This window comes from Streptomyces sp. NPDC050617 (genome assembly GCF_040654795.1).
In the GTDB taxonomy this organism is placed as follows: Bacteria; Actinomycetota; Actinomycetes; order Streptomycetales; family Streptomycetaceae; genus Streptomyces.
In genome coordinates this window covers 57672-115342 of record NZ_JBFAIS010000008.1, presented here as the reverse complement: position 1 = coordinate 115342, position 57671 = coordinate 57672, and the positions used below count along the sequence as shown (strand labels likewise).

The window sequence follows — 57671 nt, the reverse complement described above, 5'->3', positions numbered from 1 at the left end:
CGGTGACGAGCCCGTGACCGTGGTCGGCCAGGGGCTGCTCGGCATCATCACCCGCCGCCTGGCCGCGGCGCGCGGCGCAGCGCGGGTGCGCGCGGTCGCCGCGTCCGCCGCCAAGGCGTGGACCACCCGTACCGAACCCTCCACCGTGTTCGAGGAAGCCGGCCGGCTCGACGGCGGCACCCCGCTCGTCGTGGACGCCACCGACAGCGGCCCCGGGCTGGCCGTCGCCATCGCCGCCGCGGACCGCGGCGGCCGGGTCGTACTCCTCGGGTCACCGCGCACCGACGAAGCCGAAGTCCCCCTGCGACAACTGCACGACCGCCTGCTCGACCTGCGCGGCGCGCACGTCTCCCACCTGACCGCAGCGGACGAGGAGCGGCTCGGCGACCACTTCTTCGCCCTGCTGGAGCATCGCCGATTCACCATCGCGGACGTCCTGTCCCACTACCCCGCGCACAAGGCCCCGGAGGTCTACCGGCGCCTCGCCGGCGAGCGGGCCTTCGTCAGCGCCGCGCTGCACTGGAACACCGCGAGCCCCGCCCCCGGACGGCCCGCACTCACCGCACACCCGATGCGCTTCGGCCTGATCGGCTGCGGAGACATCGGCATCGAGGACGCCAGGGCGCTCGCCGCCGCGGACGAAGCCGCGATGACCGCCTGCCACGACCCCGTCGCGGAGCTCGCCGACGAGACCGCCGCCCGCTTCGGCGGTACGCCGGAAGCGTCCGTCGGGACCCTGCTGGCACGCCCCGACGTCGACGGCGTCATCATCGCCACCCCGCACGACACCCACGAACCGCTGCTCAAGGAGGCGTTGGCCGCAGGCAAGCACGTTCTCCTGGAGAAGCCCGTAGCCCAGGATCTGGCCTCCGCGCAACGCGTCGTCCTCCACGCGCGGGCCGCCCGGCCGCGCACCGGCATCCTCTTCCCGACCCGCACCGACCCGAGGTTCCGCCGCGCCCGCGAGGCCATCGCGGCGGGGGAGATCGGCTCGCCGCTCGGCGTCGTCACCACGTACTTCACGGACAAACCCGCCGCCTATTTCCTCGGCGGCATCAGCGGCCGCGTCTCCACCACCTGGCGCCTGTCGAAGGAACGCGCCGGCGGCGGCTTCCTCATCATGAACCTCATCCACCAGATCGACGCGGTCCGGGCGCTCCTCGGCCGGGAACCCGACCGCGTCTACGCGGAGACCGCGCCCTCGCCGACGGCGGCGGCCCCCGGGATCGAGGACGTGGTCAGCGTCGTCCTCAGGTTCGGCACCGTCGTCGCCACCCTCATCGGCAGCGCCGGAGTGGTGGGAGGCCGCGGCATGCGGACCCGCGTCTGGGGAGAGAAAGGCGAAATCCAGCTCACCCCGGACTACTCCCTCGCCCGTCGCGGAATACCCGCACCCGAGCCCGACTCCACCCCGCGGGCGGCGCCGACCGCGATCGACCTGCGCACCTCGGCGTTCACCCGCTTCGCGCGAGCGGTCCACGACGGGTCGCCCGTGGACGTCAGCCTGGCCGACGGGCTGCTCACCCAAGCCGTCGTCGAAGCCGCGTACGCCTCCGCCCGGCTCGGCCGCGCCGTGTCCCCGTCCGCTCTCCTCGAAGGGGATGCGCCGTGAACAACTGGCAGCACATCAGCCGCACGCCCGACGAACCCCCGCCGGCGGGAGACCTGGTGTGGTTCGCCGACGACCCGGCAGCCGACGAGACCTGGGCGTACGGGTATCCGGCGCCGGACGCCGCCGAACGAGCCGCCCGCGCCTGGGCCGCCACCGCCGACGCGGCGGCGAAAGCCGCCGGCCGGGCCGACGTCAGCGTCGTAGGAGAAGGAACGCTCGCCCGCCTGGTCCGATGCGCGCTGCCGCCATCGGACACCGGCGACGCCCCCGCCCCTCGACCACGCGCGGTCATCGAGACGACCGGCACCACCGCCGGCATCAGACGCGCCCTGGAAACCGTCCGCCCCGCCGGCCTCATCCTCCTGGCCGCCCGCCCCTTGCACACGACAACCCCCTTGCCCACCTACCACGGCATCCACAGACCAGGCACCCGCATCCTGCCCGTCCCATGGACCGACGACGGCGCCGGCGCCCCGCCGCATCTGGTGGCCCGCTTCTTGCGAGGCCGAGTGCGCGTGGACGAGGCGCCGAGGCCCTCGTGACGGCGGGTCGAGGCGTCGGACGCCTCGCTCATCGGCACGAGGGCCCCGTTCGTCACGGGACCGGACCCACCCCCGATCCGTGGCCGGGCCGGAGAACCTCAGTAGTCGATCTGCCCTGTGGCCTTGGCCGTTCCCTTGAACTGCAAGTAGAACTGGGCGCCGTCGTTGACCTTGTAAGCGGCCACCCCCCACTTGCCCTTGGTGAGCGTCCGCCACTTGTTGCAGGGGAGAGTTTTGATGCAGGCCCGTACTTCACGGGTCTTGTCGAGCTTCAGGTTGATGTCGGCGCACCGGGACGTGGCCGTCGCGTAGGTGCCCCTGGCGGGCCAGAACGCCGGGTCCTTGGCGCTGGTCCCCGGTGAACTGGTGAAGTGCGGAGCGTCGGCGGTACAGGCCCGCTGGATGCTCACGTCGGGGGCGTTCGAGGCCGCGGCCGGCCCTGCCGTAGCGGCGGTGAGGCCGCCTCCCAGCAGGAGGACGGCTGTCGCCACCGGTACGAACGTGGACTTCGTCTTCACGATCTGCCTCTTTCTTCCTTCTTCCGGTTTTTCTGTCACGGCCGGCTCCGCCGTCCTGGCGCCAAGGCGAGCCTGCTGGGCCGTGTCGTGGCGTGAGCGCCTTGGTACGGCATCGACTCTTGGGGCCGACGGGTTGTCCCGCACCCGGTTGACGTGTTCCGCAACAATGGCCTGGGTTGTTGTGCGGCCGAGGCTGTGCCCCGCAACAACGGACGCAAAAAGCCCCGTACGGAGCGGGAGTTGACTGGCCGGGGGCGTTCAGCGGCTTGCCGGCCGGGCCGGATCGGGCGGGGCCGTCGGTCTATGGGGGAGGACAGCGATGGGGCGCAAGGAGAAGCCGGTCGATCCGCGAGGGGGCCCGGTCGCGCGGTTCGCGTTCGCGCTGCGCGAACTGCGCCACGAGGCCGGCAGCCCGCCCTACCGCACCATGGCGCACCACGGCGGCTACTCGGTATCCGCGCTGTCCCGGGCCGCCGGGGGCGAGGTGCTGCCCTCCTTGCCCGTGGTGCTGGCGTATGTACGGGCCTGCGGCGGCGATGCCACCGAGTGGGAGCACCGCTGGCGCGAGGCCCAGCGCACGGAAGCCGCCCAGGTACCCGACCTGCAGGAGGAGACGGCCGATGCCCCCTATCGGGGGCTGGCCCGGTTCGAGGTGCGCGACAGCGCTCGGTTCTTCGGCCGCGAGACGCTCACCGAGGACCTCATGGACCTGGTGGCCGCGCACCGGTGCGTCATGGTGTTCGGCCCGTCGGGCAGCGGGAAGTCCTCCCTGCTGCGGGCCGGGCTGATCTCCCGATTACAGGGCGCCGAGGACGCCGTTCCGCGTCCGGCGGCCATCCGGGTCTGCACGCCCGGCCCCCGGCCGGTGCAGGACCACGAGAAGCTGTTCGACCCGGCAGCGGAGCCGGGCGAGACCTGGTTGATCGTGGACCAGTTCGAGGAACTGTTCACCCTGTGCGCCGACCCTCGTCAGCGGGCCCGGTTCTTCGAACTGCTGGCCGCCGCCCAGGAGCCGGACAGCCGGCTGCGTACGGTGCTGGGGGTGCGGGCGGACTTCCTCGCCCGCTGCCTGGCCCACCCGGTCCTGGCCGCGACGGCCCAGAAGGCCGGCCTGCTCATCGGCCCCATGGCGCCGGCCGAACTGCGTGCGGCGATCGTCAAGCCGGCCGCCGCCCAGGGCCTGATCGTGGAGCGGGCGCTGACCACCCGGCTGATCGAGGAGGCGGGACCGGAACCGGGGGGCCTGCCGCTGCTGTCGCACGCCCTGCTGGAAACCTGGCGCCGACGCCGGGGCCGCACCCTGACGCTGGACGGCTACGAGGCGGCGGGCGGCATCCACGGCGCCATCGCCCAGACCGCCGAAGACCTCTACCGCGGCCTCTCCTCCCCGCAGGCCACGCACACCCGCCGCATCCTGCTGCGCCTGATCACTCCGGGCGAGGGCGCCCCGGACACCCGCCGCCCCGTCGACCGCGCGGAACTCGACACCAGCGACCCCGCCGACACCGAGCTGGTCCTCGAACGCCTGGCCCGGGCCCGCCTGATCACCCTCGACGACAACCTGGTGGAACTCGCCCACGAAGCGCTCATCACCTCCTGGCCCCGGCTGCGCGGATGGGTCGAGGAGGACCGCGAACGCCTGGTGGCCCACCGCCGCCTGACCGAGGCCGCCGCCTTGTGGGAGGAACTCGCCCGCGACGAGGGGGCGCTGTACCGGGGGAGCCGGCTGAGCACGGCCGAGGAGCAGTTCGGCCTGCCCCATGGGCGGGACGACTTGACCGCCGCCGAACGGGCCTTCCTGGCGGCCAGCATCGAGGAGCGCGACCGGGAGCGACGCACGCTCGCCCGCCGCAACCGCCACATCCGCTACCTCGCGGCCGGCCTCGCCGTGCTCCTGGCCGTGGTGACCGGCGTCGGCGTGCTCACGATCCGCCAGCGGCAGGAAGCCGACCACGCCCGCCTGCAGGCAACCTCCCGGCAGCTCGCCGCGCAGGCGCTGACCCTGGCCCCGACCCGTCCGACGGTGGCCAAACTGCTCAGCGTGGAGGCGTTTCGCACCGCTGCCACCCCCGAGGCGCGCGGCGCGCTCCTGACCATGTCCACCTACCAGTACCACCAGGCCGAACTCACCGGCCACCGCGACGCCGTCTCCGACATCGCCTTCGGCCCCGACGGCCGGCTCGCCTCCGTCAGCCGCGACCGGAAGATCATGTTGTGGGACCCGCGGCGCCGTACCCGCCTCGCCACCTTGACCGGCCACAACACGTGGCTGCGGGCCGTCGCCCTCAGCCCCGACGGCACGACGATGGCCACCGGAGGTGACGACAAGAAGGTGGCCTTGTGGAACGTGGCCGCCCGCAAGCGCGTCGCGAGCCTCGGCGGCCACACCGGACTGATCAAGAGCCTGGCCTTCAGCCCCGACGGCCGCACCCTGGCCTCGGCCTCCGCGGACCGCACCGTAGAGCTGTGGAACGTGCGCGACCGCACTCGGCGGCGCACCCTGTCCGGGCCCGCGGACACAGTCGGCGCCGTGGCCTTCAGCCCCGACGGCCGGACCCTGGCCACCGCCGCGGGCCGTACGGTCACGCTGTGGGACCCTGCGACCGGCAACCGGCGAACAACCCTGAAAGGCCATACGGACACCGTCGAGGCGGTGGCCTTCAGCCCGGACGGCCGTACCGTCGCCACCGCCGGTGACGACCAGAAGGCCATGCTGTGGGACGCCAGGAGCAAGAGGCGCGTCGCCGTCCTGGCCGGGCACACCGGGCAGGTCCGTGCGGTGGCCTTCAGCCCCGACGGCCGCACCTTGGCCACCGCCGGACTGGACCGTACCGTCATGCTCTGGGACCCGGCCCGTGCCACCCGCACCGCCACCCTGACCGGGCACGGCACCAACGTCTACGGCCTGGCCTTCTCGACCGGGCCGCGGCCGCTGCTCGCCTCGACGGGAGAGGACGGCGCCATCACCCTCTGGGACCCGTCCCGCATCGCGCTGTCCGGCCACCGCGACCGTGTCAACAAGGTGGCCTTCAGTCCCGACGGCACCACCGTGGCCACCGCCGGCGACGACGGAACGGCACTCCTGTGGGACCGGCGGCGCGGCATTCGCAGGGCGACACTCGGTACGGGAAGCGGGCAGGTGAACTCAGTCGCCTTCAGTCCGGACGGGCGCACCATCGCCACCGCCACCGGCTCCGCCGTCCACCCGCCACGCGCCCGCGACTACACCCTCAGCCTCTGGCGCGCGGCCGGCGAAGACCTCACCGGCGACCCGACCGGGGGAACGGCCGGCTCCTCCGCTCAGCCCCTGGCCCGGCTCACCGGCCACACCGACCGCGTCACCGACGTCGCCTTCAGCCCCGACGGCAGCCTCGCGGCCACCGCGGGCGAGGACGGCGCCGTCATCATCTGGGATACCGCCCGAAAGGCCCGCCTGGCCACCCTGCGCCAACCGGCCCGCCCTCATCCGACCACCGCGCCCGCCGCCGGAGCGGCCGCGGGCGTCAACGCGGTGGCCTTCAGTCCCGACGGCCGCACGCTCGCCTCGGCGGGCCACAACGGCACCACCGCCCTGTGGGATGTCGCTACCCGCACCCGTCGGCGCACGCTGTCCGGGCACACCGGGTCCCTGCGCGCGGTGGCCTTCAGCCCCGACGGCCGCACGCTGGCCACTGCCGGACTCGATCGCAGGGTCATCCTCTGGGACGCCGCGCGCGGCGTCCGCAGAGCGGTCCTCACCGGCGACTCCTCCGCCATGGCCGTGGCCTTCAGTCCCGACGGCGCCACCTTGGCCACCGCCGGCGAAGACACCTCCGTCGACCTGTGGCAGGCAGCCACCCGCCGGCACCTGGCCACCCTCACCGGCCACACACGCCAGGTGCGCACCCTGGCCTTCAGCCCCGACGGCGATACTCTGGCCACTGGGGCCGTAGACGGCAGGGCCGTGCTGTGGAACACCGATCCCGAGCGCACCGCGAAGCAGTTGTGCGCCACCGTCGCCCGCAGCCTCACCCGGCAGGAATGGACACGCTTCGCCCCGGAAGCTCCGTATCACCGCACCTGCGGTTGACCGGGGGCCGCCGGTCGGCGCTCGGCGCCGCCGGGTCCCAGAGGCCGAGAACTCAGTCGACGTAGCAGAAAACGGCTTCGCCGGGGAGCTGGGTGCAGATCGCGGCCTGATACGAGGCGATTTTCGTCCACTCCCCGCGGGTAGCGGTGTACCAATGGTCACCGTCGTCCAACGTCACGTAATAGCCCGAGTAGTTGAAGGTGAAGGCGTCGACGTCATCGCCGCTGCCCCACCCGCCCTTCCTCGCGGACGGCTGAAGTGACTCCTGGTCGCACCGCAGGTGACGCCAGTGCCGGTCGCCCCCGCCTTTTCCGTTCCAGACGTCGCAATATCCATCCCCCTGCCCCAGGCCGAGGGTGTAACTCATGACCGCGCCCGTATGGTTGCGCACTTCGCCGCAGATCACCCCTAAGGCGCAGCCGGCGGCGGATGCGGGCCCCGCCGTGGCCAGACCGCCCCCCAGGGCCAGAGCCGTAGCAGCGACGACAACGGTCAACCGACTGCCCCCACGCATCGTTCCTCCACACGCCACGCCGACCTGAACACAGTGCCCAACACCCTAGAGAGCCTCAGATCCCGCGCACACATGCCGATTCGGCCAGTCCTGCGGGACCCGGCCGACGGCCCATGCGGCAGCGCGTCGCGCGCACCCGGATGAGGTCGAACCGAGCGGAGGGGCTTCAGACGCGGAGAGGGCGTCCGGCATCGGCGGTGAAAGCCGAGCCGGGCGCCCTCTTGACCGTGCGGATCAGGTCAGCGCTCGCACATCAGTAGTTCAACTTGCTCTCGGGGCCCTCGGGGAGCCGCCACAGGCCGCCCTGGGTAAGGGCGGTGAAGTCGCCGACCTCGACCAGTAGCGGGGTCTCGTAGACGTCGTCGTTTCCGATGAGCAGGTTCTCGGCCATGTGGGACACCTCCGGATCACACGGATGGACCATCCACCTGCCGGGGATATCCGACATCTGCCGGGCAATTACACCGCGCCACCCCGAACGTCACCCGTATGAGCGATCGCCGCGTGAACGACGTCACGGAGCCGGCAAGACCACCCTCATCCGGGCGCTGGCCACGGTGCTGCGGCCCGCCGGCAGCCTCGACATGCTCGGCGAGTCCGCCGGCGGCAGGGGCGAGCACCGTGCGCTGCGCCGCCGGATCGGCTACCTGCCGCAGGAGTTCGGCTACTACAAGCGGTTCACGGTGCGCGAGTTCGTCGAGTACATGGCCTGGCTCAAGGAGGTGCCCAAGGCGGACGTGCCCGGGGCCGGGCAGCGCGCCGTGGAGCGCGTGGGCCTGGCGGACCGCGCCGAGGAGCGGATGAAGGCCCTGTCGGGCGGCATGGTGCGGCGCGTCGGCATCGCCCAGGCCATCGTCAACGACCCGGCGATCCTGCTGCTGGACGAGCCGACGGTCGGCCTGGACCCGGCGCAGCGGCTGCGCTTCCGCGAACTGCTCCAGGAACTGGGCCAGGACACCTGCGTGGTCGTCTCCACCCATCTGGTGGAGGACGTCGCAGCGGCCTGCACCGACGTCGTGCTCTTCGCCGAGGGACGGCTGGTCTTCCAGGGCTCCCCGGACGAACCGGCGGCGGCGGGCGGCCCCGAGCACGTGGGCGACAGCCCGCTGGAGCGCGGCTACTCGGCGCTCCTCGCCGGCTCCGGCAAGGAGAGGGGCAGCTGGTGAACAGCCGTGTCCTGCGCACCGAGCTGAGGCGTTCCGTCGCCCCGTGGGCCGGGGCAGCGGTCCTCGTGCTCACACTCGCGCTCCTCTACCTGATCCCCGGCCAGTGGACGTTGGACAACGTGGGCTGGACGGAGCAGTAGACGTCCCTGGCCATGTGGACCCGCTCCCTGCTGGCGTTCCTGTGGCCGCTGGTCCTGGGGCTCGGCGCCCTCCAAGGGCTGCGCGACCACCGCTCGAAGACGGCCGAACTGCTGACGAGCACGCCGCGGCCGCCCTGGCACCGCGCGGTGGCGCTGCTGGGCACGACGGCGCTCACTCTGGTCACGGGCTTCGCCCTGCTCATCGTGGCGGGCGGGGTCCAGGTGCTCGCGGGCGGCGCGTACCAGCACCTCGGCTGGGTGCCGATCTCGCTGGTGGCGACCCTCTCCCTGGTCGCGGCGGCCGCGCTGGGCATGGGCCTGGGGCGTACGCTGCCGTCCGCGTTCACCCCGTCCGCGCTCACCCCGCCCGCGCTCACCCCGCCCGCGCTGACCGTGGCCGCTTTCGTGTTCGTCAGCCTGCTGCGGACGGCGGAGGGCCCGGCGGTCCCCACGCCCGCCGTGCCCAACCGGCTCGCGCTGCTGTCCCCGGTGGTCGCCCAGGTGCGCGAGGTGCGGCTCACCCTCTCCGCCTCCGTGCACCTCGGGCAGACGCTCGGGCTGCTGGGCGTGGCCGCGACGGGCTTCGCCCTGCTGGCCGCCGTCACCACGCGCGGCCGGCTGCTCGCCCTCGCGCCTGTCCTGGCCGGTGCGGTGCTCGCCCTGCTCGTCCTGCCCTCCGACCCGCGCCGCACCTACGTCGTCGACCGGGCCGCCGCCGCCATGGTCTGCGAGGACCGGTCCGCGTGACGAAACTGCGCGAGGCACGACTCGACGACCTCGCGGACCCCGGCAAGAAGGCGCTGCGCCTGCTGCACGACGCCCTGGGCGACCGGGCGCCGGTGGAGATCCGGGAGAGCACCGCCCTGCGGGGACTCCTCGACACCCCCGAACGGTCCCGTACGGCCGTACTCGTCGACTTCGGCGACGGGGCGATCGGCCGGACGAAGGGCGCGGACCTGACCCGGGCCCTGATCGGCCAGGGCATCGCGCCGTCCTGCGCGCCCCGCAGCGAGCGCGAGGGCGGCACGGCGGCGGACATCGCCGCGCAGGACATCGTGGCGGGCTGGGTTCTCGGCGACCTCCGGCCGATCCGCGGCACGCAACAGTCCCCCGCCCGGCAGACCGCGCCCGCCGGCCCCCTCTGGAAGAAGCTCCGGGCCCTGCCGCCGGCCGAGCAGCGCGCGCGGATCGGCGCCATGCGCAAGGCCGCGCTCTCCTGCGGCGACAGCGGCGCGCTCGACCAGTTGCCCGGGGGTGCGTCCCGGTGAGATGGCTGACGCTGTACGCGCGCTCCCGGCAGGCGCCCGCGTCGCTCGCCGCGACGCTGGTCGCCGCGGTGGTGGTGCGGGCGCTCGGACGGGGCGGGGGCGCGGGCGACCCCCAGTTCGCCGCGCTCGCCCTCACCGCGGGGGTGACGGCGGCCTCGGTCGGCCTCGGCGGCCAGGACCTCGCGCTGGACCGTACGGCCGCGATCCGTTGGGCGCCCCGCAGGGCCGCGCATGTGCTGCTCGCTGGCGCGGCCGTGGCGGCGGTGGTGCTGGCGGTGCAGACCCTGGGCGACGACCTGGCCGGCACCGCGTTCCTTGTCCGGGACGGCGTGGGACTGATGGGCCTCGCCGCGATCGGGGCGGCGGTGTGCGGGGGGCAGTACGCCTGGACGCCGCCGGTCACGTGGGTCGCCGTCGCCCTCCTGGCCCCCGCGGGGTCGGCGAGCGCGCCGATGCGGGTGACGACGTGGATACTTCAGCCGCCCGGCACGGCGGCGGCCATGTGGACGTCCCTGGTGCTGGCGGTGGGGGGAGCTGTGGTCTACGCCTTCGCGGGGCCGCGGCGGTAGCCCGGGGCGCCGGCCGTCTCGCCGTCTCCCGTCTCGCACTCGGGTCGGGGCCGCGGGCAGATCGTCGGGAGCGCGGGCGCGGGCGCGGTCGGCGGGTTGGGGCGTGTGACAGCCGCTGGTCGGGTTACCCCTTAGGGGTACACGATTCGGGCGGCGCGGATGGTTCGCCCGGGGCAGGAGGACGCTCATGCAGGCCATCTGGCACGCCCTGTCGATCACCGGTTCCATGGCGTGGGAGATCGCCTGGGCCCTGATCCTGGGCTTCACCCTCTCCGCCGTGGTCCAGGCCGTGGTCCGCAAGTCCACCGTCGTCTCCCTGCTGGGCGACGACCGCCCCCGCACCCTGGCCACCGCGACTGGCCTGGGCATCGCCTCCTCGTCCTGTTCGTACGCGGCGGTGGCGCTGGCCCGGTCCCTGTTCCGCAAGGGCGCGGACTTCACCGCGGCGATGGCCTTCGAGATCGCCTCCACCAACCTCGTGGTCGAACTCGGGGTGATCCTGGCCCTGCTCATGGGCTGGCAGTTCACCGCCGCCGAGTTCGCCGGCGGCGCGCTGATGATCGTCGCTCTCGCCGTGCTCTTCCGCACGCTCCTGCCCGCCACGCTGCTGCGCGGGGCCCGCGAGCAGGCGGAGCGCGGCGTGTCCGGCTCCATGGAGGGCCACGCCGCGATGGACATGTCCGTCCGGCGCGAGGGCTCCTTCGCCCGCCGGCTGGGCTCCCGCGAAGGCTTCACCTCGGTCTCCCACGTCTTCGTCATGGAATGGGCGGCGATCCTGCGCGACCTCGTCGTCGGCCTGCTGATCGCCGGCGCGATCGCCGCCTGGGTCCCGGACTCCTTCTGGCGCACCTTCTTCTTCGACGGCCACCCGCTGGCGTCCAAGCTGTGGGGGCCGCTGATCGGGCCCCTGGTGGCGATCGCCTCGTTCGTGTGCTCGGTGGGCAACGTGCCGCTCGCCGTCGTGCTGTGGAAAGGCGGCATCAGCTTCGGCGGAGTCGTGGCATTCCTCTTCGCCGACCTGCTGATCCTGCCGATCCTGAACATCTACCGGAAGTACTACGGCGCCCGCATGGCCCTCTTCCTGCTCGGCACCTTCTATGCGTCCATGGTGCTGGCCGGATACGTCGTCGAGTTCGTCTTCGGCTTTTCCGGTCTCATCCCCGACCGGTCCCACGCCGCCGTTCCGGACAACGGCGTGAGCTGGAACTACACCACCTGGCTCAACATCGCCTTCCTTCTGCTGGCCGCCGCCCTGGTCATCCGCTTCCTGCGTACGGGCGGCAGGGCCATGCTGGGCATGATGGGCGGCGCGCCCGAATCGGGCCAAAACGATTCCGCGCACCAAGGCCGAGACCGATAGCAGCGAATTCACGAAAGCAGGAAAGTCCGACGCCGCCGTCCGGACCCTGTGCCTGAGCATGTTCACGGATGGTGCTCGCGTGCCCAGGGCTTGTGCCCGCCGCGCGACCTGGACGTACCGGAGGGCGGCGACGAGGGCCGTGTTCGGGCCGCCCAGGGTTCCTACCGCCGGGCCGGGGCCGGTGGCGCGCTCATCGCCGCCGTCAGAAAGGTGATCGCCCAGCGCCGGGCCTCCTCGCCTGCCGTCGCCGTCGCCGTCGCCGTCGCCGTCGCCGTCGCGGAGGCGGGGGAGGGGCGGTTGTAGATCTCGACGCGGTCCATGGCCGTCACGGCGAGGATTCCCCGCATCCGGAACCCCAGCTCCTGCGGGGCGAGGCCGGGCAGCGCGTGCGCGAAGGCCGCCAGGTAGCGCTCGCCGACCGTGTCCACGTCCGGGCCGGTCCAACTGCGCGCCTCCTCGGCCGGGTCGCTGAGGATCGTCACGATCAGCCGGGACGTCCGGGCTCCGCCCTCATGGCCGGCGGGCATCGCGTCGAAGAGCGGCCCCGCGAACGCTTCCACCAGGTCGGCGACCGGCGGGTCCGGGGTCCGGGCGAGCAGTTCGTCGAGCCCGGCGCGCTGGGCGGCGGTGATGGGCTCGATCACGCGGCGGGCGACCGTGGCCAGGAGCTCCGCCTTCGAGCCGAAGTGATAACCGACGGCGGCCACGTTCGCTCCGGCGAGGTCGGTGATCGCGCGGACCGAGGTCCCGCGGTAGCCGTGCTCGGCGAAGAGGTGTTCGGCCGCGTCGAGGATCTTGGTCCGGGTATCGGGTAGCGCCATGTCCCGTACTATACAAACGTTCGATTGAAACGAACGTTTGAATCATGCGAGAGAGGTCGTCATGAAACTGCTCGTCTACGGTGCCGGGGTCTGCGGCAGCCTGTTCTCCGCCCGCTTGCACGAGGCCGGGCTCGACGTCTCGCTCCTCGCCCGGGGCGAACGCCTGGCCTCCCTGCGCCGGCACGGCGTGCGGCTCGCCGAGGAGGACAGCCCCGCCGTCAGGCGGATACCCGTGCCGGTGGTCGAGCACCCGGCCGGCGAATACGACCTGACCTGCGTACTCGTCCGCGCCCATCAGGTCGACGCGGTGCTGGAGTCGCTCTCCGGCCTCAAAGGCGACGTGCTGTTCCTGCACAACTGGGCGGCCGGCGCGGAGCCGCTGGGCGCGGCGATCGGCCACGAGCGGGTCCTCCTCGGCTTCCCCCCGGCACTGGCCGGCGGCACGATGGACGGCGACGTGGTCCGCTACCGCGCGGCCGGCTTCATGACCAGCCGGGTCCCGATGCCGATCGGCGAGCCCGGCGGCCGCACCACCCGGCGACTGGAACGGATCGTCCGGGAGTTCCGCGCCGCCGGGATCAACACCAAGGCCGAGCCGCGGATGGACGCCTGGCTCACGACGCACGCCGCGTTCGAGGTGCCGCTCGGACAGGCGGCGTACGTGGCGGGCGGCCCGGCAGCGCTGGCCGACGATCCCGACGCGGTCCGCGGCATGCTCCACCTCATGCGGCAGAACCTGGCCGCCCTGCCGACGTCGCCGGTCCCCCGCGCGTTCGCCGCTCTGCGCGGCCTGCCGGAAGGTCTGCTCGCGGCCCTGCTGCGGCGCTTCCTGCGCAGCCCGACGGCCGTACGCAGCGGGCTCAGCGACACCTCTCCCGCGGCGGCGGCCGAACTCGGCTTCCTGGCCGGACAGTTGCGTGCCCATACGAAGGCCGGGTGACCCATCGGCGGCTGCGGCCCCCCGGCCGCGACGCAATTCAGTGCGCGGTCGGTGAACGGCGGCGCGGCCGAAGCGATACGCGACCGGAAACGGAGCGGCGACCATCGCGTTACCGGGCTCGGGCTCCGGCCGGGTCGGGGTGCCGTGGGCGCGCGGTGTTTCCGAACCGGACTGACTCCGCCGGGCGGAACGGTATCCGGGGCGAAGGGGGGAGACGCCGATTCTCGCGGATGAAACGGTGCGATGCCGTCCCCTCCCTCAGAGTTCTCGCCTAGGGTGACTGTTCCAGCAGGGAAGGCGTGGACTGGAGGAAGCGTGGCGCTCACCGATCTGCCCGACGCGGAAGTTCTGAAAATCCCTCAGGATTTTCCTCCTGGGAAACTCTTCACTATTCCGCCGGTCCTGGCCGAATTAAGGGATCACCGCCCGCTGTGCCCCGTGCAGATGCCCAGCGGCAACCGGCTATGGCTGGTCACCCGTTACGCGGACGTACGTTTCGTGATGCACGATTCCCGGTTCTCCAGGGACCTGGTCTTCCCCGGCGCTCCCCGGATGGCGGGTGACGACCTCACCTCGGTCAAGGGCTCGCTGTTCAACATGGAGGGGCCCGACCACACCCGCCTCCGCACCGTGCTCGCCTCCGCTTTCACCCGCCGCGCCGCCGACGAGTGGCGCGCCATCACACGGACCCACGCACACGACCTGATCGACCGCATAGAACGCTCAGGCCCGGAAGCGGACCTCGTCGCCGATTTCAGCGTGCCGCTCGTGGCGCGGATCGCCGGCGGTCTGATGGGGATCACCCCGCAGGAGCACGAATGGACGCAGGACCGCATCCGGCGCCAGCTGGATCTGCTCGGCAGCCGGGAGCAGATCGTCGGGGCCACCGCCGATCTCGCGGAACTGGCCGGCCGCCTGGTGGACCGGAACGGACGGCCGGACTCCGAGGCGACCGGGCTGGTGGCGACGCTGGCCCGCGCCGCGTGCGAGGAGTCGATCACCCGTCAGGAGGCGGTGAGCACCACGGCCCTGCTGCTGATGAACGTGACCGACCCGCTCGTACCGCCGCTCACCGTGGGCATCATGACGCTCCTCCTCCACGGCGACCAGCTGGAGCGGTGCAAGCGGGATCCGCAGCTCTGGCCGGAAGCGGTGAGGGAGGTGCTGCGCTACCACAACAACGGCATCACCAACTTCCCGCGCGTGGCGTTGGAGGACATCGAGTGGCACGGCGGCCGTATCGCCGCGGGCGAGGGCGTCATCACCTCCGCCCTCGCGGCGGCCCACGACCCGCGCGCGTTCACCGACCCCGGTGTCTTCGACATCGGCCGGAGCGAGAAGGGATCCGTCTTCTTCGGCGCGGGACCGCACTTCTGCCTCGGATCGGCGCTCGCCCTGTCCGTCCTGGCGACGGCGTACGCGGTGCTCTTCGAACGCCTCGGCGGGCTGCGCCTCTCGGTCGAACCCCACGAGGTGACACGGGCGGACGACGGCTTCTTCGCCTGCCCCGAGAACCTTCCGGTCACCTGGTGAAGGAGTTCCGCGCCGCCGCGCCCCGGCCCGAGCCCCGCGTCCGGAGCCGCGTATGACCTCTGCCGCGCGAGACGCGCGCCGGGACGCCGGCGGCCTCATCACCCGCCCCGCTCTGCTGCTGATGGCCACCGCCACCGGGCTGTCGGTGGCCGGGAACTACTTCGCGCAGCCCCTCCTCGACGTCATCGCCGAGCGGTTCACGATGAGCTCCGCCACCGCCGCGCTCGTCGTCACCACGAGCCAGATCGGTTACGTCTGCGGGCTGCTGCTGCTCGTACCCCTGGGCGACCTGCTGGAGCGCCGGCGGCTGACGGTGCTGCTGTGCGCCGCCACCGCCGTCGGCCTGGCCTGCGTCGCCGTCGCGCCGAACACCGCGGTGCTCTTCACCGGGCTCGCCGTGACCGGCCTGTGCTCCGTCGGCGCGCAGGTCATGGTGCCCTTCGCCGCGACCATGGCGGCCCCCGAGGAGCGCGGACGGGCGGTGGGCACCGTCATGGCCGGGCTGCTGCTGGGCATCCTGCTCGCCAGGACCGCCGCGGGCGGCCTGGCGGAGCTGGGCGGCTGGCGCACCGTCTACTGGGTCAACGCCACCCTCATGATCACGATGGCGCTGGTGCTGCGGCGCGTCCTGCCGCGCTTCCCCGCCGCCGGGAGCACCCGCTACCTCGCCGTGTTCCGATCGATGGGCCGCTTGTGGCACCAGTATCCGGTGCTGCGCTGGCGGACCTTGACGGGTGCTTCGAGCTTCGGCGCGTTCACGGTGCTGTGGATCTCCCTGACGTTCCTCCTGTCCGGTCCGCCCTACGGCTGGTCGGCCCAGGCCATCGGACTGCTGGGCCTGGCCGGAGCGGCGGGCGCGGCGGCGGCGTCAGTCGCGGGACGGCTGGCCGACCGCGGACTGGTCCACACCGTCACCCTCGCCGGCGCGGTCCTGCTGCTCGCCTCCTGGGCGCTCCTGGCGCCCGCGGCCCACGGACTCCTCTGGCTGATCGCCGGAATCCTGCTGCTGGACCTGGCCGTCCAGGCGGTGCACATCAGCAACCAGAACGTGGTCTACGCGCTGGAACCGGAGGCCCGCAGCCGCCTGAACTCCCTCTACATGACCAGCTACTTCCTCGGCGGCGTCGCCGGCTCCGCGCTCACCTCCGTGGTCTGGGCCCACGCGGGCTGGGCCTGGGCCTGCGCACTGGGCGCCGCCTTCAGCACCGTCACCCTCCTGTCCGCCCTGGCGGAACGCCTACTGCACCGCCGGCCCTGACCGCCCCGGCTTCCCCGATGACCGAGAACGGCCGGGTGAGTTCAAGCGTCGGGTGAGTTGAAGCGTCGGGGAAGAGCTCTAGGCGTCCGGGATCCAGCTGCCGTGGAAGCCCAGCGGAACCCGGCCGGGCAGATGTATCCGGGCCAGCGGACGGCTGCCGAAGTCCTGGGCCGAGAGGATCACCAGGTCGGTCGCGCCGCGGTCGGGGTCGTTCACATACGACAGAACGTAACCGTCGTCCTCGTCCCGCGCCCCGCGCCGCGGGACGAACACCGGCTCGCTGACCGCCGCGGCCTCGGGGAAGCGGATCAGCTGCCTGCTGCCGCGCAGCATGTCGTGCTTGATCAGATGGTTGGTGAACTTCTCGTCCGGCGGCACACCGTCGGCGGTCTCGTACGCGCGCCACATCTCGGCCGCGCTCGCGGTGTAGGCGTAGCGGTGCCGGCGCGAGACGAGGGATTCGTTGACGCGGGGGAATTCCTGCGGAAGGTCGTCCACCCGGCTGCTGCGCACCCGGTCCGCGCGCAGATCGATCGTCCACCGGTCCAGCGTCGGGGACCCAGTGGCACAGGGCCCGCCCATGCCGCGGCCGGCGGCGTAGAACGGCGCGGGAAACCCGATGTACTCCATCACCACCGTGTCGCCCTGGTCGTAGGCGTTGAGCGTGTGCGAGTAGTACACCGGGTCGATCTCGAACCAGCGCGTGTCGCCGCCGGTGCGCGGCAACAGCCCGATGCGCATGGGGTGTTTCTCGTTCCATATGTACGGTACGAGCGCGCCCGCCTCGGCGGCGCCGGCGTCGAAGGTGATCGGTACGTCCACGATCACCACGTACTTCTCGGTGAGTGCGAAGTCGTGCATCATCGGCGCGTCCGCGACGGGAACCCGCGTGGTCCGCGCCACCCGGCCGGTCCGGTCGATCATGATGTGCCGCACATGGTCCCAGGTGGGGTAGTACACGATGGCGTGCAGCTCGTCGGCCGCCGCGTCGTACTTGGTGTGCGCGGTGAACGCGCCCTCAAGGGTGGAGCGGAAGTCGTACGGGCGCACGGTGCCCAGCTCGCCGTCCAGCTCGTACGGCAGCGGCCCGCCCTCCTGCAGCGCCAGGACACGGCCCTTGTACGGGATCACGTGCGTGTTGCACGCGAAGTCGTCCGGCGGTATCCGGCCCGGGTAGGTCTCTCCCAGCTTCGCCGTCACCTGCGAGGACCGCACCCAGCGGTTGCGGTACCACTCCGCGCGACCGCCGCGCAGCCGGACCCCGTGCACCATCCCGTCGCCGAGCATCCAGTGGTGGGCGCGGACATCCTCCAGGCCCAGAGCGTTCGGGCCGTTGCGCAGGTAGCGGCCGTCCAGATCGCGCGGAATGCGGCCGGTCACCTTGAGGTCGAAGGCGGTCAACTCCTCGGTGGCCGGCGCGAAGGCCCCCTCCAGAAACGGCCTCCCGCCGCTCTCCCCGGCCACGCCGCCCGGCTGCGCCGCGGCCGTGAAGACGCCGGGCCCGAGGCCGCTCCCCACCGCACTGCCCGCTGCCGCGACCGCGGCGCCCTTGAGCAGTCTCCGCCGTGTGTGACTGGCCATCGTGTCTCCCCGTTCCGTTGCCGGTGCCGACTCCATCAGCCGCATGTGCGGCTGATGGGGCAACCTTCCTCCGCGGTCGCCCGTGAAGCAGTCGGCCCAGGCCCCGAATCAGGGGTGGTGCTGACAACACCCCTGAGCCGCAACCCGTTTCGGGGAACCCCTGCTGCCGGCGTTACGGTCCGCCGGCGAGCGAGCCGGGCAAGACACTCGCCCGGCGGTGTGGCGAGGACGAATCCGCGCGTGCTTGTGTGGAACCGCGCGACTCAATCCGTACGCGACGATGGGATGAACGCGATGCCGCTTGAGGGCGAGTACGGGCCGCATCCGGTGCAGTGGGTGCGGGAACAGGTCGAGTTGTACGAGAGTTCGGGCGGCACGCGGGGGACGACGCTCTGGGACACGGGCCTGCCCGTCGTCATCGTCACGATGCGCGGCGCCAGGAGCGGCAAGATCCGCAAGATCCCGCTGATGCGGGTGGAGCACAAGGGGAGGTACGCGGCCGTGGCCTCGAACGCCGGCTTCCCGCGTCATCCGCTCTGGTACTTCAACGTCAAGTCCGACCCGCACGTGGAGCTCCAGGACGGGGCCGTACGCCGGGACATGACCGCCCGCGAGATCACAGGGGACGAGAAGGCCGAGTGGTGGGAGCGCGCGGTCGCCGTGTATCCGCCGTACGTCGAATACCAGGAGAAGACCGACCGCGTGATCCCCGTCTTCGTGCTGGAGCCCGCGTACACGACGGGGCCGGCGGACGCCCCGCCGTCGTAGGCGAGAACCTGATCCGCGCGGCCCGCGACGTGCTGCCCGACAGGGAACGGCCATGAGCTGACGGGCCCTCAGGCAAGGTCGGGGCCAGGGTCCCTCTCTCGGACGACCGCCTTGGCTTCCCGCGGCACCGCGTCCCTGAAGCCTGCCGCAGAACCCGTCCGACCTGCGGGTTCGGATGGGGCGTCAGCCGTGCTGGGCGGCTGGTCAGACGGCCTGACGGTTGGCTCGCTGAGGGCGCCGGGCGGCCGAAGCAGGGCTGCGCCGGCCGCGGGACGTCGTGCTGCGCTTACGGCGCTCAGGCGCCGGCGCGGTGATCGTCACGGGAATGCCGGAGGGGGCTTGGGCGCCGGTGATCCGGCTGAGGGCCTCCTCGCCGGGACGGACCGGGGTGGTCCGGGGGACGATGCCGGCGGCCGACATGAGGCGGATCATGTCGCGGCGCTGCCCGGGGGTGACCAGGGTGACGACGCTGCCGGACTCGCCCGCCCGCGCGGTGCGGCCACCGCGGTGGAGGTAGTCCTTGTGGTCGGCCGGCGGATCGACGTTGACGACGAGGTCGAGGTTGTCGACATGGATGCCGCGGGCCGCGACGTTCGTGGCGACGAGCACGGTCACGTGCCCGGTCTTGAACTGGGTCAGGGTCCGGGTGCGCTGCGGCTGCGACTTCCCGCCGTGCAGGGCGGCGGCCCGCACCCCGCTGTCGAGCAGGTCCCGCGTCAGCCGGTCGACGGCGTGCTTGGTGTCCAGGAACATGATCACCCGGCCCTCGCGCGCCGCGATCTGGGTCGTCGTGCGGTGCTTGTCGGCGGCGTGGACGTGCAGGAGGTGGTGTTCCATCGTGGTGACCGCGCCCGCGGAGGGGTCGACGGAGTGGACGACCGGGTCGGTGAGGTAGCGGCGGACCAGGAGGTCGACGTTGCGGTCGAGGGTGGCGGAGAACAGCATCCGCTGGCCCTCGGGGCGGACCTGGTCCAGGAGCGCGGTGACCTGGGGCATGAAGCCCATGTCGGCCATCTGGTCGGCTTCGTCCAGGACGGTGATCGCGACCTGGTTCAGCCGGCAGTCGCCCCGGTCGATGAGGTCCTTGAGGCGCCCCGGCGTCGCGACGACGACCTCGGCGCCACCGCGCAGTGCGCTGACCTGCCTGCCGATCGGCATTCCGCCGACGACCGTGGCCAGGCGCAGTTCCACCGACCGGGCGTAGGGGGCGAGGGCATCGGTCACCTGCTGCGCCAGCTCACGCGTCGGCACGAGGACCAGGGCCAGCGGCTGGCGGGGCTCGGCGCGCCGGCCGGCGGTGCGGGCCAGCAGGGCCAGCCCGAAGGCCAGGGTCTTGCCCGAGCCGGTGCGCCCTCGGCCGAGGACGTCGCGGCCCGCGAGGGTGTTGGGCAGGGTCGCCCCCTGGATCGGGAACGGGACCCGCATGCCCTGCGCGGTGAGTGCCGCGAGCAGCCGCTCGGGCATGTCGAGGTCGGCGAACGACTCCACGGCGGGCAGCGCGGGAGTGGTCATCTTCGGCAGGGCGAACTCACCCGAGGCCGCCGCGGGCCGCCGGCCCTGGCCGCCCTGACGGTTCGGGCCTCCTGAACGGCGCGGGGCGGGCGAACCGACGCGATTTCCTTGGCGCGAGCCGGCACCGGAGCCGTTGGCGGGACCGCCCGTCCGGCTGCGGGAGGAGCGGTTTTTCGTGCGTGCGGGATTCATTCGGAACCTTCCTTGATACGGCACGCACCAAGGAATTCTCGCAGCGGAAGAACAGCGCGGGGAATCACAAGAACGGGCCGAACAGAATATGGAAACAGATATTGCCTGTGGCGCTCCGGCGCGGATGCCGGAGATGACGGAGCAGCGTTATGCGGACAGGAAGTCCAGGATGCCTGCGGGTACTGCCCTGAAGCGGGCGTCTTCTTGACGAGAGTCCATGGACGGCGTTGTCCCATAGGTGAAATCTCGGGTAATGACCGCAGCTGGGGCCCGCGCCCCGAGGGACGCGGGCCCCAGCTGCGGAGTGCGTCGGTGCTCAGAGGGGGACGATGTTCTCGGCCGTCGGGCCCTTCTGGCTCGGAGCTATGACGAAGGTGACCCTCTGGCCTTCGGTCAGCTCACGGAGCTCCTGGGCGGCGATGCCGGAGAAGTGGGCGAACACGTCGGCGCCGCCCTCATCCGGCTCGATGAAGCCGAACCCCTTGGCCGGGTTGAACCATTTCACTGTGCCGGACGCCATGTCATATCTCCTTCGAGGCGGTACGTCGGCCCCGCAATTCACGGACGCCGGGTCGCCGCGATGATGTCCCGCCCGGAGAATGACCGGTAACGCAAAACGCCCCCCGCGGCTGAAGAGCCGGCGAAGCGTCGAAGTTTTGGGTACCACGACTGCAACTGAGCTCGACAGTAGCACGCGGCAGCGGACTGCGTGCGGCCGATAATTCCGCTCTGTTCGCTACGGTGGAAACACTCTCCGCGCGGCGCCTTAAACCCTCACTTAGCGGCCACAGATATTAATCCACCCGGAGTGCAATGTTTCAGAAGAGCGGTCGCTGTGCCCGGCCCGGAGAGCGCGACGAGCACAGCGGCCCCGTCCGACCCGGCGAGGGCGCCACGGCCCGGATGCCGGCCCCGACACAGGTCAGGGCCGCGCAGCACTGCTGCGCGGCCCTGCTCACGTGCGCCCCGAACCCCGCCTCCGTGCGAAGGCCGATGCCTGCTGTTCGGATGAACCGGCCGGGGGAGCGGGTCTGTCCTGAGTCCCCCCAACGCCCCGACCGCGGACGAGAAGATCGGACGGAGCCGAGGCTCTCGGTCCCGAGCTCGGTCCGGAGCTCAGTCCGCGTCCGCCGGTTTCGCCGATTCGGCGGCGCGGCGGTATTCGGCGTTGATGCGCTGGGCTTCCTCGAGCTGGTCTTCGAGGATCACGATGCGGCAGGCGGCCTCGATGGCGGTGCCCTGGTCGACGAGTTCCCGGGCGCGGGCGGCGATGCGCAGCTGGTAGCGGGAGTAGCGGCGGTGGCCGCCCTCGGAGCGCAGCGGGGTGATCAGGCGGGCCTCGCCGATGGCGCGCAGGAAGCCCTGGGTGGTGCCGAGCATCTCGGCGGCCCGGCCCATGGTGTAGGCGGGGTAGTCGTCGTCATCGAGACGGTCGAACGAGTCGTCTGCTGTCACTTGCACCTCTCTGTAAAACGCGCTTGAGGGGCCCTGGTGCCATACGGCACCAGGGCCCCGAAGAAACTGCTACACCATCCGCCGGCCCTGATACTGCGCCGGCCTTCTGTTTCCGCCGACCCGACCTAGCGATGCCGGGACTGCGGGGATCGCGGTTGCTTGACCGGAGACCACCTCACTATCGATGTCCTGCGGTACCCGGGCTCAATGCTCCGCCCGGGCGATCCTGATGGTGCCCGCTCCTCCGTTCTTCCCTCTGGGATCTCACTTACCTAGCGGGTACTGCTGGTACTGCTCTTCTGTGTACTGCTGGTGATGCGAACTGCCGGTGATGCGTACTGCTCGGTGACCTGTGACAGCGTCACCCTCCGGCAGCCAGCCCCGTCGCCCGTCCTGCGTCTGCTCTGGCTTGGAACCCCACTGCCGAACTTCCCGGTGCGCGCGCCCGCAGCCGACGCCTTCACCGAGGTACTGCTCACTCACTTCACTCACTGCTGGGTACTGCGAACCGCAACTTACTGAACTGCTACTGCGTGAACTGCGGTACTGCTCCGGCGGCCCCTGATCACTGCGGGCCACCCGGTCCGGCAGTCAGCCCCGTCGCCGTCCTGCAACCGCTCTGGCTTCGAAACTCCACCGCCGCACCGTCCTGCAACTGCTTACCGCTGACCGGCAGTTCATCTCTGCCAGGTCTTGCTCGATCTCGGCTACAAGAGAAACCATAGCCACACCGCCGCCTAATGTCTACTGCGCTCGCCATAGATTTTCTTGTGTTCGAAAGCGAGGCAATCACCCTCGAACGGTGACAGCGGCCCTGTCCCCCTGCGCCCACCCGGTCAGGATCACCCGGTCGGCGGTCCTGTTCGACCGCGCGCCGCCTCTCACGACGAGGCACGCCCGCGGGCCCGTGCCGCCGACTGGGGTGGGATCGCCCCGCGTCACGGCGCGATGATCACCTCGTACCACTCCATCTCGATGATGCGGTCCGCGAGGACGGCCCGGCCGAGTTCACCGCCCGCGCCCGTGTTCTCGGGCTTGGGGGCGCCGCCCGGTTTCCGGTGGGTGCGACGGTCGCCGGTGAGGCGCCCAGGGCGAGCAGGGCCGCGGTGACGGCGAGAGTGCGGCTACGGCCGCGAGCAGACGTCTGAGACGTTTCAAGGGCGGTTCTCCTCAGTCGGTGGTGTACGGGTCTACCTGGGATCGAACCGGCCCGAAGTCTGTGCACACGGGGGCGGAATGAGCCCCTCTACTATCATTTTTGGCCAGTTCGGGGCTCACGCCACCACCCTCGCCGGCCGCTACATTCACCCCCTGTCAGACCAGCGACCATCAGGGGGAAGGGCAACAATGCGCGCCAGAAGACCAGTCGGCCGTATCGGCAGAATGCTCATGGCCGCCACCGCCTCGGCGGCCTGCGTGCTCACCGCGGCGGGCCTCACGGCCTCGCCGGCCGCCGCCGCACCTGCCGCTACGGCCGCCGCGGGGGCCGGGCCCGAGGCCGGTCAGTCCTGTACCGCGGCCGACCTCGGCACACGCCACCCGTACATCAAGACCTCCGAGGTGTCCCCGACGATCACCCACTTCAAGGGCTGGTACGTCACCGAGGGCACCACCGGCACGCATACGGTCAACACCAGCACCCAGACCACCATCTCGGTCTCCGTCGGCCTCAACGGCAACGTCGAAGGCAGCTTCGCCGTCGAGACCCTCGGCAAAGTCGGCGCGAGCCTGGGCCTGAACGTGCAGGTCAACTACACCTCAACCAGCAGCGTTTCGGACTCCATCACCTGGAGCTTCCGCCAGCCCGGCTACTACGGTCTCTACAAGGGCACCAAGAAAGTCACCGGCACCTACGGCAGCATCAACTGCAACCGCGTCAAGCAGGACGACGGCTCCTGGGCCCTGAAGTGGATCAAGGGCGTCGACTCCGGCAGCTACACCACCTACACCACTCTTGAGGAAGGCGCGGTGCGCTGCGAGGACAAGGTCCCCGCGAACAGCATCATGGCCAGGGCGCAAGCCCTCCTCGACTGCGGTTCCGCGACCGCGACCGCGACCGCCGGGCACGAGGCCGGTGCGGTCCCCTCGGCGAAGGCCGACGCCGTCAAGGCCGCCCAGGAAGCCGCCACCACCGACGCGCACGGCCGGCCGGCCGCCAAGAAGACCACCGGGAGCCCGGCCCCCAGCACGCGGCCCGCCCTGAACTGCCAATCCGACGTCTACAAGATCGCCGTCCCCGGCAAGCCGCTGAACTGGAGCGCACCGCTCCTGGCCAACGACGGCATCCGCCTGCGCGAATCGACGATCTTCAGCGCCCACCTGGACAACTGGCGCCTGTGCAACGTCACCGAGAACGACGGAGTCCTCGAAGCGACCCTGTGGAACTGGGGCAACGGCGGATGCGCGACCATCTCCGGGCAGAACGCGTCCACCGAACGGGCGGCCCTGACGACAGCCACCTGCGCGGAGGACAACCTCCAGCGGTTCTCCATCTACCGCGACGTCCCCGGCTCAGGGAAGATCGGCATTCAGAACAAGTACACCGGCTCCATGGTCGGCTATGACCGCTACGCCGACGGCGAGTTCCTGCGCCAGTACTCCAGCGGCAGGCAGGACGGATCCGGCACATTCGACCTCCTGAAGGTCTGACCGACAGCAACCCCGGGCGGTCCCGCGCGCCGGCCACAAGTGCCCGATGGCTTCCGGGCGGCAGCCCGGCCATCCCGGAGCCGATACGAGGAAAAGCGCACATGAACGGCTGTACTTTCAGCGGCCTGCTGACCATCGTCGGCAGCCCGACCCTGCGGCTGCGGGCCGCGCCGGCCGACCCCTCGGCCCCGGTCACCGAGGTGCTGCTGCACGACCCGCACGCTCCGCTGCCGCATGCGCCCGGGGCCCTGCTGCTCGCGGTCGGCGTGCGGGCGGCGGCGGCCGGGCCGCTGGTGCGGGCCGCCGCGCGGGCGGGGATGACCGGAGTCGTGGTGCGAGGCGCGGACGGGCCGGTCGGCGAGGCCGAGGCGCACGGTGTGGCGCTGCTGGCGGTCGATGAGGAGACGGCCTGGCACCATGTGCACCTGCTGCTCGCCTCGGCGATCGGCACACGGTCCACGCACGGCGGTGGGCTGGGGGATCTGTTCGCGCTGGCCGACGCGATCGCGGCAGCGGCCGGCGGCGCGGTGTCCGTGGAGGACCCGCGTCAGCGGGTCCTGGCCTACTCGACCGTGCCCGGCCAGCCGGTCGATGAGGAGCGCCGCCAGGGCATCCTCGGACTTCAGGTCCCGGACGACGTGGAGAACTCGGAGCAGGTCCGGCTGGTGTTCGCCTCGGACGGACCGGTGCGGCTGCCGCCGCTCACACCGCACGGGCTGCCGCGGCTCGCCGTCGCGGTGCGGGCCGGCGGCGAGCCCCTCGGCTCGGTCTGGGCGGTCGACGGCGGCACGCTCGCCGGGGACGCCGAGGAGACCCTGGCCCAGGGCGCGTCGACGGCGGCGCTTCTCCTGCTGCGGGCCCGCGCCGCCCAGGAACTCGCCCGCCATCAGAACACCGACCTGGTACGCCGATTGCTGGACGGTACGGCGGACGCCCGGACGGCGGCACACCGCCTGGGGTGGGACGCGGTCCGCGTGGCCGCGTTCGCCATCGACTCCGCGGCGAGCGTGCCGGACGCCGAGCGGACCTCGCTCAGGCTGCTGGACGTCGTGCGCCTGCAGTGCGAGGCACGCTACGGGCGACAGGCGTGCGTACTCCTGGACGGGGTGGTGTACGGGCTGCTGCCCGCGCCCGGCGAGCACGGCGGAGGCCGCGCGCCGCAGGAGCGGAGCGCGGTCGACCGGCGGCACCGGCAGCTGGCGGAGGACATCGTGCGCCGGGCCGACCGGTCGCTGCGGGCGCCCGTGCGAGCGGCGCTCGGAGAGGTGGTGTCCCACCTCGGCGAAGTGGCCGACTCGCGGGCGGACGCGGATCTGGTCCTGCGGCTGCTGCACGACGCCCTGCCGGTGGCCGTGATCGACGAGGTGCGTCCCCAGGCGACGCTCCTGCTGCTCTCCGAAGTGATGGGGGAGCAGCGGGTGCTGAGGGCGGGCGCCTGGCGGCGAGTGCTGGCGGCGGACCTCGATCACGGCTCCGACTACGCCCGTACTCTCGTGGCCTGGTTCGACGCGGGCTGTGACGTGGCGAGGGCGGCCGAAGAGCTCTCCGTCCACCCCAACACCTGCCGCTACCGTCTGAGGCAGGCCGGCCGGCAGCTCGGGATCAATCTCGACGACCCCGACGAACGGCTGGTCCTCTGGCTGCAGTTGAGGACCCTCGCGGGACTCGGCGGCGCCGCCGGAACCGGCGGCGCCGCCGTTCCTCCTCCACGGTGAGCGGCGGCCCCGGCGGTTTCCGGTCTCCTGTCAGCGGAGGGTGCGGATGAGGTCGTCGATGACGGCGTCCACCTTCGCCGAGTCGAACTGGTCCGAGCCGATCAGCAGGGTGACGGCGCGTTGTCCGTCGTCGGTGACGGCGTTCCGGAAATTGTGGCTGGTCTCCATGGAGCCGCTGTGTCCCCAGGTGACGAAGCCCGGCGTGTGCTCGTAGCGCTCGACGCCCAGGCCGTAGCGGCCGCCCTCCTCTTCGGGAACGGTGTGCTTCATCTCGGCCAGCTGGGCGGGGGCCAGCAGCTTCCCGGTCCACAGGGCGGTCCAGAAGGCTGTCGCGTCGGCGCCGGTGGTGACCAGCGCCCCCGACGCGTCGGCCGCGGAGACGTTCCATTCGGTCTTGTCCACCGGCTTCCCGTCCTCCTGCGCGTAGCCACGCAGGTCGGGCTCGGGGAGTGTGGTCCGGTCGCCGGGCCAGTAGGTGTCGCGCAGCCCGAGGGGCTTGATGATCCGCTGTTCGATCTCGGCGCCGATGCCGTGGCCCGTGACTTCGGCGACGATCAGGCCGGCCAGGTTGTAGTTGGTGTTGGAGTAGGCGAAGCCGGACGGAGTCCTGTCGGGCGGGGGCAGCGTCAGCGTCTGCTCGACCGTCTGCAAGGGGTCGATGTGTTCCCAGCGGTGGGCATCCGGGTCTTGCCAGAACGGCGCTTCCAGGTAGTCGGGCAGGCCGCTGGTGTGCTGGAGAAGCTGACGGACCGTTATCTTGCGGCCGTCGTAGTGCTCGGTGCGGATCAGGCCCGGCAGGTACTGGTCGACGGTGTCGTCGAGCCCGATCCTGCCCTCGCCGACGAGCTGCAGTACGACCGTGGCCGTCCAGGTCTTGGTGTTGCTGGCGATACGGCTGTGCTCATTGCCGACGACCTTGCGGCCCGTCTTGAGGTCGGCGAGGCCGGTACCGCCGTTCCGGACCCCGCACAGCGGGCTCTTCACCGTCACGCTGATCCCCGAGGCGCCGACGCTCCCCAGGTCCTTCACCGCCGCCTGGATGCGCTGGGTGTCGCACTGAGGCGTCTCTGCCGAGGCAGCGGGAGCGGCCAGCAATGAGGCGGTGAACGCCAGGGCCAGCACCGCACTCGTCTTCCGTCGCACCATGTCTCCGTTCTTCAGGGGCGAGCCGCGTACGGCGCGCGCTCGGCCTCGTGTCCTCGCGGCCGTTTCCCTCGACCGGGGAGAACGCCACCCTAGAAACCGCCCGGAGCCCTGGAGCTGTCCACATGGCCAACCATTGGCCTGGCGGATTGTGCTGATGGCCAAGGGGGCAGGGGTACCGGCGCGCGTATGGTGAGGCCGTGTCCGAGACACAGCCCTGCGGCCCGGTGTTGAGGCCGGGTGGTCCGGCACACAGCCCAGCGGTCCGGTGTTGAGGCCGGGCCCGGCACACAGCCCTGCGGCCCTGCGGCCTGCGCAGTCGAGCCCGGCAGGCTGCCGCAGCGGCCTCGGCCGGTCCGGCGGGAGAGGCCGCTGACGCGGATGCATACTGTGCGCATGCCGCATAGTGATCTTGGGCTGCTGCACGAACTGCGTGCTCTCTCCATCCTGCTCGAGGAACGGAATGTGACCCGGGCCGCCGGGCTGTTCCACCTGAGCCAGTCGTCCATGAGCCGCACGTTGCAGCGGCTGCGCGCGCTGTTCGGCGACGAGCTGCTGGTCCGGTCCGGCGGCGACTACGAGTTGACCCCCCGAGCGCGGGAAATGCAGCGCGAACTCGCCCTGCTCCTGCCCCGGCTGGAGAGCCTCGTGTCCGGCCGGGGCTTCGATCCCTCCACGGCGACCGGGATCGTACGCGTCATCGGCACCGACTACACCACCGCGACGCTGGGGCCGCACCTGCTGCCCCGGCTCCTCCAGGCCGCTCCCGAGCTGGAAGTCCGTATCGAACCACGGGACGAGGACTCGTACGCGGACCTCGAACGGGGCCGGGCCGACATCGCGCTGTCCGTGCTCCGCCCCGCCACGCTGCTGCGGTGGGAGCGATTGTTCACCGACGACGTGGTCTGCGTCGTGGACCGCGACCACCCGGTGCGGGATCGCTTCTCACTGGCCGACTACGTCGCCGCCCGTCACGTGGTGGTCACGCTGCTGCACCAGGAGCAACCCATGATCGAACGGTGGCTGCAGACGCTTGGCCACAGCAGGAGGGCCGCGGTGCGGGTGCCGCACTTCAGCTCGGCGTTCGACGTCCTGCCCGGTACGGCTCTCGTGGCGACGATCCCGCGGCGGCTCGCGGAACCGCGGGCGGCCACTGATCCGCGGGTGCGGCTGGTCGAGGCGCCGGAAGGGTTCGACGCGTTTCCGTACGGGATGATCTGGCACGCGCGGCTGGAATCCGACCCGATGCACTCCTGGTTGCGCGACACGATCCGCGCGGCGGCACAGGACCTGACCGGCTGACAGCCGCGCGTACCGGCCTCACAGCAGTTTGTCCATCGTGATCGGCAGGTCGCGGACGCGGATCCCGGTCGCGTTGAACACGGCGTTGCCGATCGCCGCGGCGGCGGCGACCAGGCCGATCTCGCCCAGCCCGCGGGCGCCGAACTCGCTGATGTGCGGGTCCGGGCGGTCCAGCCAGTGCACGTCGATCTCCGGTGTGTCGGCGTGGACCGGGACGAGGTAGTCCGCCATGCTCGCCGCGGCGAACCTCCCCTCCGGCTCGATCGGGTCGGCCTCCAGCAGGGCGTGCCCGATGCCCCAGATGATCGAGCCCATGAGCTGACCGCGGGCCGCCTTGGCGTTGACGACTCGCCCTACGTCGAACACCGACGTGAACCGGTCGACGCGTGGCTCGCCGGTCAGCCGGTGGACCCGCACCTCGCAGAAGTGGGCGCCGAAGCAGTGGAACCGGTACGGGGCCGCGCCCGCGTCCGGCGCCGCGGTGCTGACCGCCTCCACGTACGGCACGTCCATGCCTCGCAGCAGGGTACGGAAGTCGACCGATGCGCCGTCCGCCTCGATCCTGCCCTCGCGATAGCGCACGGCCGCGGGGTCGATGCCGGCGAACGGGGACCGCGGATTGTCCACGGCCGACCGGATGAGCGCCGTGACGGCCGCCCGGCACGCGGCCTGCACCGCCGGCACGGTGCTCGTCGTGACGCTGGACCCGAACGCCCCGACACCGCCGGGCGGGAGCGCGGAGTCACCCGCCTCCGCCGTGACGGAGCCGATCGGCAAGCCCAGCTCTCCCGCCCCGACCGCCGCCAGCATGGTGAAGGCGCCGGTGCCGACGTCGGACGTGGCCGAGGCGACGGCGACGCGGCCGTCGGCGCGGAACCGGACCCGCGCCGAGGCGGGCTGGCGCCACGCCGGGTAGACCGCACTGGCCATCCCCATGCCGATCAGCCAGTCGCCGTCGGTCCGCGACCGGGGGCGCGCCTGGCGCCGATCCCAGCCGAACCGCTCGGCTCCGACCCGGTAGCACTCGTCGAGGTACTTGCTGGAGAAGCGCCGGCCCTCGACCGGGTCCTCCGTCGCGTAGTTGCGCAGCCGCAGTTCCACCGGGTCGACTCCGGTGCGCACGGCGAGTTCGTCCATCGCGGTCTCCAGGGCGAACATGCCGGGCGCCTCGGCGGGGGCCCGCATCGACCAGGTCGGCGGAGTGTCCAGCGTGACCAGTCGCTGGTCGATCCGGATGTTCGGGGTGCGGTACGTCACCGCCGAGGTGTCGCGGCCGGGCATCATCTGCCAGCCGCCGGCCGCGGGCAGCTCCGCGTCGCTGTCGTGGCTGAGCGCGCGGAGCCGGCCGTCGGCGTCGGCGCCGAGCCGGATCGTCTGCCGGACGGCTCCTCGGTGGCCGATGGCGGTGAACACCTGTTCCCGGCTCAGCACCAGTTTCACCGGACGATCGAGCGCGCGGGCGGCGGCGGCACACAGCAGCGCCTCGTTCCACACCGGTGAGCGCTGGCCGAAACCCCCGCCGGTGTAGCGGCAGATCAGCCGCACCTTGGCGGGCTCGACGCCCAGGCGAGCGGCGATCGTCGCGGCGGCCCGCTGCGGCGCCTGCGCTCCGCAGTAGACGGTGAGCTGGTCGTCGACCCACACCGCGGTCGTGGCGTGGGGCTCCATCGCGATGTGGTGGTGGGCGTGCTGGGTGACCGAGGTGGTGAGGGTGACCGGGCTCGACGCGAGTGCGGCGTCGATGGACGACACACCAGGGGCCAGCTTCTGCACGACGCCCTGTGACACGCCGGGACCGGCGTCGGCCAGCGAGGTCCGTGACGGCGTGACCGCGTAGTCGGCGGAGACCAGCGCGGCGGCGTCCCGGGCTTGCTCGAAGGTACCGGCCACGACCAGGCCGATGATCTGGCCGCGAAATCGGACGGCGGTGTCCTGCAACGCGCTGTAGTTCTCACCGCTCTCACCGCTCGGCGCATGGAGCCGGAGCGGTCGGAACGGCGTGTAGACGGCGATGACCCCGGGCGCGGCCTCGGCGCGGGACACATCCATGCCGCGAACCGTTCCCCGGCCGACAGCGGCCTGGACGAGATAGCCGTGCACCAGGCCCTCGGGCCGGTAGTCGGCGGCGTACGGCGCACGGCCGGTGACCTTCAAAGGCCCGTCGACGCGATCGATCTCGCGTCCGAGCGGAGAGACGGTCATCGAATACGCTCCAGTTCCAGCAGCGCCCGCACGACGGTACGCCGCATCAACTCCGGTTTGAATGCGTTGTGCCGCAACGGACGAGCACCGTCCGCCGCGTCGGCGACCGCCGTCACATAGGTGGCCTCGGCCGCCGGCCGACCGGCCAGCGCCCATTCGACCGCGGGCAACCGCCATGGCCGGGTACCGATTCCGCCCACCGCCACGCGCGCGTCGACGATTCTGTCGCCGTCGCGCCGGATCGCCACAGCCGCCGACGAGAGCGCGAACTCGTACGACTGCCGGTCGCGGATCTTCAGGTAGACCGAGCGCTGAGCCCAGTCGAGACGCGGGACGACGACACCGGTGACCAGCTCTCCGGGCCGCAGGTCATGCTCGCGGTGCGGGGTCTCACCGGGCAGCAGGTAGAAGTCGCGCAGCTCGACGGCGCGAACGCCGTCCCTGCCCCGCAACTGCACCCGGGCATCGAGCGCGACGAGAGCCACGGCAAGGTCACTGGGGTGGGTGGCCACGCATGAGCCGCTGGTCCCCAGCACGGCATGCGTCCGGTTCTCGCCCTCGATCGCCGGGCACCCGCTGCCCGGCTGCCGCTTGTTGCAGGGCGTGCTCACGTCGCGGAAGTAACCGCATCGTGTGCGCTGCAACAGATTCCCCCCGATGCTGGCCATGTTGCGGAGCTGGCCGGACGCGCTGAGTTCGAGCGCCTGGCTCAGCATCGGGTAGCCGCGGCGGACTCGGGGATCCGCCGCCACGTCGCTCATCCGCTCCAGCGCCCCGATCCGCAGCCCGCCGCCCGCCGCGTCGATCCCGCGCAACGGCAGGCGGTTGATGTCGAGAACGCGGCCCGGAGTCATGACGTCGAGCTTCAGCAGATCTACGAGCGTCGTCCCGCCCGCGAGGAACGCGGTACCGGAACCGGACCGTCGCACCGCGTCGTCGACGCTGCCAGGACGCTCGAACACATACGGGCGCATCAGCGCATCTCCGTCCGTGCCTGGCGGATTGCGGCCAGGATGCCCGGGTACGCGCTGCAGCGGCAGATGTTGCCGGACATCTGCTCGCGGACCTCCGCGTCGGTGCGGGCGCCCCCTTCGTCGATGATCGCGGCGGCGGACATGATCTGCCCCGGGGTGCAGAATCCGCATTGGAGACCGTCGTGGTCGACGAACGCCCGCTGCAGGGGATGCGGGCGATCGCCGTCGGCCAGCCCTTCGATCGTGGTCACCGACGCGCCGTCCACGGTGGCCAGCAGGGTCAGGCAGGACACGACCCGCCGCCCGTCGACGTGCACCGTACAGGCGCCGCACTGACCGCGGTCGCAGCCTTTCTTCGTGCCGGGCAGTTGCAGCCGCTCCCGCAACGCGTCCAGCAGCGTTACGCGCGGATCCACGGTCAGCGACGTCGCCGACCCGTTGACGATCATGCGCACGGTGACATCGGTCGTCGTCGTGGCCTGCGCCGCCGCTTCGCCGCTGCCCGACGGCAGCGTGGCGGCCGCCGCCGCGGAGCCGACCAGGCTGAGCACCCCGCGTCTGGTGATGGTCTCGTATTGCGTCATGCAATCCAGCTTTCACCGCCGACCGGGCCGTCACCAACGCAATGTGCGGATCATTTCGATGCGTTCAGCGCATGGTGCGGGGGAGGGGGATCCCCCGGGTTTTCCGCGCCGTTATCTATTGGCGGTCCGTTTTCGAGGTCGTCGGGGTGGCCGAGGTCGCCGGGGTCGCCGGGGTCGTCGAGGTCGCCGAGGTCGTTGAGTTCGCCGCGGTGGCCGTCAAGATGCTGGCAGTTTGGCGTCTTGTGGCTCTTCCCGGCCTTGCAACGTCGCGTCAGGTCCCGCGGCCGGCCAGGAAGTCTTGTGGGCCCGGCAGCGGTTCTGCTGCCGGGCCCACAATGCAGGGGGCGTTCAAGACGTCCTCCAAGACGTCATCGTCGCGCGCCGACGCTCGGGCGAAGGGGAACCCAGGTTCGTCGTGGGAGCCCACCGTCCGGGAATACGGGTCAGTGTGTATTTCCGGGGACGTCGCCGAACCCCTTGGTCCAGCTGCGTTCCTGACCTCGCCGGGAAATCCGCCAGCCCGCCGGTGTGCGGATGTATTCGTCGATGTACCACATGCCCAGCAACGCGATCTGCGGATCGCCGTCCTCGGTCGGGAAGCCGAGTGCGTTCAGACACATCACCCGTCCCGTCGCGCGGTCTCCGTCGCCGTCGCCGTCGCCGTCGAAGCGGATCTCCGGGTTGGCGATCAGGTGCTGGCACGCGGCGAACTGCGCCATGCTCGACGCGAGGAACTCCTTCATTTCGGCGCGGGTGCCCGCGATAGCGCCGAATGTCGTGTAGTCGATATGGGCGTCTTCGGTGAATATCCGGTCCAGGGAGTCGAAATCCTTGCTGTCGATCGCGGCAGCGTAAGCCACCAGCAGCTCCTGAATCTCCATCCGGTCGGAAATTTCTTGAATGTCGAGCACGTGACCTCCTGAGATGTTGTAGTGGTTCACGGATCCTGGGCAGATGGTGCTCCAGGTTGAATGCCGTGTGAGGAACGGAAAGCGGGGGGTGGGGACCCCATGGGAGCCTCGCCCGCCGGAAATTCGCTGCACCCGGGCCATGACGCCGGCGTTATAGCTCTTGGAGCCCGGCGTGGTCGGCCAGCTCACGGAGCCGGTGTTTTCGGACTTTTCCGGAGCCGGTGAGGGGCAGTTCGGTGGTCCGGAGCCAGCGCACCGGTGTCTTGTGGGGAGCCAGCCGCAGGCGGCAGAAGTCGTGCAGCTCCGTCGCCGTAGGTGGTCGGCCGGGTTCGGCGGGTACGAGCACGGCGACGACTATTTCGCCCCACGTAGGGTCCGGCAGGCCGATGACGGCGACGTCGCGCACCTTCGGGTGGGTGAACAGGACCTGCTCGATGTCGGTGGCGTAGATGTTCTCCCCGCCTCGGATGATCATGTCCTTGAGCCGTCCGGTGACCGTGAGGTATCCGCGTTCGTCGAGGCTGCCCAGGTCGCCGGTATGCACCCAGCCCTCCTGGTCGATGGTCTCGGCGGTGCGCTCGGGCAACTCGAAATAGCCGAGCATGGCTTGGTGACCACGGGCGCAGATCTCCCCGGGCTGCCCGACCGGCACGATGTCCCCGGTCCGCGGGTCGCGGACGGCGACCTCGACCCGAGGCAGTGGACGGCCGGCGGTGGCGGCTTTGTCCTCGGGCGAATCGTCAGGGCTGGTTTGGGTGATCACCGGGGAGAGTTCGGTCTGGCCGTAGACAGCGGTGAACCGGGCTCCGAAGCGGTCCTCGACGCGACGGACCAGCTCGGGCGGGATGGGGCTGCCGCCGGCGAGCACCCGCGACAGGTGTGACAGGTCGAACTGCTCGAATCCGGGGTGGTTCAGCAGCGCGATGAGCATCGTCGGGACCCCGCCGAGCATGTCCGCCCGGTGCTCCTGGGCCGCGGTGAGCACGAGCGCGGGGTCGAACAGCTGACACAGGACGTAGGAAGCTCGTTGGTGGGCACTGCCGAGCACCCCCATGGCGCAGCCGGCCGTGTGGAACAGCGGCGCGGCGGACGCCAGAGTGCCCCGTTCGGGCAGCTGAGCCCGGTCGATCATGAACTTCGCGTTGGTGACCAGACCGCGGTGGTGCAGTAGCGCTCCCTTGGGGAACCCGGTGGTGCCGGAGGTGTACTGGATCTGGGCGGCTTCACCAGGACGTACCTCCGGCAGTGGCCCGCTGTCCCGATGGGCGCGCACGGTCGTCTGCCAGTCGGCGAAACAGGCGGTCGTTCTGAGTTCCGGGAGCCCGTGCGCGGCGTCCCGCGCGATCGCGGTCATGTCACTGCCGCGGAACGCCGCGGTGTGGAAGAGCCCGGCCGAACGGGATTGCTCCAGTACATAGCGGAGTTCCGCGGCGCGCAGCGCCGGATTGGCGGTCACCACCACCAGACCGGCCAAGGCGGCGCCGTACTGGAGGATGATCCACTCGGGGATGTTGGGAGCCCAGACCGTGATCCGCTCGCCCGGGGAAAACCGGGCCAGCAACCAGTGCGCGCATTGCTCGGCCTCGGCCAGCAGTTGCCGGTAGCTCCACCGGCGATCGGTGCGTTCGGCGCCGGACAGCGACGGGGTATCCAGCGGTGCGACCTCGATCAGGGCGGTCTGGGCCCCTGCGTCCCGCACGGCCTCCCGCAGCAGGTCTCCGGCGGTCAGCTCCACCACCGGTGCGCTGGTGTCGGCGGGCCAGTACGACTCCGTCAAGATTTTCGGCATGATGCGTGAGCCGCCCTTCGTTAGGTGCCTGACGCGGACGGGGCCGCGTCCGCGAGTGCGACGCCGGGGAGCGCACCGCGTGGCGCGGCGGCGTCCGCCGTCCCCAGGCACTGTCCGCTGTCGAACAGCCCCAGTTCGTAGTGCACGGTGTGCTCGTCGTGTCCGCTGACGGCGATCCCGATGTCGTAGGCGCGGGGGTAGTGGACCTCGCCGAGGTAGTTCACTTGATAGCGCCAGGGGAGGAACCGCGGGAGTTCTCCCGCGGAACCGTTTCCCAGCAGGCCGTGTGCGTGAGCCGCGATCGCCTCGTCGTACCAGCCGAGCTGGGCTATGTAGTTGACGTGCCGGTTGAGATCGACGTCCCCGACGCGGGCGTGGACGGTCGCGGTGGCCGGGTAGTACCGCCGCTCAAGGCGCCGCGGATCGGGCCTCGCCGCGGCTGCCATGCCTGTTTCCGGCAGTCGCAGTTCCTCAAGATCGGCGAGCAGCTCCTCCGGCAACGGGATCGTCTTGGACTCGTCCGCGAGCACCATGGTGCCCTCGGCCGTAGCGACGAGCTGCCCGTCGGCGAACATCCCCTGACCGTAGGTGTACGAGGACCGCCCGATCGCCCGGATGCCGGTACCGATCCGTACGATCTCGCCGTGCTTGCCGAATGCCGTCCGCCGTTCGACACGCTGACCGACGAACAGGAAACGGAACGGCCCGAATCCGCCGTCGGCCACGAGCTTGTCGAAGCGCGCGAAGCGCAGACCGACCAGAGGGTGCTCGAACATGCGCGACAGGGCCACCGTGCTCGTCGTGCCATCCGGCGCGAGGTCGCCGAACCGCTGCACCACCTGCCGGCGGTCGGGAAAGTCGGCCTCGGCCGGGAGCGCGGCGGCGGGTTGTACGTCGATGGTCAACGTTCTTCCATTCGAGAGGGGCACCAGGCCGGAGGGGGAGGGACTGCGGTCCGTAGACCAGCGCACGATCCGTGACAGCAGGGCAGCGACAGGGGCGTGGCGCGTCGCGTCGCGTCGAGACAGTGATGGATGCCGTGGCCGATGGCTACATGTGGGCGGTGGGCGGTGGGCTTGGGTGACGTTCCGGACGAAACCGGCGTGCGGAACCGAGGTTCGGAACCGAGGCGCAGCGCAGTCGCGCTCGGTTCATCGGAGCTGGTCAGGCCGGTACAGCAACGCCAATGTGCCGAGCGGGATCACGTTCGCGGTGGTCTCATGACCGGCGATCAGCAGCAGACCCGCGAAACCGACCACTCATCGTCGGAAAGCGCACCCGCGCCGTGCTCCGCTGCCGCTAACGGACCGGCGCCAGCAGCGCTGCCGGGAAGTCGTGATCGCTTGCGCGACGCGTCCAGCAGCGCTGCCTGCGGATACGTGGTCACCGACATAGCTGACCCGTGAGCGGCCATGCGTACGGTGACGTCCCCCGTCGTCGCCTGTGCCGCAACTTCGCATCCATCCATCGGGACGGTGGCAACCGCAGCCGCGGTACCGACCAAGCTGCGCAGGTCGCGTCCGGTGATGGTCTCGTGCTGCGTCATGCAAGCCAGCATCCACCGTCGACCATGCCGTCACCAACGCAAGTTGCGGATCGTCCAAATGCACCCGGCGCATGACGAGGGGAAACGAAGACGCCGTACTTGCCGAGCCTGCGTGCGGGACGCCCTCGTCGGCGTACTCCTGCGATTGCTCCACCGGTACGGAGATACGGGCACCAGCAGGGAGGCTCTGAACATGCCTATATTGCGGCCGGCCGAACGAAACTGAAGATGTCGTCGCAAGAAGGCGATCTGGGCCTGCCCTCGCGGCGTGATTAATTCTGTATCGACATCGCTTATGTGCCAATTCCAGAGCGCGATGAATGCTATCAAGATCTTCCATTGGGGGAAGGGAGCTCGTCGTGAAGCAATGAGTTCAAGCCGTTAGCTGCGCGCTCTCCAACGGTGATAAATTGATCTTGAGGGGCGGTTGACAGTTGTATGACGCGCCCTTAAGTTTGCAATCTGATTGCCGGGTGCTGGTGTCGCATGGCTGTGTTGCCGGTCCAGCGTGCCGCACGTCTCCGACCTGATCAGGGGACCAGTATGCAGAATTCTGGCTGTGAGGATGAAGCGGACCTGCGCGCGTCTATTCGTGAACTCTTGGCCAGGCCCTTTGCCCGTGACGAGATGGCGTGGGTGTGGGCTGAAGCCGACGAGGAGTGCCCGCACCCAGCCCGGATATATCAGGAGCTCGGCGCCAATGGCTGGCTCGCGCCACACTGGCCTCGCCGCTACGGAGGTCTGGGGCTGAGCGAGTACGCCTCAGCGGTGGTGGCCGAGGAACTGACCCTGCACGGTATCCCGGATAGCGTGCGGGTGAATACGGTCGATAATGCGGGTTCTATCCTGATGCGAGTCGGTACCGAAGAGCAGCGCGCCCGGTATTTACCCGGGATTGCGAGAGGTACCACGGTCTTCTCCGTCCTCTATACCGAGCCCGAGGTGGGCAGCGACCTCGGGGCGATGAGTACGAGGATCGAACCCGTTCCAGGAGGGTGGAGCCTCAATGGGACCAAGGTCTGGAACGCCCGCACCGCGGAAGCGCAGTTCGGCACGGTGGCGGCGCGTATCGCCGACGAGGGCCGAGGGACCAAGTTCGCCGAGGTCGGCCTGTTCATCGTGCCCCTACAGGCCCCGGGCGTGCGCATCGAGAAAATCGACTCCATCAACCATGAGGATCTCTTCCGAGTGCGGCTCGAGGAAGTGTTTCTGCCTCAAGAGGCGCTGGTGGGGAGCCCGGGCCAGGGATGGGCGTTGCTGACGGAGGCCCTGGGGCTGGAGCGTACGGGCGTCAACTTCGCCGGGAAGGCACGCCGTTGGTTCGATCAACTGGTCGCCGGGCTCCAGGCGCGAGGGCAGTTGGAGGAGGCGGGCCCGCGGCACGGCCTGCACCGGCTCGACGCCGAGATCCAGGCCGCCAGGCTGCTGTCGTGGCGGGCTGTGCGCGATGTCGCGAAGGAGCGGCAGAACCCGGCTTCGGCAGCCGGCGCCAAATGGTGGGCCAGCAGCCTCGCCCAACAAGTGGCCCTGCTTGCCTGGCAGTTGCTCGGGCCGGCCTTCGGTAGGCCGCATGAAGACCCGCATTTCCCTGACCTCGTACAAGCCGCACGAGAGGCGCCGGGACTGACCCTCGCCGCCGGCACCTCCGAAATGCTGTTGGCCACGGTGGCCACTGATCTCATGGACGGCAGCGACCCTTGGGAGGACGATTGACGTGCCCGTAACGACTTCTTGGCGGCGTCACCTGGCTGATGAATTCGCGCGTGCCCGGCCTTCCCCCACCGCCCCCTCGACCGTCGAAGCCCGCGCCATCATGACGCGCAACGGCTGGAACGGGCTGTGCGTCCCTGTCGACCAAGGGGGGCTCGGCCTGGGATGGCACGAGGCAGGTCTCCTGGCGAAGGAACTGGGGCGGGCGTTGGCGCCCAGCGACGCCGAGGACACCGTGGTCGTCGCACACCACCTCGCGCGTACAGCCCCCGCATCGCTGCCGACCGTACTGCGGGGCGAGACGACGGCGGGCCTCGGGTTCTGCCCCGAAGAGCCCGACGCACCCGGCGTCAGCTATTTCTGCGACAACGCTCCCGACCTCCTCCTGCTCCTCGGAACCCGTGCCCGCACCCTCGACATCCACCGGCTGCCGGCCCAGGAAAGAATTTCCCCCTCAACCCGCGTCGTCGGAGTCCAGCTACCAGCGGACCGCCCCCGGCAGGAATCGCCTCTCGGCCAGACGAAGGCAGCCGCGCTGCTGCTTCGCAGCGCCCATCTCCTCGGGCTCAGTCTCACCGCCCTGTGGGGCGCGGTGGATCGAGCCGGCACCCGTCGGCAGTTCGGCAGGCCCATCGGGTCCTACCAGGCACTTTCCTTCCCGCTGGCCGGGCAGCGTGCACGGCTCGAAGGGCTGCGGCTCGCGGTCGACATGCAGTTGCTGCGCCTCGATGACCTGCCAGACCGCAGCAGTACCCCCACAGGTCTGGAGGCCGACGCCGAAGGGCTTCTTGAGGCGACGCTGTCCCTGGCGAGGGAGTGCGTCGGGCACGCCTCACAGGTATTCGGCGCGGCGGGACTGGCCGTCGACACCATCCCGGCAACGTGCTACCGCCAACTGCTGAGGGAAGAATCGCGCACCTCCACCGCATCGCCTTCCACCGCACCGCGCTCCGCAGCATCGCCTCCCACCGCACCGCGTTCCACCGCGCCGCGTTCCACCGCACTGATCGCCGAGAGGCACCCCGCTCCAACCCGTCAGGAACCGCGCGCCCTCTGGGACGACGGCCCGCCCATGGCGCGGCTGGCCTCCCTGTTCCGCGAGCGGACACTGCCGTCCGTCAATGACACGGCAACTTCGTACCCCGCCGGGCTGTGCCTGCACGACCTCTTCGAACGCGCCGCCCTGACCTACCCGGATCACCCCGCGCTCCTCTCCTCGTCCGGCACGCTTACCTACCGGGAACTGGACGCTCGGGCCAACCGGCTCGCGCACTTACTGAGGGGGCAGGGGACACGCCCCGATGCCCCGGTGGGCATCTGTATGGAAAGGGGCCGCGACGCGATCGTCGCGGCCCTCGCCGTACTCAAGGCCGGCGGTGCGTGCCTCTTCCTGGATACCGGCTATCCGACCGAGCGCATCGCCTTTATGCTGCGCGACAGCGGTGCGGTGGCGGTGCTCACGCATAAACGCTGGCTGGACCGCATCCCGGATCTTCCCGTGCCGGTCACCGCCCTCGACCAAGTACGCACGGTCCTCGACGAGCAGCCCAATGTTGCGCCGCCTCCCTTGGCGGCGCCCCGCGATCTCGCCTACCTCATCTACACTTCCGGCTCCACCGGCACGCCAAAGGGCGTCGAAGTCGAGCACCGAAACCTCACCAACCGCCTGTACTGGGATGCGAGCGAATTCGAGCTGGGGCCGCGCGATGTGGTTCTGCAGCACACGGCACTCGGCTTCGACCCCTCGATCTGGGAGATCTTCGCCCCCTTGATGTCAGGCGCGGCCCTGGCCCCGGTCGCGACCGGAGCGAGCGACCCGCGTCAACTGCTGCGGACAATGCTGACGATGGGCGTCACAGCCCTCACCTGCGTTCCCTCGGCACTGGATCTGCTGCTGGAGGAAAATGACCCCGCCCTGGCGGACGTGGCCGGCCTCCGGCACATCTTCTGCGGCGGAGAAGAACTCCAGCCGAGCCTGGTACGGCGCTTGCACCGAAGCGGCTCACAGGCCGTACTGCACAATTGCTACGGGCCGAGCGAGTGCTCCATCGACGTCACGCATTGGCAGTGCACCGCCGCGGAAGAACAGGGAGAGGTCCCCATCGGACTGCCCATCGGCAATGTGCGCGTGTACCTCCTGGACGAGAAGGGCGAGCCTGTTCCGGCGGGCCGGGCCGGGGAGTTGTACGTCGCGGGCGCGGGCGTGGCACGCGGCTACCGGGACCGCCCCGAACTGACCGCGGAACGCTTCGTACCCGACCCGTTCACGGCCGACACCACCGCGCGGCTCTACCGGACCGGCGACATGGCGCGTATGCGCGAGGACGGAGCCCTGGTTTTTCTCGGGCGCTTTGACGACCAGGTCAAAATCGCCGGGCACCGGGTGGAACTGGGAGAGATCCGCAGTGCTCTCGAAGAGCGTCCGGACGTACGTACCGCGGTGATCCGGGCAGCCGATGGACGCGTCAACGCATATGTGGTTCCGGCCGACCCGGAAACCTTCGACCCAGATGTGCTCCGCAGTCAACTGCGGGGAATTCTGCCCAGCCACATGGTGCCGTCCGGCATCCGTGCCATAGCGGACGTCCCCCTGACGGCGAACGGCAAGGTCGACTACGCGGCCCTTCCGCCCGTATCGAAAAATGCGTCGAAAAATGCGTCGAAGAGCGTGTCGAAAAGCGAGGGAACCGCCCACCGAACCGCCGAGGAATCCTCCGGTACGGAGCAGAGGCTCGTGGCCCTGGCCGCGCGCGTGCTGGGCGTGGAGGCGATGGGGATCAGCGACGACTTCTTCGCCGCCGGGGGGAGTTCCCTGCACGCGGCGCGCTTCATCACTCGCGTACGCAACGAACTCGGGTTCCAGGTCGATCTCGCGACCTTTCTCGCCGCCCCTACGGTCAAGGAACTCGCCGAAAGCTGCCTGAACGCAGCAGCTGACACGAAGTGACCGCCTCATGAGCGACGCCGCCGACTGGGTGCTCACGCCGCCCGAGGGGATGGCCGACGACGGCCGGCCAAGGCTGTTCTGTCTTCCCCACGCGGGCGGCGACACCGTCGAATATCAACCATGGGCACAGCTGCTGGCCCCGCGGGCCGAGGTGCTTCCCGTGGTGCTTCCAGGAAGGGGAAAGCGGTACCGGGAGGCTCACGCCACGAATCTGCGGCAGCTCACTGAAGCCCTTGTGGAGGGGCTGATGCCGCTGACCGATGCCCCTTTCGCCTTCTTCGGACACAGTCTCGGCGCCGTCCTTGCTTTCGAGACGGCACGGGAATTGTCCCGACGCGGTCGCCCACCGCTGCTGCTGATCGCCTCCGCGAGCCCGCCCCCGCACCGGGCCGCGGAACGTCCGGGAGACCGGCACCTGCTGCCGGACGCGGAGTTCCTGAACGCGGTGGTCGAGGCCGGGGGGACCTCGCCGGAGGTGCTGGAAGAGCCGGAACTGCTCCGCCTGGTCCTTCCACGGCTGCGGGCCGACTACACCATGGCCGAGACATACCGCTATACCGGCGGCGGACCGCCGCTGCCGTGCCCGGTCCGCAGCTACGCCGGCCGCCACGACGGCATGCTGCGCGGCGGGGCGCTGGAGGAGTGGGCCCATGTGAGCGCCCAAGAGACAGCGCCTCCCCGAATGTTCCCCGGCGGCCACTTCTATCTGGAGGAATGCCGCCCCGCCGTCCTGGCGGCCATCAGACAGGACCTCGCCGCGGCTCTCGACAGCGGTCAGCGGTAACCGGGACGCCAACCCGGCCCCGCAGCACGGAAAGCCGCGCCCGACCATCATCCACGAGAGGGAGTACGGCAGCTGATGACTTTAATGGAAGGCGAAGTTTCCCGTGCCCCGCACCCATTGGACCCGCTGACGGCCAGGGAGATTCGCGCGGCGGTCAAACTGCTGAAGGAACAATACGAGATCGCTTCGAATACGCGCTTCGTGATGATCTCCCTGCGGGAGCCCGCGAAACATAAGCTGCGGACATGGGATGCCCGCAGTCGGCCCGATCGTGAGGTATTCATGGTGCTGCGCGACCGCGCGCAGCGCCGCACTTACGAAGCAGTGGTGTCCCTCAGCCGGCAGGAGGTCGTGCGCTTCGAACACCGCGAGGGAGCGCAAACGGCGATAACGGAAGAGGAGTTCGCCCAGTGCGGCGAAGCCGTGCGCCAGGACGCGCGCTGGCAGCAGGCCATGGTCCGCCGCGGAGTGGAGGACTTCTCCCTGGCCATGGTGGATGCCTGGCCGACCGGCCGTACAAAGGTTCTCGATGAGAGCCCGGAACTACGCCTGTGCTACGCCCTCACATTCGTACGCGCACACCCGCAGGACAATGGTTACGCACGGCCCGTTGAGAATCTCCAAGTGACCGTGGACCTGGACTCGATGGACGTCGTGGACGTCACCGACCACGGTGTCGTGCCCCTGCCGCCGCTCGCCGGGAACTACGATCCTGCCCTTTGGGGCCCGGAGGGGAACTGGCCGGGCGTCAATCGCCCTCGCGACGACCTGCGGCCTGTCGAAATCACCCAGCCGGAAGGCCCCAGTTTCACCGTCGAAGGATACGCCGTACGGTGGCAGAAATGGCGGTTGCGCCTCGGATTCACGGTGCGCGAAGGGCTTCTGCTCCACCAGGTCGGATACGAGGACAAAGGCCGGCTCCGGCCGATCCTGCACCGCGCCTCCCTCTCGGAGATGTACACCCCCTACGGAGACCCCGGTATCACCCACCGGCACAAGAACGCCTTCGACGAAGGGGAGTACGGGGCCGGGTTCATGGTCAACGCCCTGGAACTGGGATGCGACTGCCTCGGCGAGATCCGCTACTTCGACGCGGTGGTCCACGACCAGGACGGCGAACCAGTCGTACTCCCACACGCGATCTGCATGCATGAGGAAGACGTCGGAGTGGCCTGGAAGCACACCGACTTCCGCACCGGAACCACCGTCACCAGGCGCCAGCGCCGTCTGGTCATTTCTTCTTTCGCCGTCCTCGGAAACTACCAGTACGGCTATTTCTGGTACCTGTATCTCGATGGGACCATCCGGTTCGAGGTGAAGCTCACGGGAATGATTTCCACCGGGGCTGTCGTCGGAGGACGCCCGGAACACGGAACCCTGGTCGCTCCAGGTCTCTACGGCCCGCACCATCAGCACTTCTTCTGCGCCCGCCTCGACATGGACGTCGACGGTCACGGGAACACCGTTCACGAGGTCGACTCCGAATCCCTTCCTATGGAAGGAACCAACCAACGCGGGAATGCCTGGAGAACCCGAACCACCCCCCTGCGTTCGGAATCCGAAGCCCAGCACCGCACCGCGCACGCGCCCACAGGAAGATTCTGGAACGTGGTCAACCCAGGCCAACTCAATGGGCTCGGAGAGCCGGTGGCCTACAAACTCGTTCCCGGATCAGGACTCCTGCCCATGCAGCCGGAGGGAAGCGAAGCGTGGCAGCGGGCCCGCTTCATTTACGGACACCTCTGGGTCACCGCCTACGACCCCGCACAGCTGTACGCCGCGGGTGACTACCCGAACCGCAGCGAGGACGAGGACGGACTCCCCGCCTACGCGGCAGGAGACCGCTCCTTGGAAAACACGGACGTGGTCGTCTGGCACACCTTCGGGGAGCACCACGTCGTACGGCCCGAAGACTGGCCCGCCATGCCGGTCGTGAGCACGGGATTCACCCTGAGCCCCAACGGCTTCTTCGACGGCAACCCGGCCCTGGACATCCCCGCCCCGTCCTCCTGTCACACGCATGAACAGCGATGAGCCGCCGACCCACCAATCCGGCCTGACGCACGGCGCTCCATTCATCATCGGTCCGATGATCCCGAGTGGTGCCGGGACCTCACACGGTCTGCGGGATCAGGCCGGGCGCAGATTCGTGTCCAGACGGGCGGCGAACTCCCGGAGCATGGGCGCGACCGGCTTGGGCACTCTTCGCCGGCTGTCACGCTCGGTTACTATGCTCTCTTCATGCCGGAGGTCGGAAGCAAGGGACGTGCCGCGATCGCCGGCCTGCTCGGGGGCCAGAGGGGGCGGCATGGTGACCGAAAGCCCCCAGGTTCTCCCCAGGAAGTGTCGGCGCGGCGGGCTGTGATGGTTGGTATGCGGGGCGCGCCTCATGTGCGATGTGGGCGTTACGGGCGCTGTCCCGACGGGCGCGTCAGAGTTGTCGGCTCGGGTATGGTCCGGATCTTGTTCTCCCGAACTCTCGGCTACCCGTGCATGCGGATCACCGCGTACGTTTCGCCGTCTCCGCACCTGGCCCAGCGTCGTGTAAGCCTGGGAAACCAGCTGGTCGTCGGCGCCCCGCAGATGGAACGTCAGCGAGGAGTCGCCCCGGTACGAGTGCGCCGCATGCTTGGCGACCAGCTTTCGCGTCGTGTCGTCGACGAACACTTCCTCCCCGTCGCTCGGGCGTGCGCGCAGGCTGCGGCACCTGAACCTGTACTGCACGAGATGGCTCGCCCGTAGTTTCGCGGCCGGTGTGCTGCTCATCGTGCGGGTTGTCCGGTAGCCATGCGCCCCTGCCCGCCCCGCACGCGTCCCGCTAGCCGCCAGCCTCTCGGCCCTGCCGCTGATCCGTCAGCCGACGGAGGGCGGCGGCGATCGCCGCCGAGTCAATGCCCGCTTCGTGGAGCCGCCCCGCCGGGGTGGCTGAGCCCAGCTCGGTGTCCACCGCGAGCCGCACCATGCACGGTGCCGGGTGGCCGTCGGCGAAGACGCCCGCGACCGCGTCGCCCAGCCCGCCTTCGGGCCGGTGGTCTTCTACGGTGAGCAGACACCCCGTCGCTGCGGCGGCCTTGTGCAGCGCGTCCGCATCGACCGGCTTGACCGAGTACAGGTCGATCACCCGCACCCGGACGTCCTCGGCCGCCAGTTCGTCGGCGGCGCGGAGCGCCTCGTGTACGGCCACGCCAGCCGCCACGACCGTCGCCCGGTCCTCGTCCGTGGCCCGCAGCAGCCTGCTGCCGCCCACCGGGAATTCCTCGTGCGGCCCGTAGACGACGGGTGTGGCGTGGCGCAATGTCCGCAGGTAGCGCACGCCCCCCGCCGCCGAGTCCGCCAGCGCCGCCGTCAGCCGTGCCGTCTGGTTGGCGTCGCAGGGGTGCAGCACCGTACTTCCGTGCAGGGCGCGGAACATGGCCACGTCCTCCAGGCACGTCTGCGCGGGCTCGCCCCGGCCGGCCGCGACACCGGAGTTCGAGCCGATGACGTTGAGCGGGATGCCGCCGATCGTCGCCGTCCGCAGGTAGTCGTGTGCCCGCGTGAGGAGCGTCGCGAGGGACGAGACGTACAGTGTCCAGCCGCGTGCCCGCATGCCGATGGCCGTGCTCACCTGCTGCCGTGCGGGGACGTCGTACGCGAAGAAGCGCTCCGGGTGTTCGCCCGCGAATGGGTCCCTGCGTGTCGAGTGCTGTACGTCGCCGTCCAGTACGACCACCTCGGGCCGGGCGTTGCCGACGGCGGCGACGGCCTCGCCGTAGGCGTCGCGTGTCGCGATCCGGCAGCCTGGGGCGTACGTCGGCAGCTCCAGCGGCGCGCCCTCGCGCGACGCGCGCTCCGGCGTGTGGTGCGGCGGCCGGGGGCGTATGCGCACGTCCGTCACTGCCGCAGCCGGCGCCGCGTCGCCGCGCGCCCCGGCGGGGACCGCCGCGCCGTACGCCGCCGTCAGGGTTCGGGCGATGACCGCCGTCGGTCGGCCCGCCTCTGCCTCTGCCGCGGTGAATGCGGTGTCGATCGCGGCCGTGTCGTGCCCGTCGACCTCCACGGTGTGCCAGCCGCAGGCCCGGATGCGGCGTACGCAGGAGTCGGTGCCCCGGCCCGGACCATTGACGTCGACGATCGTGGTGAGCAGGTGGAGCCCCTCGTCCCCCGCATGCTCGAACGCCTCCCAGATCGAGCCATCCGCCAGCTCCCCGTCCCCGCACAGCACCCATACCCGGTAGGGCAGCCGGTCGAGGTCGCGACCCGCGAGGGCCAGCCCCACCCCGACCGGCAGGCCCAGCCCCGGCGAACCCCTGGCGACCTCGGTGTCGAGGGCAGCGCCCGCCGCACGGCGCATCGCGTAGAGCATCGGCTCTGCAGGCCCCTTCGCGTAGATGAAGTGATCGTTTCCGGGATGGTCCGGCGCCTGAGTGTCGTACCGCAGATGGCGGGCGAGCAGCACCGCCACCAGCTCCGCCGACGACAGGAACGGGGTGGGAGGCCCCGCCCCCGCGGCTGACGGAGCATGCGCGGCGTCCATGCGCAACTGCTCGGCCAGTCTGTCCAATTCTCTACATCCGTGGGCTTCGGGGGCCATAGCTCTACTTTCGTCGTTGCTTTCCGGTTGTCATAATGCTGTTGGCCATGTGCTGTCCCCACCCGCGACAGCCACCGCGTTCGACAAGGCTCCTGCCTCGCGAAAGGACCGCGATGAGCACCGGAACCCAAGCGCCGTGAAATCCGTCCACACTCTGGAGTTGGAGATCACCGGGGCCTGCCAGCTTGAGTGCACGCACTGTCTGACAGAGTCGAGCCCGCGGGCGGGGCACGGCAGCATGACGGCGGCCGACTGGCGGACCTTGATCGAGGACGCGGCGGCGCTGGGCGTACGCCGAGTGCAGCTCATCGGCGGTGAACCCACCGCGTACCCGCACTGGCGCGAACTCGGCGGACTCGCCCTCTCCCGCGGCCTCGGCGTCGAGGTCTACTCGAATCTCTTCCGGGTCGACGCCCGGGGGTGGGAGTTCTTCCGGAGGGCCGGCGTCTCGCTCGCCACCAGCTATTACAGCGACCGCGCCGAGGAGCACGAGCGGATCACGTCGACCCGCGGGAGCCACGCCCGGACCCGGGCCAACATCCGCACGGCGGTCGAGCAGGGCGTCCGCATCCGGGTGAGCGTGATAGAGGTCCTGCCCGGTCAGCGCGTCCGGCAGGCCCACGAAGACCTGCGCTCCCTGGGCGTGCGGCGGATCGGCGCCGACCGGGTGCGAGCGGTGGGCCGGGGCGTACCGCCCGGCGGGGTGCCCGACCCCGACACCCTGTGCGGGGCATGCGCGCAGCAACGCGCGGCGGTCCTGGCCAACGGGGATCTGGCCGGCTGCGTCATGTCGCGTTTTCTGCCCTGCGGAAACGTACGCGAGAAGCCCCTGACCGCCCTGCTCGACGGGCCGGAGTGGCAGCAGCTCGTGGCCGGTTTCGCCCTGCCGCGCCACGCGTACGACCCGGGCAGCCCGGACAAGCCGAGCGACCCTTGCAGCCCGACGTGCTCGATGAACGACTTCGACCCCGGGTAGGCACGACCCGAGCCGCCTGGTCAGGGCGCGTTCTCGAATCCCCCGGTCCCTTCGGGGACGTCGAGCGCCGCCAGCCGGGCCCTGGCGCGCTCCGCCCGGTCGGACATCCGCAGTTCGGTGAGGACCGCCGCTTGGCGCTCCAGTACGTCGCGCAGGCGGCCGGCGAACTCGGCGGGGCTGCGCCCTGCGAGCCGACCGCAGACCTCGGCCACCTCGTCGAGCACGTCCAGCGCCCGCTCGGGCAGGCCGGCCGCGCGCAGACACCCGCTCAGGTTGAAGAGCATCCTCGCGAGGCCGGCTTCGTGCAACGCCGGGTCGGCCGCGGCGAGACGTCGGCGGATCTCTACGGCCCGCTCCGCCGCGCGTACGGCTTCCGGCCAGCGCCCCGCCGCGGCCAGCCCGTCGCTGAAGTTGGACAGGGTGCGGGCCAGGCCCCGTTCGTGCACGGCCGAGTCGGCCTTCGCCAGCCGGGTACGGATCTCCACGGCCCGTTCCGTCGCCGCCAGCGCCTCCGCGGCGCGGCCCGCACGGCTCAGCTGCACCGCTTGGTTATTCAGCAGCCGGCCCAGCCCCTCCTCGTGCGCGGCAGGGTCGGCGGCGGCCAGCCGCCGCTGGATCTCCACCGCCTCCTCGGCCACCGCCACCGCCTCTCCCTCCCGGTCCGCCGCGCTCAGCCGGAAGCTGAGCATGGAGAGGGAGGACGCCAACTCCGGGTCGTGCTCGGAGGGGTCGGCTGCGGCGAGGCGTCTGCGGATCTCCACGGCCCGCTCGCAGGCCGTCAGGGCTTCCGCCCGGCGTCCCAGCGCACCCAGCAGGATGCCGTGTTTGTGGAGGGACTCCGCCAGGTCCCGCTCGTACGCGGCGGGGTCGGCCGTCGCCAGTCGGGTACGGATCTCCACGGCCCGTTCCGTCGCCGCCAGCGCCTCCTCGGTCCGGCCCACGTCGGACAGGCGAACGCCGAGGTTGGACAGGGCAGTCGCGTACTCCGGTTCGTACGCGTCCGTGTCGGCGGCGGCGCGTTTCTCCAGGGTCCGGGCGAGGGCGGTGGTGAGGCGCAGCGCGAGCCCGGCGGTGGGGGAGGTGCGGTACGGCAGCGAGGCGGTGACGGTGCGCAGCGCGCCCGCGTCGAGAGGGCACTGGCCGAGGGCGGCATCCAAGCCGAGCAGAGTCCGCTCGTGCTCCTCATAGCGCTGCGCGTTGTAGTGGGCCAGCGCGGCGCGCACCAGTACGGTCAGCAGCCGGCCCTGCTGCTGCGGCGAGGCGCCCGTGAGCAGGCGGACGAGGGTGCTGGGGCCCGCCAGGACGGCGGACGCGAGATACTCGGCCACCCGGTCCGGCTCCAGCGAGCCCCAGTAGGAGTCGGCGGGCGGCGGGTAGAGGCTGTGCAGCCACTCGGCGACCGGCAGGGCCTGCTCCGGCGGCAGCCCGGGGATCTTCTGTGCCGTCGCCTCGGCCTCGTCTGCCGTGGCCGCCCCACAGGCGGCGGCGACGGCCACGGCCCGGCTCAGCGTGGAGGTCCGCATCCCACCGAGCCGGTGGGCGGGCGTGGTGGCGGTGTCCTCCCAGTAGTGCTGCTCATGGCTGAGCACTGTGGCCTCGACGGGCTCGCGCACCGCGGTGCCGACGGGCGCGGTGCCCTGCTGGAGCAGCGCGGTCAGGGCCGTCATCTGGAGCGTCAGCACGGAGTCGTACCGGGGGTCCGTCAGCGGCCCCGGGGCCCGCAGCGTGCCGGCCAGGGCGGGCCAGCCCTGCTCGGGCCGCCCCGACAGGTGCGGCAGAAGGTCGAGGTGGCGGGCGAAGTCGGCGGCGGCGCGGGCGAAGTCGGCGGCGCGCTCCCGCGGCGGTGTGCTCCGCGGGATGAGCGGCGGCAGGGGCGTGACGGTGGCGGTGTGCAGGAGGTCGCGTACGGCAGCGTCGGCCCCGAGGGCGTCGGTGCGCCACTCGCCGTCGGCGCGGGCGAGCAGCAGCAGCCGGGTATGGTGCCGGGCGGTGCGCAGGTGGTCGACCAGACGCCGGACGGTGTGGGGGCGGGTCTCGGCGTAGTCGACCACGAGCAGGCGGGGCAGGGTGCTGTCGAGTCGGGACAGCTCGGGGGGCGCGGCGCCGTCGTGCAGGCTGCCGAGAACATGCCCCGTCACCCAGCCCTGCCGGCGTAGCCGTTCCGCGAGGTGCCGGGACAGGCGGGTCTTGCCCTGCCCGCCGGGGCCGGTGAGGACTTGCACGGCGAAGGGAGCGCTGTCGTCGAGGCACCACTCCGCCAGCTCGGCCAACTCGCGCTCGCGGCCGTGGAACGACACGGCTTCCGCCTCTGCGCGCAGCAGCATTGCGGGAGAGCGCAGATCGAGTTGGCGGGCGGCGGGCGCGAGCAGGGGAGCCGGTTCGGCGGGCTCCAGCAGCGGCGGCCAGCCGGTGTGCTCGGAGACCACGGCGGTGAAGTCCGGGTCGGCCAGGAGCGCGGCGGCGGGCGTGGCGGTCAACCGGGTGCCGCCGGCGGCCTCCCGATCACGGCGTACGACGCCGCACAGCAGCGCTCCGTCCGGGGCCGCCGCCAGTACCGCGGCGCCGGACATCCCTGCCCACGGGGTCGCCCCGGCGGGGCCGGGCGGGGCCGCCAGGGTGGGGGCGGTGGCGTACAGCTCGTAGCGGTGCGCCAATGAGCCGCTGCCCGGGGCGATCTCGGCGGTGAGCTGCTCGTCGAGGCGGCCGGCGGCAGGGTCCTTCTGCATGCGTGGGAAACCCATGACGGTCACGGCGTACGGACGGGGCCCGATCAGCCGGCCCCAACGCTGCGAGGGCCGGGTCTGCGAACGTGCCATGGAAGCGGGCGGGCTCCAGCCCCGGTCCGGGGCGATCTCCAGCAGCGCCGCATCCGCTCGTTCGTCATGCCGCCGCCAGCGTACGACCGCGGCGTGCTCCTCGTCGCCCGCGTCCGGCCGGGACACTGTCACGCCCTGCACGTCGCCGAGGTGACCAGTGGTCAGCACCAGGCGCGGGCCGACCAGATACCCCGAGGCGAAGCCCGGACGGCCCGACGGGGAGCCGTAGCGGCGGACCTGCACGCGGCGGTCGAACTCCACCCTCGTACCCTCCGGGGCCTATTCCTCGTCACCGACCTCGACGCCGGAGCTGTCCGCCGTACGCGGGTCCAGGCGCACGGTGACCCGGTGCGTCGCGGTCCGCGTACTCTGCCGCTCGCCTTCCACCCCGACCACCCCGAACCGCAGCTTCCCACCCGCGCCCTGGGCCCGGGCCAGCTCCATGCCCAGCTCCAGCGTGATCTCGCCCAGCCCGAACCGGATGCCCTGGTCTCCTGCCGTCCCGGGGGCGTCGATCCGACGCTGTGCCTCGGCGACCTGGTCCCGCAGGAGAGCAATCGCGTCCGCCAGGTCCAGCCATTCTTCACCATTGTGGGACCGCAATCAGACTCCTAGTGTGACGATCGGGGCCAGTCGCCCGTGCACCGGGACAGCGCGACAACCCGCCCCACTCGGCGCACGCATGGACCACGCACGGACTCTGCCACAGCGGATGTGAACCCTGCCAGAGGGAGGCGTCCTGTACTCGCCACCGGACCAGGCGACCTGGCTGCGCATGGAGGCCGCGCAGCAGACCGCGGCCCGCGAGTTGGGCGTACTGTGCCGCGGTCCGGCGACCTGGGGCTGGCGCGGACGCTCCGTGGGCCGCCGCACCCGTGACGGCCGCTGGCTGCGGGTGGCCTGCGCCCCGCCGGGCAGGACGGGGCCGACGGAGGGGGTACGGACGGCCGCGGCCCTGCTGCCCCCGCGAGTGCCCCGGCCGCGGCTGTACGCGACCTGCGAGTGGAGCGCCGACGGTCAGGTGTACGCGGGCGAGCTGACCTCGTACGTCGAGGCACCCGCCATCAGTTCCGGCCGCATCGACCTGCTGTCCGATCCCGGTTTGTCAGACGACTGGTGGCGCCGGCTCGGGCAGGCGCTCCGAGCCCTCGCCTCGGCCGAGAGCCGGCGGATCATGGCCGGTCGGGGTGAGCTGGCCGTGCTCCGCGGGCGGGGGATCGAGCCGCCGGTCGCGGTGCGGTGGGTGACGGGCCACGGCGATCTGCACTGGGCCAACCTCACCCGCGCGCCACTGACCTTTCTCGACTGGGAGAGTTGGGGGCTCGTGCCCGTCGGGTACGACGCGGGGACCCTGCACGCATTGAGCCTGCCGGTGCCTGAGGTGGCCGCCAGGGTCCGGCGGGAGTTCGCCGCCGATCTGGATTCTCCCGCCGGGCGGACCGGCGAACTGCTCGCCCTGACCAGGTTGTTGACCGCGGCGTCAGCGGGGGCCCACGCGGACTTGGCATCGCTGGCCGCCCGGAGGCTCTCCGCCCTGACCGGCGGGGGGTGACGGCTCACAGGAAGTAGCGCGCGACCGCGACGGTTCGTACAGGAAGGGGCGTCCCGGCCGTCGGGACGAGCGGCGTCGTCATGTGCTCGACCGTCGTGGCCTCGAAGAGCAGCGCATCTCCGGCGGCCAGGTGCACGTTACTCGGCCCGGTAGGGGCCAACAGCCTGAGCGTGCCGCCGCTCTCGGGCGGGGGCGCGAGGAGGCAGACCACGAGGTGCGCCGTCCCCGCGGCGTCCTTGTGCGGCGGGATCCACTCGCCTGTCCCATACCGGTTCAGCCAGCACCGGGCCCGTCCCGGCCCAGGCCGACCGGGTGTGTCGCCGGTCAACGCCTCGCCCACGAGCGCCCACGCGGCGGCCCCGGTCAGCAGCCGCCTCAGCCCGCTGTCCCCACCCAGCAGATGTTCCTCCCACGTCCCCCGCGAATCTCCGACCGACACCCGGCGGAAGGACAACTCCAGTGAAGCCGCCGCATGTTCCGCCACGGTGGCCGCGTCCAGCCATGATCGGACCAGCGCGAAGCGGTGCCGGGCGTACGACGCCGTTGCCGTCCCCCGCAACTGCCCACCCACCCAAGCCTCCCGCGGCTCTCACACCGACCTGTCCCCGGACCTCGCCCGCTCCCCGAAGCATTCCCACGCACGCCGCCTCCCATGACGATGGGCACCACACGGCTACACCGCCTACGGCGGCAACGACGGTCGATCCGCCGCCGATTCGTCGACCGCTGGGAGGCCGTGGCCGTACTCGTTCGTCGCCGCCCTCGAACCCGGCGCCACCTCTTGGACCGCGATCCTGGAAGTGGTCCGGCCAGGACCCGCGGACGACGCGACCGCCATCACCGCGGCCCAGTTGTACGACGTCGTCCAGCGTCTGGTCGTCGCCGGACAGTGGCGGGCCGGGGACGCGGACATCACGATCGTCGCCGACGCCGACGGACGGTCCTCCGGCTTCAGCGAGGGCCTGTTGTCGATGATGGCGCAGGAGCTGATCGCGTGGCCAGGTTGAGCGCCTGGTCGGAGCCCCTCCTCGCCGACCTGTTCCCGATGACTCATCATGTGGAGTGAGTGGCGATCCTGAAGCCTGCCGCGAAGGACGCCTGACCTGCGGGTTTGGGCGAAGTGCGCTATATGCAGTGTGGGTGTTACGGGCGATATCTCGACGCTGAAATTATGCTCTCCGAGGCGTCCTGACGCTCATTTATGCTCGTCCTGATGGGGCATCAGGTGAGCGTTTTCGCAGGTGGCGGCGAGTTGGGCGACATCTACTGAGGCCCTCCTTGGCCGTTCCTTGGTGAACAGCTGTCGGTTACGGCCCGGAGTGGGTCTCAAATAGGAGCGGAGTCCGTAGGGGCTTGAGCGGCCGAGGGAAGGCTTGGGGTCGTCGCCGCTGACGTGCAGGTTCCCCGAGGGCTTCTGAGAACTGAGAAGGTGCTCGTCAGCAGATCAACGATGTGTGTGGCGTACGTTCCGGGCAGGCTGAGTCCGTAGGCGTCTGCATCCGCCTCGGTCTTAGGGGCGTAGCGACGATAGGCCTCGTCGACGTGATCACTGTGGCGGAAGACCCTGCAGGCGCTCGCCTGGCTCAAGTCAGGTGGGGCGGGCGGTGGCATGAGGGCGACTGGGCGCGCGAGCGTCGCCGTTTGCCGACTGGCGTGCGGGTGCGGTCGTAGACGGCCAGAAGCCGGTCCGCCCGTGGGGTCAGCACCGGGTACGGGCAGCACCAGCGGTCTGGCCCGATGCGAGCGGCCCAGACGCTTTGGCAGTGGCCAGACCGGCGATGAGACTGAGCGGAAGGGCGAGAAGCCACACCAGGGCGGGCGGTCCGATCCGGCCGATGGCCAGGCCGGAGGTGGGGCCGATTGCTGTTCCGATGTCCTGGGTGGTGGAGAGGGCTGCCTGATAGGTGGCGCTGCGCCCGGGGGGTGCATGGCGGCTGACGAACGCCGAGGTGGCGGGGCCGGCGAGCATCATTCCGAACGAGATCAGCAGAACCGCCGCGACGAGGGCGGGATACCCCGCCCCTGCTGCCGCCAGTCCCGCAAGGCCCACGCCCTGGAGGGCTGCACCGGCGAAGAGCAACCGTGCGGTGCTGCGGTCGCGGGCCCAGCGGCTGATCGGCATCTGGAACAGGACGGTAGCGGCTGCGTCCACCGCGAAAAGCGCGGCGAAGGCCGAAGTGCCCATGGTGTGCAGCCTGTTGAGCAGTACCAGGCCATCGGCTTCCCACCAGGTGAAGGTGATGCTCAAAAGCCCGCCGCCGACGACGAGGAGCAGGAGTCTGCGGTCACGCAGGACCTGCATCAGCCCGCCCGGAACGTGGTCCGGTTCTGCTTCGGGTTGCGCGGGCTCGATGGCGCGGTCGGGTGGTACGGCGAGGAAAACGGCCAGGACGGCGCCGAGGAGCAGGATCCCCGCGGCGGCGAAGACCCAGGACAGGGAGAAGGAGACGGCTGCGGCACCGACGATCGGGCCGGCGATGCTGCCGAGGCTGGCCGCCACTCGGGTCATTCCGTAGGCGTGGTGGAGGTCCTGTCCCTGGTGCAGGTCGGCGATGAGGGCCGCGATGGTGGGGTGGAAGGCTGCTTCGAAGATGCCCGCGGTGAGGAACGCGACCAGGGCAAGAGCGGCGTGGTGGATCAGGAACAGACTGCTGTATCCGGCCGCCATACCGATGGTGGATATCAGCAGCATGCGCCGGTGGCCGACACGGTCCGCGAGGACGCCACCGGCGAGGCCGCCGGCGAGCTCGCCGAAGGCCAGCGCCAGGAAGAGCATTCCGGCCGACGCTCCGCTCAGCCCGCCGGTTTCATGGGCCCACAGAACGATGAACGGCAGCATGGCGCCGTCGGCAAGAGCGCCGAGCAGGCGGGCGGCGAGCAGTCCGCGGAAGGCCCGCCTGGTCTGCCGGCTCGCCGGGCCCGGGCTTTTCGAGAGTGCGTCAGCCGCGCTCACGTCGTCCCCCGAGCACGCTGGAGGAGGGGCGGCCCGCGGTCCAGTAGCCCTTGGCGAACACGCGGTCAGGCGCGACGCCGGCCGCGTGCACGAGTTCGCGCAGCGCACCCGTCGTATGTGCCTCGGCGAGGATGTAGACCTGTTCGAACCTTGCTTCCTGCAGTTCCTGGTCGACCGCGGCCAAGAGCAGTGCCGGGTCGCCGGCAGCCGCCGGGCCCCGTTCGATCCAGCGGACGTGGTCGGCCGCCACGGGGAGTCGGTCTGCCTCGGACTGGGTCTCGACGACTGCGGCGGTGACCTGATCGTCCGGCAGCGCCTCGGCCAGGGCGGCGATCGCGGGCGAGGAGGCCTCGTCGCCGATGAACAAGTGTCCTTCAGCTGGACGCAGTTGTAGCTTTCCCCGCGGGCCGACGAGTTCGACGCGCGAGCCGATCTGTGCTGTTGCCGCCCAGGCGCTGCCCGGGCCGGCGCCCGCATGTATGACCGCGTCGATGTCCCACTCGCCGCTCTGGGGACGAGCGTGGCGAATGGTGTACCGCCGCTTGATAGGCGCGCCCGTGGCATCGGTGAGGAGAACCTCGATGTCCTGGGCCGGGCGGGGGGTGAGTCCGGTGAGGCTGGGGCCGCCCAGGGTGAGCCTCACCATGCGGGGTGTGAGCTGTCGGCGGGCGAGGAGCTCGCAGTGGTGCAGATCCTTCATCGCTGTACCTCCGGCGTCGTGGCAGGGACGGGACGAACGTGCCCTCGGGTCAACTCCCGCGGCCGGCCGACGATGGGTCCGGGCAGAACGAAGCAGATTTACGAGGCAGGCTGTCTCGGTATGTAGCGTAACAGCATTTCGAGGCACTGTGCTCCGATATGAAGCCCTCGCCACAGGCTGACGCCATCCGCGGCATGAAGCCGGTGGCGTTGCACGCTTCCTCCGCCGGCCTGGAAGCCCTCAAAGCGCTTTGCCCCGGCGATGGATCGGAACCTTGTCTCAGAACGGCCGCACTGCGGCAGCCTTCAAGGTCGTACGGCCGACCACGGTCAGAATTTTGGCGAAGCAACGCGCGGGCAGGCAGCGACACTCATGCCCAGCCCGCGTGCGCATACCGCTGGCGCCTCAACGTAGGCTCCCAGCACAACGAACACGCGGCGATGCGGCACACGAGCGAGTTGACGCCGGGCATCCGTGCACACACCGGCGGCGTCGCGCCGGGCTGGACGCCGGCTGGCTGGTGGACCGTCTCAACGGCCTGCTCGGCGATCCCGATCCGACACCGCGGATCCTGGTCAGCCTGTTCATTCCAGCTCTGGTCTGTGTCGCTTCCGAGCACGTACACGGCTCCGGCGTGCTGGCCGTGCTCGTCTACACGCTCTACATGGTCAATCATCCCGCGCCTGCGGAGGGCGCGGCCGCCCGGGTTTCCAGCGACTCCTTCTGGGAGATCACCGAGACGCTTATCACCGGCGTGGCTTTCGGCCTCATCGGTCTCGAACTGCGCACCGTCGCCGACACGGTGACCGACGGCCGGCAGGGCCTGCTCGGACCGGCGGCACTCTTCGTCGTCACTGTCGTCGCGGTCCGGGTGCTGTGGCTCCTGCCAGCTGTGTGGGTGAGCGGCCGCCTGGAGCGCGCCCAGCGCAAGGTGCGCTGGAAGCTGGAGCAGCCCCATGTCCCGATCGAGCCCGACCGCCGTGCCATGTTCGAAGTCTGGGACCGTCGCATCCAGGAACGTATCGATGCCCGCACAGACACACCGCTCGGCCGGCGCGAGACTTTGGTGATGTGGTGGTCAAGGATGCGCGGTGTGGCGACTGTGGCCCTCGCCCTGGCTGTCCCGCCGGCCACCGATACGGGCCGGGCTTTCCCCGGTCGCCCTCAGCTCGTCTTCGTGGCGTTCTGCGTGGTGATGCTCTCCACGCTGAGTCCTGGAGTTGTCGAGGAGATGGATGACGAGTTCCGGTCCCGAGCGGACTGGGTCCGCCAGTTCCGCGACTGCCAGGAGCGGCTCGCCACAGCCGCCCGGGCCGAGTTGATCGCCGCCCGCCGCGAATCGGGCGTGATCCCCGAGCTCGTAGACCGGCTCATCCATCGCCTCGACCTGCAGAGCTTGCTTGTCGAAACCCCTGTGAGGGGCTCCCACTCCCGAGCTACAGACGGCAGCTGATCTCCAGACCGTCTTCTACGGGGAAGGTGACGCTGTGGTAGCCGTTGTCGGTGTCACGAACATAGTCGAGGTATGGACCGAGATCGGGCAGGTCGACGTCGTCGGCGACCACGAGAGTGCCCGGTGCGAGATGTGGCTCGATGAGTCGCAGCACGGGCAGGCAGAGATCCTTCCACCCGTCCAGAAAGAGGAAGTCGACAGGGGTCTGCAGCCCGGCCAGGGTCTGCAGGGCGTCACCTTCCAGCAAAGTGATCACGTCTTCGAGGTCGGTGTCGGCAAACGTGTGTCGTGCGGCCGTCGCTTTTGCCTGGTTCATCTCCGTGGTGATGACATGACCGGCTCCGTTGTCCCGCACGGCTGCAGCCAGATGCACGGTGGAAATCCCGTAAGAGGTTCCGAACTCAACGACCTGTGCAGGCCGAGTGGCGCGCACCAGGTTGTAGAGAAGTTTTCCTCCCTGGGCGGAGATCGGCATGTAGATGTCCTGCGACGCGTCGGCGAGCTGCTGGGCTGTGAACTTGTCCCGCTCGGCGAAGTTCCGGGCCCCCAGGCGCTGCGCGGTCTGCCCGTCGCG

Annotated in this window: 46 protein-coding genes and 2 pseudogenes (2 of these 48 cut by a window edge); 24 read left to right on the top strand and 24 right to left on the bottom strand. The window is 70.7% G+C overall.

Going from position 1 to position 57671, the window contains the following annotated elements; genetic code table 11:
• Positions 1–1612 carry the 3' portion of a Gfo/Idh/MocA family oxidoreductase gene (locus tag AB0I49_RS13535; RefSeq protein ID WP_363227089.1) on the top strand. Its footprint begins 410 nt before the window's first position, so only the last 1612 of its 2022 coding nucleotides appear in the window; the start codon falls outside the window, past its left edge; the stop codon is at positions 1610–1612.
• A complete protein-coding gene (locus AB0I49_RS13530; protein WP_363227088.1) occupies positions 1609–2154 on the top strand; it encodes a hypothetical protein in 546 nt (181 codons plus the stop codon). Before AB0I49_RS13535 ends, AB0I49_RS13530 begins: the two co-directional genes overlap by 4 nt.
• A gap of 98 nt (positions 2155–2252) precedes the next feature.
• Here AB0I49_RS13530 and AB0I49_RS13525 read toward each other — a convergent pair whose 3' ends face one another.
• Complete coding sequence (locus tag AB0I49_RS13525) at positions 2253–2672, bottom strand: hypothetical protein (protein ID WP_363227087.1); 420 nt, start codon at positions 2670–2672, stop codon at positions 2253–2255.
• 319 nt (positions 2673–2991) lie between these two features.
• Between AB0I49_RS13525 and AB0I49_RS13520 the strand changes: the two genes are divergently transcribed.
• Positions 2992–6741: a hypothetical protein gene (locus tag AB0I49_RS13520; protein WP_363227086.1), complete on the top strand. Its 3750-nt coding sequence runs from the start codon at positions 2992–2994 to the stop codon at positions 6739–6741.
• 52 nt (positions 6742–6793) lie between these two features.
• Here the strand turns inward: AB0I49_RS13520 and AB0I49_RS13515 are convergent, their stop codons facing one another.
• Together AB0I49_RS13515 and AB0I49_RS13510 are read right to left on the bottom strand one after the other, a co-directional pair.
• Positions 6794–7237, bottom strand: a complete 444-nt coding sequence (locus AB0I49_RS13515; protein WP_363227085.1) for a hypothetical protein — start codon at positions 7235–7237, stop codon at positions 6794–6796.
• A 271-nt stretch (positions 7238–7508) separates the two neighbouring features.
• A complete protein-coding gene (locus AB0I49_RS13510; RefSeq protein WP_363227084.1) occupies positions 7509–7646 on the bottom strand; it encodes a lasso RiPP family leader peptide-containing protein in 138 nt (45 codons plus the stop codon).
• Between the two features lie 127 nt (positions 7647–7773).
• Between AB0I49_RS13510 and AB0I49_RS13505 the strand changes: the two are divergent.
• From AB0I49_RS13505 to AB0I49_RS13480, 6 genes and pseudogenes are all read left to right on the top strand, one after another.
• Positions 7774–8421 (top strand): annotated as a pseudogene (locus AB0I49_RS13505) (ATP-binding cassette domain-containing protein); the annotation flags it as partial.
• On the top strand, positions 8418–8561 hold the full coding sequence (locus AB0I49_RS13500) for a hypothetical protein (protein WP_363227083.1): 144 nt from the start codon (positions 8418–8420) through the stop codon (positions 8559–8561). The pseudogene AB0I49_RS13505 and the gene AB0I49_RS13500, both read left to right, overlap by 4 nt.
• A gap of 12 nt (positions 8562–8573) precedes the next feature.
• The gene (locus AB0I49_RS13495) at positions 8574–9308 is read left to right on the top strand and encodes a hypothetical protein (protein ID WP_363227082.1); all 735 of its coding nucleotides are present in this window, start codon (positions 8574–8576) and stop codon (positions 9306–9308) included.
• A complete protein-coding gene (locus tag AB0I49_RS13490) occupies positions 9305–9829 on the top strand; it encodes a hypothetical protein (RefSeq protein ID WP_363227081.1) in 525 nt (174 codons plus the stop codon). The genes AB0I49_RS13495 and AB0I49_RS13490 overlap by 4 nt, the downstream gene beginning before the upstream one ends.
• Complete coding sequence (locus AB0I49_RS13485) at positions 9826–10398, top strand: hypothetical protein (protein WP_363227080.1); 573 nt, start codon at positions 9826–9828, stop codon at positions 10396–10398. Before AB0I49_RS13490 ends, AB0I49_RS13485 begins: the two co-directional genes overlap by 4 nt.
• 187 nt (positions 10399–10585) lie before the next feature.
• Entirely contained in the window at positions 10586–11758 is a 1173-nt protein-coding gene (locus tag AB0I49_RS13480) for a permease (protein WP_363227079.1), read from the top strand.
• Positions 11759–11919: 161 nt separating this feature from the next.
• Here AB0I49_RS13480 and AB0I49_RS13475 read toward each other — a convergent pair whose 3' ends face one another.
• A complete protein-coding gene (locus AB0I49_RS13475; RefSeq protein ID WP_363227078.1) occupies positions 11920–12579 on the bottom strand; it encodes a TetR family transcriptional regulator in 660 nt (219 codons plus the stop codon).
• Positions 12580–12640: 61 nt separating this feature from the next.
• Here AB0I49_RS13475 and AB0I49_RS13470 point away from each other — a divergent pair, with 61 nt between their 5' ends.
• The 3 genes from AB0I49_RS13470 (at position 12641) to AB0I49_RS13460 (ending at position 16310) form a co-directional block, all read left to right on the top strand.
• On the top strand, positions 12641–13519 hold the full coding sequence (locus AB0I49_RS13470; RefSeq protein ID WP_363227077.1) for a 2-dehydropantoate 2-reductase N-terminal domain-containing protein: 879 nt from the start codon (positions 12641–12643) through the stop codon (positions 13517–13519).
• Between the two features lie 444 nt (positions 13520–13963).
• Positions 13964–15052, top strand: coding sequence for a cytochrome P450 (locus AB0I49_RS13465; protein ID WP_363227228.1), 1089 nt, complete (start codon positions 13964–13966; stop codon positions 15050–15052).
• A gap of 52 nt (positions 15053–15104) precedes the next feature.
• Positions 15105–16310, top strand: coding sequence for an MFS transporter (locus AB0I49_RS13460; RefSeq protein WP_363227076.1), 1206 nt, complete (start codon positions 15105–15107; stop codon positions 16308–16310).
• Positions 16311–16388: 78 nt separating this feature from the next.
• Here the strand turns inward: AB0I49_RS13460 and AB0I49_RS13455 are convergent, their stop codons facing one another.
• Entirely contained in the window at positions 16389–17891 is a 1503-nt protein-coding gene (locus AB0I49_RS13455) for a carotenoid oxygenase family protein (protein ID WP_363227075.1), read from the bottom strand.
• Positions 17892–18185: 294 nt separating this feature from the next.
• Here AB0I49_RS13455 and AB0I49_RS13450 point away from each other — a divergent pair, with 294 nt between their 5' ends.
• Positions 18186–18659: a nitroreductase family deazaflavin-dependent oxidoreductase gene (locus AB0I49_RS13450; protein WP_363227227.1), complete on the top strand. Its 474-nt coding sequence runs from the start codon at positions 18186–18188 to the stop codon at positions 18657–18659.
• Positions 18660–18863: 204 nt separating this feature from the next.
• Here the strand turns inward: AB0I49_RS13450 and AB0I49_RS13445 are convergent, their stop codons facing one another.
• The 3 genes from AB0I49_RS13445 to AB0I49_RS13435 all read right to left on the bottom strand — a co-directional run bounded on the left by AB0I49_RS13445 (position 18864) and on the right by AB0I49_RS13435 (position 21818).
• On the bottom strand, positions 18864–20363 hold the full coding sequence (locus tag AB0I49_RS13445; RefSeq protein ID WP_363227074.1) for a DEAD/DEAH box helicase: 1500 nt from the start codon (positions 20361–20363) through the stop codon (positions 18864–18866).
• Between the two features lie 316 nt (positions 20364–20679).
• Entirely contained in the window at positions 20680–20883 is a 204-nt protein-coding gene (locus AB0I49_RS13440; protein ID WP_363227073.1) for a cold-shock protein, read from the bottom strand.
• 596 nt (positions 20884–21479) lie between these two features.
• On the bottom strand, positions 21480–21818 hold the full coding sequence (locus AB0I49_RS13435) for a MerR family transcriptional regulator (RefSeq protein ID WP_363227072.1): 339 nt from the start codon (positions 21816–21818) through the stop codon (positions 21480–21482).
• Positions 21819–23207: 1389 nt separating this feature from the next.
• Between AB0I49_RS13435 and AB0I49_RS13430 the strand changes: the two genes are divergently transcribed.
• Entirely contained in the window at positions 23208–24467 is a 1260-nt protein-coding gene (locus tag AB0I49_RS13430; protein ID WP_363227071.1) for a hypothetical protein, read from the top strand.
• A 101-nt stretch (positions 24468–24568) separates the two neighbouring features.
• Positions 24569–26182, top strand: coding sequence for a helix-turn-helix domain-containing protein (locus AB0I49_RS13425; RefSeq protein WP_363227069.1), 1614 nt, complete (start codon positions 24569–24571; stop codon positions 26180–26182).
• A 30-nt stretch (positions 26183–26212) separates the two neighbouring features.
• Here AB0I49_RS13425 and AB0I49_RS13420 read toward each other — a convergent pair whose 3' ends face one another.
• The gene (locus tag AB0I49_RS13420) at positions 26213–27328 is read right to left on the bottom strand and encodes a serine hydrolase domain-containing protein (RefSeq protein WP_363227068.1); all 1116 of its coding nucleotides are present in this window, start codon (positions 27326–27328) and stop codon (positions 26213–26215) included.
• A gap of 393 nt (positions 27329–27721) precedes the next feature.
• Between AB0I49_RS13420 and AB0I49_RS13415 the strand changes: the two genes are divergently transcribed.
• Entirely contained in the window at positions 27722–28627 is a 906-nt protein-coding gene (locus tag AB0I49_RS13415) for a LysR family transcriptional regulator (RefSeq protein ID WP_363227066.1), read from the top strand.
• A gap of 18 nt (positions 28628–28645) precedes the next feature.
• On the opposite strand, the gene AB0I49_RS13410 is transcribed toward AB0I49_RS13415, so the two are convergent.
• The 7 genes from AB0I49_RS13410 to AB0I49_RS13380 form a co-directional block, all read right to left on the bottom strand.
• Positions 28646–30829, bottom strand: coding sequence for a xanthine dehydrogenase family protein molybdopterin-binding subunit (locus tag AB0I49_RS13410; RefSeq protein WP_363227065.1), 2184 nt, complete (start codon positions 30827–30829; stop codon positions 28646–28648).
• Positions 30826–31803 (bottom strand): xanthine dehydrogenase family protein subunit M, encoded by a 978-nt coding sequence (locus tag AB0I49_RS13405; protein ID WP_363227064.1) that lies wholly within the window; start codon positions 31801–31803, stop codon positions 30826–30828. The genes AB0I49_RS13410 and AB0I49_RS13405 overlap by 4 nt, the downstream gene beginning before the upstream one ends.
• On the bottom strand, positions 31803–32252 hold the full coding sequence (locus AB0I49_RS13400) for a (2Fe-2S)-binding protein (protein WP_363227226.1): 450 nt from the start codon (positions 32250–32252) through the stop codon (positions 31803–31805). The genes AB0I49_RS13405 and AB0I49_RS13400 overlap by 1 nt, the downstream gene beginning before the upstream one ends.
• A gap of 578 nt (positions 32253–32830) precedes the next feature.
• Positions 32831–33298: a nuclear transport factor 2 family protein gene (locus AB0I49_RS13395; protein ID WP_363227063.1), complete on the bottom strand. Its 468-nt coding sequence runs from the start codon at positions 33296–33298 to the stop codon at positions 32831–32833.
• A gap of 151 nt (positions 33299–33449) precedes the next feature.
• Positions 33450–35087 carry an AMP-binding protein gene (locus AB0I49_RS13390; RefSeq protein ID WP_363227062.1) on the bottom strand — a complete coding sequence of 546 codons (1638 nt, stop codon included), beginning with the start codon at positions 35085–35087 and terminating at the stop codon, positions 33450–33452.
• Between the two features lie 20 nt (positions 35088–35107).
• On the bottom strand, positions 35108–35992 hold the full coding sequence (locus AB0I49_RS13385; RefSeq protein ID WP_363227060.1) for a hypothetical protein: 885 nt from the start codon (positions 35990–35992) through the stop codon (positions 35108–35110).
• 326 nt (positions 35993–36318) lie between these two features.
• Positions 36319–36633, bottom strand: coding sequence for a hypothetical protein (locus AB0I49_RS13380; protein WP_363227058.1), 315 nt, complete (start codon positions 36631–36633; stop codon positions 36319–36321).
• 543 nt (positions 36634–37176) lie between these two features.
• On the opposite strand from AB0I49_RS13380, the gene AB0I49_RS13375 reads away from it, so the two are divergent.
• From AB0I49_RS13375 to AB0I49_RS13360, 4 genes are all read left to right on the top strand, one after another.
• A complete protein-coding gene (locus tag AB0I49_RS13375) occupies positions 37177–38346 on the top strand; it encodes an acyl-CoA dehydrogenase family protein (RefSeq protein WP_363227057.1) in 1170 nt (389 codons plus the stop codon).
• A 1-nt stretch (position 38347) separates the two neighbouring features.
• Positions 38348–41290 (top strand): amino acid adenylation domain-containing protein, encoded by a 2943-nt coding sequence (locus tag AB0I49_RS13370; RefSeq protein ID WP_363227056.1) that lies wholly within the window; start codon positions 38348–38350, stop codon positions 41288–41290.
• 7 nt (positions 41291–41297) lie between these two features.
• Positions 41298–42074: an alpha/beta fold hydrolase gene (locus tag AB0I49_RS13365; protein ID WP_363227055.1), complete on the top strand. Its 777-nt coding sequence runs from the start codon at positions 41298–41300 to the stop codon at positions 42072–42074.
• 75 nt (positions 42075–42149) lie between these two features.
• On the top strand, positions 42150–44108 hold the full coding sequence (locus AB0I49_RS13360; RefSeq protein ID WP_363227054.1) for a primary-amine oxidase: 1959 nt from the start codon (positions 42150–42152) through the stop codon (positions 44106–44108).
• Positions 44109–44204: 96 nt separating this feature from the next.
• Here the strand turns inward: AB0I49_RS13360 and AB0I49_RS13355 are convergent, their stop codons facing one another.
• Positions 44205–44840 (bottom strand): hypothetical protein, encoded by a 636-nt coding sequence (locus AB0I49_RS13355; RefSeq protein ID WP_363227052.1) that lies wholly within the window; start codon positions 44838–44840, stop codon positions 44205–44207.
• Between the two features lie 52 nt (positions 44841–44892).
• Positions 44893–46647: a transketolase gene (locus AB0I49_RS13350; protein WP_363227051.1), complete on the bottom strand. Its 1755-nt coding sequence runs from the start codon at positions 46645–46647 to the stop codon at positions 44893–44895.
• Positions 46648–46783: 136 nt separating this feature from the next.
• Between AB0I49_RS13350 and AB0I49_RS13345 the strand changes: the two genes are divergently transcribed.
• A complete protein-coding gene (locus AB0I49_RS13345; RefSeq protein ID WP_363227050.1) occupies positions 46784–47623 on the top strand; it encodes a radical SAM/SPASM domain-containing protein in 840 nt (279 codons plus the stop codon).
• A gap of 20 nt (positions 47624–47643) precedes the next feature.
• Here the strand turns inward: AB0I49_RS13345 and AB0I49_RS13340 are convergent, their stop codons facing one another.
• Both AB0I49_RS13340 and AB0I49_RS13335 read right to left on the bottom strand, forming a co-directional pair.
• Positions 47644–50700: a tetratricopeptide repeat protein gene (locus AB0I49_RS13340; RefSeq protein WP_363227049.1), complete on the bottom strand. Its 3057-nt coding sequence runs from the start codon at positions 50698–50700 to the stop codon at positions 47644–47646.
• Positions 50701–50718: 18 nt separating this feature from the next.
• Positions 50719–51042, bottom strand: coding sequence for a trypco2 family protein (locus AB0I49_RS13335; protein ID WP_363227048.1), 324 nt, complete (start codon positions 51040–51042; stop codon positions 50719–50721).
• Between the two features lie 172 nt (positions 51043–51214).
• On the opposite strand from AB0I49_RS13335, the gene AB0I49_RS13330 reads away from it, so the two are divergent.
• Positions 51215–51991 carry a hypothetical protein gene (locus AB0I49_RS13330; RefSeq protein ID WP_363227047.1) on the top strand — a complete coding sequence of 259 codons (777 nt, stop codon included), beginning with the start codon at positions 51215–51217 and terminating at the stop codon, positions 51989–51991.
• Between the two features lie 4 nt (positions 51992–51995).
• Here the strand turns inward: AB0I49_RS13330 and AB0I49_RS13325 are convergent, their stop codons facing one another.
• Positions 51996–52562 (bottom strand): 2OG-Fe(II) oxygenase, encoded by a 567-nt coding sequence (locus tag AB0I49_RS13325; RefSeq protein WP_363227046.1) that lies wholly within the window; start codon positions 52560–52562, stop codon positions 51996–51998.
• A 124-nt stretch (positions 52563–52686) separates the two neighbouring features.
• Here AB0I49_RS13325 and AB0I49_RS13320 point away from each other — a divergent pair.
• Positions 52687–52923: pseudogene (locus tag AB0I49_RS13320) on the top strand (transposase); the annotation flags it as partial.
• 767 nt (positions 52924–53690) lie between these two features.
• Here AB0I49_RS13320 and AB0I49_RS13315 read toward each other — a convergent pair.
• Positions 53691–54944 (bottom strand): MFS transporter, encoded by a 1254-nt coding sequence (locus AB0I49_RS13315; protein ID WP_363227045.1) that lies wholly within the window; start codon positions 54942–54944, stop codon positions 53691–53693.
• On the bottom strand, positions 54931–55644 hold the full coding sequence (locus AB0I49_RS13310) for a siderophore-interacting protein (RefSeq protein ID WP_363227044.1): 714 nt from the start codon (positions 55642–55644) through the stop codon (positions 54931–54933). Before AB0I49_RS13310 ends, AB0I49_RS13315 begins: the two co-directional genes overlap by 14 nt.
• Before the next feature lie 520 nt (positions 55645–56164).
• On the opposite strand from AB0I49_RS13310, the gene AB0I49_RS13305 reads away from it, so the two are divergent.
• Positions 56165–57097, top strand: coding sequence for a cation:proton antiporter (locus AB0I49_RS13305; protein WP_363227042.1), 933 nt, complete (start codon positions 56165–56167; stop codon positions 57095–57097).
• On the opposite strand, the gene AB0I49_RS13300 is transcribed toward AB0I49_RS13305, so the two are convergent.
• On the bottom strand, positions 57081–57671 hold the 3' portion of the coding sequence (locus AB0I49_RS13300; protein WP_363227041.1) for a class I SAM-dependent methyltransferase. It continues 75 nt past the right edge of the window; only the last 591 of its 666 coding nucleotides appear in the window; its start codon lies beyond the right edge, outside the window; the stop codon is at positions 57081–57083. The two genes, AB0I49_RS13305 and AB0I49_RS13300, sit on opposite strands and share 17 nt — an antisense overlap.

Excerpts from the sequence above, each read along its gene's own strand:
- AB0I49_RS13520 (WP_363227086.1), top strand. The coding sequence starts at position 2,992 with ATGGGGCGCAAGGAGAAGCCGGTCGATCCGCGAGGGGGCCCGGTCGCG.
- AB0I49_RS13510 (WP_363227084.1), bottom strand. The coding sequence starts at position 7,646 with ATGGCCGAGAACCTGCTCATCGGAAACGACGACGTCTACGAGACCCCG.
- AB0I49_RS13495 (WP_363227082.1), top strand. The coding sequence starts at position 8,574 with ATGTGGACCCGCTCCCTGCTGGCGTTCCTGTGGCCGCTGGTCCTGGGG.
- AB0I49_RS13480 (WP_363227079.1), top strand. The coding sequence starts at position 10,586 with ATGCAGGCCATCTGGCACGCCCTGTCGATCACCGGTTCCATGGCGTGG.
- AB0I49_RS13475 (WP_363227078.1), bottom strand. The coding sequence starts at position 12,579 with ATGGCGCTACCCGATACCCGGACCAAGATCCTCGACGCGGCCGAACAC.
- AB0I49_RS13470 (WP_363227077.1), top strand. The coding sequence starts at position 12,641 with ATGAAACTGCTCGTCTACGGTGCCGGGGTCTGCGGCAGCCTGTTCTCC.
- AB0I49_RS13465 (WP_363227228.1), top strand. The coding sequence starts at position 13,964 with ATGCCCAGCGGCAACCGGCTATGGCTGGTCACCCGTTACGCGGACGTA.
- AB0I49_RS13460 (WP_363227076.1), top strand. The coding sequence starts at position 15,105 with ATGACCTCTGCCGCGCGAGACGCGCGCCGGGACGCCGGCGGCCTCATC.
- AB0I49_RS13455 (WP_363227075.1), bottom strand. The coding sequence starts at position 17,891 with ATGGCCAGTCACACACGGCGGAGACTGCTCAAGGGCGCCGCGGTCGCG.
- AB0I49_RS13450 (WP_363227227.1), top strand. The coding sequence starts at position 18,186 with ATGCCGCTTGAGGGCGAGTACGGGCCGCATCCGGTGCAGTGGGTGCGG.
- AB0I49_RS13445 (WP_363227074.1), bottom strand. The coding sequence starts at position 20,363 with ATGAATCCCGCACGCACGAAAAACCGCTCCTCCCGCAGCCGGACGGGC.
- AB0I49_RS13440 (WP_363227073.1), bottom strand. The coding sequence starts at position 20,883 with ATGGCGTCCGGCACAGTGAAATGGTTCAACCCGGCCAAGGGGTTCGGC.
- AB0I49_RS13430 (WP_363227071.1), top strand. The coding sequence starts at position 23,208 with ATGGCCGCCACCGCCTCGGCGGCCTGCGTGCTCACCGCGGCGGGCCTC.
- AB0I49_RS13425 (WP_363227069.1), top strand. The coding sequence starts at position 24,569 with ATGAACGGCTGTACTTTCAGCGGCCTGCTGACCATCGTCGGCAGCCCG.
- AB0I49_RS13420 (WP_363227068.1), bottom strand. The coding sequence starts at position 27,328 with ATGGTGCGACGGAAGACGAGTGCGGTGCTGGCCCTGGCGTTCACCGCC.
- AB0I49_RS13415 (WP_363227066.1), top strand. The coding sequence starts at position 27,722 with ATGCCGCATAGTGATCTTGGGCTGCTGCACGAACTGCGTGCTCTCTCC.
- AB0I49_RS13410 (WP_363227065.1), bottom strand. The coding sequence starts at position 30,829 with ATGACCGTCTCTCCGCTCGGACGCGAGATCGATCGCGTCGACGGGCCT.
- AB0I49_RS13405 (WP_363227064.1), bottom strand. The coding sequence starts at position 31,803 with ATGCGCCCGTATGTGTTCGAGCGTCCTGGCAGCGTCGACGACGCGGTG.
- AB0I49_RS13400 (WP_363227226.1), bottom strand. The coding sequence starts at position 32,252 with ATGATCGTCAACGGGTCGGCGACGTCGCTGACCGTGGATCCGCGCGTA.
- AB0I49_RS13390 (WP_363227062.1), bottom strand. The coding sequence starts at position 35,087 with ATGCCGAAAATCTTGACGGAGTCGTACTGGCCCGCCGACACCAGCGCA.
- AB0I49_RS13380 (WP_363227058.1), bottom strand. The coding sequence starts at position 36,633 with ATGACGCAGCACGAGACCATCACCGGACGCGACCTGCGCAGCTTGGTC.
- AB0I49_RS13375 (WP_363227057.1), top strand. The coding sequence starts at position 37,177 with ATGCAGAATTCTGGCTGTGAGGATGAAGCGGACCTGCGCGCGTCTATT.
- AB0I49_RS13365 (WP_363227055.1), top strand. The coding sequence starts at position 41,298 with ATGAGCGACGCCGCCGACTGGGTGCTCACGCCGCCCGAGGGGATGGCC.
- AB0I49_RS13360 (WP_363227054.1), top strand. The coding sequence starts at position 42,150 with ATGACTTTAATGGAAGGCGAAGTTTCCCGTGCCCCGCACCCATTGGAC.
- AB0I49_RS13355 (WP_363227052.1), bottom strand. The coding sequence starts at position 44,840 with ATGAGCAGCACACCGGCCGCGAAACTACGGGCGAGCCATCTCGTGCAG.
- AB0I49_RS13350 (WP_363227051.1), bottom strand. The coding sequence starts at position 46,647 with ATGGCCCCCGAAGCCCACGGATGTAGAGAATTGGACAGACTGGCCGAG.
- AB0I49_RS13330 (WP_363227047.1), top strand. The coding sequence starts at position 51,215 with ATGGAGGCCGCGCAGCAGACCGCGGCCCGCGAGTTGGGCGTACTGTGC.
- AB0I49_RS13310 (WP_363227044.1), bottom strand. The coding sequence starts at position 55,644 with ATGAAGGATCTGCACCACTGCGAGCTCCTCGCCCGCCGACAGCTCACA.